Source organism: Streptomyces sp. NPDC050658, from assembly GCF_044457025.1.
GTDB lineage: Bacteria > Actinomycetota > Actinomycetes > Streptomycetales > Streptomycetaceae > Streptomyces.
The window spans coordinates 617,829-675,499 of record NZ_JBITGM010000003.1 but is presented as its reverse complement, the minus strand read 5'-3'; the positions used below and the strand labels follow the sequence as shown (position 1 = coordinate 675,499).

The following is a 57,671-nucleotide window of genomic DNA, read 5'->3' as shown; positions in this document are numbered from 1 at the left end:
CGAGGGCGCCGTCCACGCGATCGCCGAAGGCCGCGTCGACGAGGAGCTGTTCAACGTCACGGGGCTCGTCCGGCAGGGCTACGACGACGCCCACGCGAAGCAGTTGCCGCTCATCGCCGTGTACGACAAGTCCGTCGACGTCACGCGCTCGCTGCCGCCCGTCCCGCGCGGCGCCGAGCGCGGCCCGGTCCTCGAACCCGTCGACGGCGTCGCCCTGAAGGCCGACAAGAAGAAGGCCGCCGAGTTCTGGGCGGACATCGCGTCCCCCAAGTCCCGTGCCGCGTCACGTGCCACGGGCGACCTGAAGAAGCTCTGGCTCGACGCCAAGGTCGAGGCGACCCTCGACCAGTCGACGAAGCAAGTGCATGCGCCCGAAGCCTGGGCCGCGGGCTACGACGGCAAGGGCACCAAGGTCGCCGTCCTCGACACCGGCGCCGACGCCGAACACCCCGACCTCAAGGGCCGCATCGGCGCGACGAAGAACTTCACCGACTCCCCGGACAACGAGGACCGCCAGGGCCACGGCACCCACACCACCTCCACGGTCGGCGGCACCGGCGCGGCGAGCGACGGCAAGAAGAAGGGCGTCGCCCCGGGCGCCGAGCTGCTGCACGGCAAGGTCCTCAACGACGGTGGCTCGGGCGCCACTTCATGGATCATCGCGGGCATGCAGTGGGCCGTAGACCAGAAGGCCGACGTCGTCTCGATGAGCCTCGGCAACCCGGCGCGGACGGACTGCTCCGACCCCATGAGCACCGCCACCGAGGAGCTCGCGCGGTCCGCACAGAACACCCTCTTCGTCATCGCGGCGGGCAACACGGGCCCGGCCCTCAACTCCGTGTCCTCGCCCGGCTGCGCGCCGAGCGTCCTCACCGTCGGCGCCGTCGACCGCGACGACTCGACGGCGTACTTCTCCAGCCGCAGCCCCGTGTACGGATCGCACACCCTCAAGCCGGAGATCGCCGCGCCGGGCGTCGCCATCTCCGCCGCCGCTGCCGGTGGCCGGGGGATCTACGCGTACCAGTCCATGAGCGGAACGTCGATGGCGACCCCGCATGTCGCGGGCGCCGCGGCCCTGGTCAAGCAGGCCCACCCGGACTGGACCGCGGGGCAGATCAAGTCGGCCCTCGTCTCGTCCGCCGACAGCGGTATCCCCGGCGACGTACGCGAGACGGGCGGCGGCAGGCTCGACGTGAAGGCCGCCGTCGACCAGAAGGTGCTCGGCTCGCCCGCAGTGCAGGGCGGCGGCTTCGGCTGGCCACAGGACGCGTCGGACCGCACCTCGGTCGACGTCCCCTACATCAACACCACCGACAAGGCAGTGGAGTTGAAGCTCGCCGTCAAGGGCGTCACCGGCAACGACGGCTCCCCGGTGCGCTCCTCCGTCGCCCGGCTCGGCGAACGCTCCGTGACGGTCCCGGCGGGCGCGAGCGTCGAGGTCCCGCTGAAGCTCGACCCCACCGCGGACCTCACGCGCGCCCAGTACGGCGACGTCACGGGCCGGGTCCTCGCGACCGCCGACGGAGTGCGCGTCTCCACGCCCTTCTCGCTCTACGTGCAGCCCGAGACCGTCAGCCTCCGCGTGAAGCTGATCGACCGCGACGGAAAGCCCGCTGACGGTCAGTCGTCGGTCGACCTCATCGGCACGGACGACGCGACCGGCGAGCGCCGCTTCAACGAGGGCGTGAACGACCAGACGTACCAGGTCCGCCCCGGCAACTACTTCCTGACCGGCTTCGTCACCACGCCGGACAGCGCGGGCAGCAGGCTCACCGACTCCCTCACCCACCTGGCCCGCCCGCAGGTCGAGGTGAAGAAGGACATGACGGTCACGCTGGACGCCCGCAAGGCCCACCGCCTCACCGTCAGGGCCGACAGGCCGACCGAAGTGCGCGGCGCCACCCTCGCGTTCGCCCGCACCTGGGGCAGGGACGGCTGGCTGCACGCGGGCACCGCCGCCGGTCCCCGCACGATCCGCGCCTACTACCAGTCCGTCGAGGGCAAGCCCGCCGACGGCACCTTCGAGTCCGGCAGCTACTGGCGCGCCGCCGCACCCCAGATCTCCGAACTCGCCGTCGTGGGCGGCGAATCGCTGCACCCGGTGACCGCGTCCACCGGCTCCGCCAACCTCGACGGCACCGGCACGGCAGCGCTCGTCGACGCCAAGTCCGGTACGCCGGAGGAGCTGGCCGCCGCCGGGGTCAAGGACAGGATCGCCCTCGTCGAGGTCCCGGACGACGGCGGCGCGGCCAAGGTGGCCGCCGACGCCAAGCAGGCCGGGGCCCTCGCGGTCCTCGCCCACCGCCCGTCCCCCGGCCGCTGGTACCCGTCCGTCGGCCTCACCGGCTCCCCGCTCCCGGTGCTCGCCGTCCAGTCGGACGAGGCGGCGGACCTGCTCGCCCAACTCGGCTCGGGAACAGTCGAGTTGAAGTGGAAGGCGACCGCCAAGAGCCCCTACGTCTACAACCTCGCCTTCCCCGAGACCGGCCAGATCCGCGACGACCGCGCCTACCGGGTGCGGGACAAGGACCTCGCCGCGAACGAGGCGGCCTACCGCGCGATGGGCACGGCGACGGACTACGTGGACATTCCGTCCGCCGTCCGTCCCACGGGACTCGAGATCTACTTCGGCAGCCTCGACTCCGTCCCCGCCCCCGGCAAGCGCACCGAGTACTACTCGCCCGGCTCGACCGGCTGGAGCCACCAGGTCTCCAGCAGCTTCCCGTACGGGGAGTTCATGGTCGACCCGGTGCGTACGTACAAGGAGGGCGAGCGGCGCGCCGAGACCTGGTACGACGGAGTCCTCGCGCCCGGCACGCCGCGCGACGCCGAGGGGAAGCAGGCCCTCGCCGGCGAGCGGCAGGGGAATCTGATCGGGGTCGCGCCCGGCTTCTGGTCCGACGCCGAACACGCGGGAATCCAGGGCGGGTTCGGTGACATCGGCTCGGTGGCACTGAAGCGGAACGGGGAGCCCGTCGGGCAGTCCGGCTGGCCGTTCGGGGTGTTCACGGTGCCGGCCGAGGACTCGGCGTACGAACTCACCCTCAGCACAAGGAAGATCGGCTCGAAGGTCTGGCAGCGGTCCACCGCCACGGAGACCACCTGGTCGTTCCGCTCGCACCTGGACGAGGAGGCCTACTCGCAGGGCATCCCGATGCTCTTCCCGCGCGTCGGACTGCCGGAGGACGGACTCAAGACCCTTGCCGCGAAGGACGGTCAGCGCCTCACCCTGACCGCCACCGGACACGCCGGATACGAGCCCGGAGCGATCAAGTCGGCGGCCCTGTCCTACTCGTACGACGAGGGCAAGACCTGGACGAAGGCCGAGACCTCCGCCGACGGCGAGGCGTGGACCGCCACCGTCGACCACGCGGGAGCCGCGGGCAAGCAGGTCTGGCTCAAAACCGAACTGACGGACGCGAACAACAGTTCCGTCACGCAAACCGTGGCGCGCGCCTACGACGTGCGTTAGTCACATAGACACCGCCGGGCGGTCCTCCCGTGGGGGGTGGGCCCGCCCGGCGGCCTCAATCCGCCCCCGGACGGCCGGAATTTCCGGATGCACCGTTTTCGTACGGCCCGTGCGGTGGACAATAGGGGCATGAGCCAGCAGGGGGAGAGGCACAGCGAGGCCTCCGGCCAGGAAGACGACTGGTGGGGTCAGCTCTACGACGACTCCGCACCCGACACGGGCCCCGCACAGGTGGCCGACACCCTGGACGACAGATTCGCCTCGGCGGTCTCGGCATCCGCCGGAACCGTCGTGCCGCCGACGGAGGCGGAGAGCGTGCCGCCGGCTTCCGCCGAACGGCGCGGGGCCGGCGACCAGTTCGGGCCACGCACCCCGGGCGACCGGAGCGAGCCGTCCACCGGTGCACCGCCGCCTCCGGGCGAGCCGCCGACCGGCGAACCGTTTGCCCACCGCGAGCCGTCGCAGCCCCCGCGCGAGCCGTCCGCCCCGGAGCAGCCGTCCGCCCCGGAGCAGCCGTCCGCCCCGGAGCAGCCGGCAGCCCCGCGTGACGCCCGCCCGGCGGGCCCCGCCCGCACCCGCCACACCGCACCCTGGGAGCCGCCCGCGGCCCCCACCGGCCCGGTGACCTTCGCGACGGGACCGAAGCCGCCCGCGGCGCAGACCCCGCCCGGCCACACCACCACCGCCGTCCCCGCGCCCCGCCCGCCCGACGAATCCGCCGGGCCGCCGCCGAGCGGACGTACCGAAGAACCGCCCCCGCCGCCCGGACGCACCGAAGAGCCGGCGAAACCCGCCCCTCTCCGGCCCGAGCCGCGCCGCGCCGTCGACTATGTGGGTGACGGACCGCCCACGTACGACGCGGAGCCCACCGTGCTGCCCGCCGCCGACCCCGACGACCTCGGCGACCTGGTCGCCGACACCGTCCTGGACGGCGCCCGGTACGGGACCTCCACCCTGCGGGCCGTCTCCGTGCGCGGCGACTCCGCGCGCTTCCGCGGCGAGCCGCGCCGCGACTCGCTGCTCACCGCCCGGTTCGGGACGGGGGAGAACGCCCTGATCCTGGTCGCCATGGCCACCGGCGCGCGGGCCACGCCCGGCGCCCACCGGGCGGCGGCCGACGCCTGCGGCTGGATCGGCCGCGCCGTGGGCCGCAGCCATCAGCGGCTCGCCGAGGACATCAAGGCCGCCCGGCGCGGCGACCTGAAGAGCGGACTGCACCGCCTGACCGACCGCAGCCTCGGGAAGCTCCGCGCGCAGGCCGCCGACCTGGGCGTCGACCCCGAGGAGTACGCCGCTTCCCTGCGCTGCCTGCTGCTCCCGGCCGACCCGGACTGCCGTACGCGCGTCTTCTTCGGCGTCGGCGGCGGCGGGCTCTTCCGCCTGAGGGACGGGGAGTGGCAGGACATAGAGCCGCGCGTCTCCGACCCCGCGGGCGAACCGGGACCGCCGGTCGTCGGCTTCGGCTCGGTGCCTTCGGAGACCCCCGAGGGCGACCGGCTCACCATGGACATGGGGATCATCACGCCGCCCAGTCCCTACGAACCGGCGCCCGAGCCGCCGCCCCGCGAGCCGTTCCGCTTCCGCGCCTCCGTCGCCCGGCCGGGTGACGCGCTGCTGCTGTGCAGCGGGGGCCTCGCCGAGCCCCTGCGCGGCGAGCCCGAGCTGGCGGGACACCTCACCCAGCGGTGGTCGGACGGCGGTCCGCCCGGCCTCGCGGACTTCCTCGGGGACATCCAGGTCAGGGTGAAGGGGTACGCGGACGACAGAACCGCGGCGGCAGTTTGGGAGGCGTGAGCGCCCGCTCTGTGAATTCATGGACCCCAGGAGACTCGTAGGGACTCAAGGGGACCGAAGGGTTCGTGAAGCCATGGCCAAGCAGAACGTCGCCGAGCAGTTCGTCGACATCGTCGTCCGCGCGGGCGTCAAGCGCCTGTACGGAGTCGTGGGCGACAGCCTCAACCCCGTGGTGGACGCCATCCGCCGGACCAAGGGACTCGACTGGATCCAGGTGCGGCACGAGGAGACCGCCGCCTTCGCCGCGGGCGCCGAGGCGCAGATCACCGGCAGCCTCGCCGTCTGCGCCGGCTCCTGCGGCCCCGGCAATCTGCACCTGATCAACGGCCTGTATGACGCGCACCGCTCCATGGCCCCGGTCCTCGCCCTGGCCTCGCACATCCCTTCGAGCGAGATCGGTCTCGGCTACTTCCAGGAGACGCATCCGGACCAGCTCTTCCGCGAGTGCAGCCACTACAGCGAGATGATCGCCAACCCGAAGCAGATGCCCCGGCTGCTCCAGACGGCCATCCAGCACGCGATCGGCCAGAGCGGCGTCAGCGTCGTCACGCTGCCCGGCGACATCGCCGACCAGCCGGCCCCGGACAAGGCCGCCGAGACCGCGCTGGTCACCTCACGGCCGACCGTGCGCCCCGGCGACGCGGAGATCGAGAGGCTCGCCGCGATGATCGACGAGGCCGACAAGGTCACCCTGTTCTGCGGCAGCGGCACGGCGGGCGCGCACGCCGAGGTCATGGAGTTCGCCGAGAAGATCAAGTCCCCGGTGGGCCACGCGCTGCGCGGCAAGGAATGGATCCAGTACGACAACCCCTTCGACGTCGGAATGAGCGGGCTCCTCGGCTACGGCGCCGCCTACGAGGCCACCCACGAGTGCGATCTCCTGATCCTGCTGGGCACGGACTTCCCGTACAACGCCTTCCTGCCCGACGACGTCAAGATCGCTCAGGTCGACGTGCGGCCCGAACGTCTGGGCCGCCGCTCGAAGTTGGATCTCGCCGTCTGGGGCGACGTACGCGAGACCCTGCGCTGTCTGACGCCGCGCGTCATGGCCAAGGCGAACCGGCGCTTCCTCGACAGGATGCTGAAGAAACACGCGGACGCGCTCGAAGGCGTCATCAAGGCCTATACGCGCAAGGTCGAGAAGCACATCCCGATCCACCCCGAGTACGTCGCGTCCGTCGTCGACGAACTCGCCGCCGAGGACGCCGTGTTCACCGTCGACACCGGCATGTGCAACGTCTGGGCGGCGCGCTACATCTCGCCGAACGGCAAGCGCCGCATCATCGGCTCGTTCAGCCACGGCTCGATGGCCAACGCGCTGCCGCAGGCGATCGGCGCGCAGTTCACCGACCGGAAGCGGCAGGTCGTCTCGATGTCGGGCGACGGCGGATTCTCCATGCTGATGGGCGACTTCCTCACCCTCGTCCAGTACGACCTGCCGGTGAAGGTCGTCCTCTTCAACAACTCGTCCCTGGGCATGGTCGAGTTGGAGATGCTGGTGGCCGGTCTCCCGTCGTTCGGCACGGCCAACCACAACCCCGACTTCGCCGCTGTGGCCCGCGCCTGCGGTGCCTACGGCGTACGGGTGGAGAAGCCCAAGCAGCTCGCCGGCGCCCTGAAGGACGCCTTCGCGCACAAGGGCCCCGCCCTCGTCGACATCGTCACCGACCCGAACGCCCTCTCCATCCCGCCCAAGATCAGCTCCGAGATGGTGACGGGCTTCGCGCTCTCCGCCAGCAAGATCGTCCTGGACGGCGGTGTGGGCCGCATGGTCCAGATGGCACGCTCCAACCTGCGGAACGTGCCCCGCCCCTGACGTCCTGTCAGCGCACCGGCGTCAGCCGCAGTGTCAGGATCTGGAACGGCCGCAGGGACAGCGCGAGGCCCGCGCTGCCGGTCTCGGCAGAGCCGAGCGGCCGTTCCAGGAGATCCGTCACCTCGGCCTGCCGCACCGCGAACGACGTGGTCAGGACGGCCGCCGCGCGCCCGCCCCGCGATTCGTAGAGCCGCACCACGACATCGCCGCTCCCGTCGTCGGCGAGCTTCACCGACTCCACCGTCACCGCCGGATTGTCGACGCTCACCAACGACGGCAGTACGGGTGCGTCGGCGACCCGCAGCGGCAGATTCAGCGCCAGGCCCTCCGCGACCGCGTCGCCCGTGCTCGCGCCCGGCAGCAGGGCGTAGGTGAAGCGGTGCGTGCCGAGGTCCGTCTCCGGGTCCGGGCTGTGCGGGGCGCGCAGCAGCGTCAGGCGCACGGTCGTGCCGAGCCCGCTCTCGTGGGGCGTGCGCGTCACGTCATGGCCGTACGTCGAGTCGTTGAGCACCGCCACTCCGTACGCCTCCTCCGCGACCCGCAGCCAGCGGTGCGCGCAGATCTCGAAACGGGCCGCGTCCCAGCCGGTGTTGGCGTGCGTGGCCCGGTGCACATGCCCGAACTGGATCTCGGCGGCGGACCGTTCGGCGTGCACGTCCAGCGGGAAGGCCGCCTTGAGCACCTTCTCCGACTCCCGCCAGTCGACGTCCGTGACGACGTCGATCCGTCGGCTGCCCGCCGCGAGCCGGATCTCCTGGATGATGCGCGATGACCCGAAGGCCCGCACCACGCGCACGGCGACCCGCAGCGGCCCCTGCTCCACCAGCTCGACGGACTCGGCGTCCGTGAGGTCGGTGTGCCTGTTGCGGTAGTGCCGGTCGAGGTCCCAGGCGTCGTAGTGCGTCGGATGGTCCGGATGCAGCTGGAGGAGGTTGCCGCGCGCCCCGGGCGAGAGGACCTCGCGGTTCGCGTCCAGATCGCGTACGGAGGTCAGCAGGCCGTCCGCGTCGACGGTGACACGGAGGTGTTCGTTCGCCAACTCGATGATTCCTTCGGCGAGTCGAGCCGTCACTCCGGCGCCAGGGCCGCGGGTGTGCCCCGCCGCCACGGCCAGGCTCTGCGTCCCGAGCGCGGGGACGTTCACATGCACCAGGGCCCCGTCTTCGGTCGTGACGACCTCGCTGCGGGCGTAGGGCGAAGCGTTGAGCACGGCGGGCTCGCCCGCGCCGCCGGAGGCGCCAAGTGCGCGCGCCGCCTCCGCGGTGATCGCATCGAGCCCGGTGAGCACGGCCGCGTAGGTGTCGCGGGCCTCGCGGTGCACCCAGGCGATCGACGAACCCGGCAGGATGTCGTGGAACTGGTGCAGGAGCACGGTCTTCCACAGCCGGTCGAGGGCTTCATGGGGGTACGCGTACGACGGGTCCCTGAGCGAGGCCGCGGTGCACCACAACTCGGCCTCGCGCAGCGCGTGTTCGCTGCGGCGGTTGCCGCGTTTGGTCGCCGCCTGGGTGGTGTATGTCGCGCGGTGCAGCTCCAGGTACAGCTCGCCGGACCAGACGGGGGCCTGTGCCCCGTACTCCTCCTCGGCGGCGGCGAAGAACGCCGAAGGGCGCTCGATCTCGACGCGCGGCGAACCCTCCAGGGAGCGCAGGCGGCGCGCCCTCTCCATCATCTCGCGGGTGGGGCCGCCCCCGCCGTCGCCCCAGCCGAACGGCACCAGGGAGCGGGAAGCGTGGCCCTTCTCGGTGAAGTTACGTTCCGCGTGGGCGAGTTCGGCGCCGTGGAACTGGGAGTTGTAGGTGTCCACCGGCGGGAAGTGGGTGAAGACGCGGGTGCCGTCGACGCCCTCCCACCAGAAGGTGTGGTGCGGCATCTTGTTGGACTGGTTCCAGCTCAGCTTCTGGGTGAGGAACCAGCGGATGCCCGCGAGCTTCGCCAACTGCGGGAAGGCGGCGGTGTATCCGAAGGAGTCCGGCAGCCAGATCTCCTCCGTCTCGACGCCCAGTTCCTCGCGGAAGAACCGCGTCCCGTGCGTGATCTGCCGGGCCAGGGCTTCGCCGCCCGGCATATTGGCGTCCGACTCGACCCACATCGAGCCCACCGGCGCCCAAGTGCCGTCCGTGACCGCCTTCTTGATCCGCTCCCAGATGTGCGGCTGGTGCTCCTTGACCCAGGCGTACTGCTGGGCCTGGGAGCAGGCGAAGACCAGCTCCGGATAGTCCTCGGCGAGGGCCGTGACATTGGCGAAGGTGCGGGACGCCTTGCGGACCGTCTCGCGCAGCGGCCACAGCCAGGCCGAGTCGATGTGTGCGTGCCCGGCCGCCGAGACCCGGTGCGCGCTGGCATGGGCCGGGCTCGCCAGGACCCCGGCCAGCTCGGCGCGGGCGGCCGCCGCCGTGCTCGGCACGTCGTGCAGATCGAGCGCGTCGAGCGCACGCTCCAGGGCGCGCAGGATCTCATGACGGCGCGGGCGGGCCGGATCCAGCTCATGCATCAGCTCCGACAGGACCTCGATGTCCAAGGTCAACTGCCAGACCTCCTCGTCCAGTACGGCGAGGTCGGCAGAGGCGAATCGGTAGATGGGGCGATCGCCGGCGGTCAGTACGTCGCCGAGTGGGGTCGGCGTGAAGTCGTGCAGAACCGCCGGATTGGCCGCCGCCTCCAGGAGCAGACTCACCGGCTCGCCGCCCTGCGCGGGGGCCGCCACGGGGACGTACCGGTTGCGCGGGTGAACGCCCTTGAGGGGGACGCCCGCGGCGTCGTACACCAGACCCTCGGCCTGGAAGCCGGGTCCGTCACCCGTGAAGCCGGGGTCGACGACCACCTCGACGCGCCGCCCGCGCCAGCCTTCCGGCACCTCGCCCCGGAGCCTGAACCAACTGGTTGACCAGGGCCGTCCCCACTCTGTGCCGGTCTCGAAGGGCTCGTACGAGGCCTTCAGCGCCTCGGCCACCGGCACGGGTTCACCCGGCGCGTGCCAGACGGAGAGGGCCAGCGGCACCCGGTCCGTGTACTGGGCGGGGCGGATGAACTGCCGCAGGGCGCGCTCCAGGCGTTCCTCAACCAACAGTCGGTCGTCGTGCACGGCGGCTCCTCGTCGGGCTCGGACGGGCATGGTCCACGGCTTCACTTCCCCGCCGGGAGCGGGCGCATCCGTGCCCTTGGTTGATTCATGAACATGAGTGCGGCCAACCGAGTGGGGCATGCATTGCGTGAGCGCGTTCGAGCAGGAAGGAACAGGACTCGTTTTGTGGGCGGGGGCCATGACTAGGCAGGTAAGAGGGGGCGGTCCCATTCGATCCGGGACGGCGTCACCCAACGTACGGGATGAGCCGAGCGGCGATTCCGTGGGGGAGCCCGGCCGGGCTCAACTCCGGCGCAGATTGGGGCGATCAGACCTGAGGGCGGTTTCCGAGGTGCGCGGGGCGCTGCGTGAGTTCCTGCGGGCCTGGGGGAAACCGGGAAGATCCGACATAGCCGAGCTGCTGACCAGCGAACTGGTCACGAACGCACTGGTGCACACCGATCACGACGCCATTCTGACGGCGACCGTGGGGCCCGGCAGGCTGCGGGTCGAGGTCAGGGACTTCGTGGGGCGCCGCCCCAAGCTGCGGGTACCGAACGCCGACGACGGTACGCACGGCAGGGGTCTGGTCCTCGTCCAGTCGCTCGCCGACGCCTGGGGCGTGCGCTCGCACGGGGTGGGCAAGGTGGTGTGGTTCGAACTGGACGGCGGCCCGGTCTGATCCGGGCCGCCGTCCGGCTTCCGTCCAGCCTCTGTGACATCAGCCGAACTGCTGCTCGAGGTCCTTGAGCTTCTGCTCCAGGGAGTCGAGCCGCGGCAGGGTCTGTGTGTCGTCCTCGGCGGTGAGGTCGACGGTCACCGGGGTGACGGGTTCAGAACCGCTCTTGACGGCCTGGAGGGAGGGTCGGGCGCGCAGCGGCAACTGTTCCTGCTGCGCTATTGCAGGGTCCGCGCCGACCTGCGCGGACCCTGCGGCGGGCGCCATCGGCTGCAGGTCGACCTGGCGCGGCGCGGCACGTCCGGGGAGCCCGCGGTGGCCGCGGCTGATCGCCTTCAGCTGCGCGCGCTCCAGCTTCTCCCGGTCCCGCCTGCGGGTACGGGTCTGCTCCTTCTCGCGCCGGTCCTCGCGCACCTCCTCGACCGCCTCGTCGAGCGTGCGGACGCCTTCGAGCAGCATCAGCGACCAGGCGCCGAAGGTCTCGCGGGGCGCGCGCAGCCACCGTACGATCCGGATCTGCGGCAACGGCCTTGGTACCAGGCCCTGTTCGCGCAGGGCCGCCCGGCGGGTCTGCTTCAGCGCGCGGTCGAAGAGCACCGCGGCCGAGAGCGACATCCCCGCGAAGAACTGCGGGGCGCCCGCGTGGCCGAGGCCCCTGGGCGCGTGCACCCAGTTGAACCAGGCGGCCGCTCCGGCGAACGTCCACACCAGGAGCCGCGAGCCGAGCGCCGCGTCACCGTGGCTCGCCTCGCGCACGGCGAGCACGGAGCAGAACATCGCCGCCCCGTCGAGCCCGAAGGGGACCAGGTACTCCCAGCCGCCGGAGAGGTTGAGGTTCTGCCGGCCGAAGCCGACCAGGCCGTGGAAGGAGAGGGCGGCGGCGACCGCCGCACAGCAGAACAGCAGCACGTACGAGGCCGTTCCATAGACCGCTTCCTTGCGCCTTCGGCGCTCCTCGCTGCGTTCCCACGAGTCGTCGCTCAAGGCACCGGCGGCCGTCTTCTGTCCGGCGCGCTTGCCGCGTGCGAGTACCGCCACCGCGACCAGCATGCCCAGGAGCAGGACGCCGCCCGGAAGCAGCCAGTCCAGCGATATGTCGGTCAGTCTCATCTGGGGTCCCTTGCGTCGCGGTAGGGCGTTCGGGCGCCATATTGACCCAATCCCGGTGGCCCTCAGAGGGGTTTCGGGGCAAGAGAACGCGTAGGGGGGTGCAAAGGGGTGCGGCGCGCGCCGTTTTGCTCGAACTCAGCTGATGGAAAGGGGAGTTGAGTTCGATTAATCGGACACGAAGGGGTGGTTCAAGGGAGAGTGGCTGCGGTTCGCGGCAGGCTTCAGGCAGCGGCGCTGAGCCGGGTGACGCGGTCGGCGTCACAGGTGCGCGGACAGGTCACGCAGGTGTCCTCGGGGCGCAGTGTGTAGAACATGCAGCAGCTTGCCCGGTCGCGGGTCGGCAGGGACTCGCCGTTCGGCCCCGTCAGCTCCCGGAAGCCCGCCGTCCCGACGTACGGCTTGGTGGCGCCCGGCAGCAGCAGCTCCAGCTCCCGTGTGGCGCGCCGCTCCTCGCCGAGGAGATGGGCGACGTACCAGAGCCCCTCGACGATCTCGTCCGTGGCGACGCTCCACAGGGCGCGCGAGCGGCGCCGCATCCGGGGCCCGAAGGCGTCGAGCAGCGGTCCCAGGTGGTCGGCGACGGCGGCCCGCACCTCCGCGCGCAGGGCCTCCTCGTCCGGTACGACACGGGCGCCGGGCAGGGTGGCCGCCGGGTCGCCCGGCAGACAGGCGAAGCTCTCCGCGCGGACGGCCATCCGGCCCAGGGTGCGCTGGAAGGCGACGTCCCGGACGGGATAGCGGGGGACGCGGCGGTGCAGGAACCAGGGCAGCGTGATCATCAGCGTGGCGGGCCACGCGTACCGGTGGAGCCCGAAACTGGCGATGACGTCCGGCCGTCCCGCCTGTCCGTAGTCCTTCAGCACCTGTGCCGCGTCCCACTCCAAGAACGCGTCGAGGTCGGCCCCGCCCTCCGCGAGCCGGGCGGCGGTGACCCAGCCGTCGCCCTGTGGGGCCTGCTCCGCCTCGCCCAGCTCGGTCACGCGCAGGCCGGGGAACACCTCGGTGAGGCGGGCGTAGGCGTCCGCGAGGGCGCTCGGGGCGCGGGTGGCCGAGGTGGGAACGTGCATGCGGGGACCGCCGAATCACGATCGATTGCAGGTTAGCCTTACCTTACCCGATGTGATCGAGGTTTCAACTGCGGGGCTGTCCGCCTATGGTGCCTCTCGTACCTTTCGGACCGAGCGGACTTGGGGTGGACCTCGTGGAGCAGGCCAGGGCGCATGACGCGTACCGCCTCGCCGTCCGTGTGCCGGAGCAGCCGGGAGCTGCCCGTGGTGAGCACACGCACGTGGAGGCGCCCCCCGCGCCCCCCGCGCCGCGCAAGCCGGTCGTGCAGCGCAGCTCGGTCCGCGGGCAGGTGCTCGACGCGCTGCGCGCGGCGCTGGTCGGCGGTGATCTCGCGCCCGGCGAGGTGTACTCGGCGCCGGTGCTCGGCGAGCGCTTCGGCGTCTCGGCGACCCCCGTCCGCGAGGCGATGCAGCAGCTCGCCATCGAGGGCGCGGTGGAGGTCGTGCCGAACCGGGGCTTCCGGGTGACCGAGCGGAGCGCCCGGGAGCTGGGGGAGCTGGCGGAGGTGCGGGCGCTGATCGAGGTGCCGGTGATGCTGCGGCTGGCCCGCAGCGTGCCTGCCTCCCGGTGGTGTGAATTGCGTCCCCTGGCCGAGGCGACTGTCGTGGCGGCGGCCGGCGGCGATCTGGCCCGCTACGCGGAGTCGGACCGCGCCTTCCACCGTGCGGTGCTGTCCCTGTCGGGCAACCAGCAGCTGGTCCAAGTGGCGGACGACCTGCACCGCCGCTCGCAGTGGCCCTTGGTCAGCGGCCCCGTCTCGGGCCGCCGCGCCGACCTGATCGCCGACGCGGCGGAACACACGGCCCTCCTGGAGGCCCTCGTCGCCCGCGATCTGCCGGTGGTCCAGTCGCTGGTACGGGAGCACTTCGCGGGGGCGGGGGCCTAGCGGGCCGCACCGGAGGCGGACCCCGCCCCGGCCGGCCTCACGCCGCCGGTGCCGGTGGTGTCAGGTGTTGGGCCAGCCAGGACGGGACGCCGCCCATCAGGCGGAACAGGCGGGCCGCTTCGGCGCGCAGCCGGCCCGCCTCCGGTTCCGGTTCCGCGTCCGCGAGGGCCGCGAGCGCGGGGGCCGTGCCGACCAGGTAGCCGAGTTCCTCCCGGATGCGCAGGGACTCCGCGAAACCGTGCCTCGCCTCCGCCAACTCCCCTTCCCGCAGGGCGAGTCCGGCCAGGTGGCGCCAGGTGAAGGACAGGAGCAGGGAATCGCCGTGGGCCGTCGCGCCCGCGTGTGCCCTGCGGTACGCCGCTCGGGCCGCCTGAGGTGAGTCCGCCAGGTGCTCGGCGACCAGGCCGCGGCGGAAGTCGAGCAGCGGCCGGCCCGGAGCGTTCGGGGCGAGCAGCGCCGCCGCCCGGCCGAGTGCGGTACGCGCCTCGTCCGCCCGGTCCCGCACCGCGAGCACCGTGGCGGCGTACGCCAACTGCCCCCGCTCACAGGCCGCCGCGCCCCGGTCGTCGTCGTCGACGGCCAGTGCCTCCGCCGTCCGCAGGCCGTCCTCGGCCTCGCCCCAGCCGTCGCCCGTGAAGAGGCAGCGCTCGATCAGGAGTGACGTTCTCTGGATCGCCGCGGCAGCTCCCTCCCGTGAGGCGAGCAGCGCGGCCGCGTCGGTCCAACAGCCGCGCGAGCGCAGCCGCCATACCGCGGTCTGGAGTGGATCGTCCCCTGCAGTCGTTCCCGTACCAGACATGGCGGTATGCGCCACGTTGCCCTCCCCGAGCACGCCATTGAGCTGTTGAGTCGTGGGCGCATCTCAGCATGGATCGGCGGGCGCGGCCAAGGGGCTGGGTGAAAGATTTCACAAAGGGCGTGCCATGAAAGGGGTTTGACGGCCGCCCCCGATCTCAGCTCATCCGCAGTGCCAGGAAGAAATCCAGCTTGTCCTCGAGCCGCGAGAGGTCACGACTCGTCAACTGCTCGATACGGCCGACGCGGTAGCGCAACGTGTTGACGTGCAGGTGCAGCCGCGCCGCGCACCGGGTCCACGAACCGTCGCAGTCGAGGAACGCCTCCAGGGTCGGGATCAGCTCGGCGCGGTGGCGCCGGTCGTAATCGCGCAGCGGGTCCAGGAGCCGGGCCGTGAACGCCCTGCGGACGTCGTCCGGCACGAAGGGGAGGAGAAGTACGTGCGAGGCCAGTTCCTGGTGGCCGGCGGCGCAGACCCGGCCGGGGCGCGCGGCGGCGACTCGGCGGGCGTGCCGCGCCTCCTCCAGGGCGCCGCGCAGCCCCTCCGCCGAGTGCACGGAGGCGCTGACGCCGAGGGTGAGCCGCCCGTCGCCGTCGAGGCCCGCCGAGAGCGGGTCGCGGACGGAGGCGAGCAGGGAGTCCGCGAGCAGCCCCGTCTCGGAGCCGTCGTGCTCCGATGACACCGCGGGCAGCGGCACCAGCGCGATCGCCTCGTCACCCGTATGGGCCACCGCGATCCGGTCGGACGGCTCGGGGCCCGCCGACAGCGGGTCGACGAGGATCTCCTCCAGCAGGGACTGGGCCACGGGCCCGCCCTCGATCTCGCCGCCGTCCCACTCGACGCGGGCCACCACGACCTGCCAGTGCGGGGCCGCGCCGAGGCCGGGCAGCAGCACGGGAGCGGCCACCCGGAGGCGGGCGGCGATCTCCGCGGGCGCCGCGCCCGTCTGGACCAGTTCGAGGACCTCCTGGGCGAGCCGGCGCCGCACCGTGCGGGCGGCGTCGCGCCGGTCCCGCTCGACCGCGATCAGCTGGGTCACGCCCTGCAGCAGGTCGAGCCGCTCCTCGGGCCAGTCGCCCGCGTCGGCCTCGACCGCGAGCAGCCAGTCCGAGAGCACCGTCTCGCGCACGTCGCGCGAGCCCGCCGTCCCCGCGGGCGCCGAACCCGACCCGCGCCCGCTGCTCCGAATGGGGAACAGCGAGTACGTCACGCCGTCCACGAGCACCCGGTGCGGCCCGCGCCGCCCGGTCCGCGCCGCCGCCAGGTGCTCGCCCGCGAGGCGCGCGCAGATCTCCGTGGGCAGGGCGGGCCCCGCCGCGCTCGACCCGGCGATCGCGCGGCCGGCGGGGGAGAGCACCCAGGCCCGCAGGTCCAGGTCGGAGCCGAGCAGGTCGAGGACGACGTCGGGGCCGCCGCCCGCCGGGCCCGAGGTCATCAGGCGGCGGTGCCGGTCCACGACCGCCGCGAGGTCACCGGCCCGCTCGCCGGACACCTGGCGCACGACGTGCTCGGTGATCGTCGCGAAGGCCACCCGCTCGTTCACCGCGAACAGCGGGAGCCGGTGCCGCGCGCAGGCCTCGACGATGTCGTCGGGAATGTCCCCGAGCTCCGCCTCACCGGCGGCGAGCGCGGCCACCCCGGCGCTCGCGAGGATGCGCACGAAGGGCTCGGTGTCCCCGGCGTCCCGGCGCCAGGCGAGGCCCGTGAGGACCAGCTCGCCGCCCGCCAGATAGCGGCTGGGGTCCCGCAGGTCCGTGGTCATCACACCGCGCACGGTGCGGTCCAGCTCGTCCTCGCCGCCGAGCAGCCGCAGGCCCAGCGCGTCGGTGTCAAGGAGTGCGCGCAGCCGCATGGTGTAGTCGCCGCCGATCTGTCTCGAATGGGATGTACAGGCAGTGCGGATCTGTCGACCCGGGGCCCTGTGCCCTGGGGCATCTCCGGTTTCCAGGGGGAAGCCGCGAGGTTACTGAGGGCCGTTCTTCATACGAATCTACAAGACGCGCGGCTTGGCCAGCCAACTCCTTCATGGTTTCGGTTACTGCCCCCACCGGCCGACCGGGCGGTGTACTTGGCCCACTCCGCGTTAACAGCACATGAACGAGCAGTCGAGAGGCGTCCGGCCCGCTTGGCTGGAACACCTCGAACGAACGACCCACGATACGAAGAAGAGAGCCTCATGGACTTCCTTCGCCCCGCCAGCTGGGAGGAGGCGCTCGCCGCCAAGGCCGAGCACCCGACAGCTGTGCCGATTGCGGGTGGCACCGATGTGATGGTCGAGATCAACTTCGACCACCGTCGTCCCGAGTACCTGCTTGACCTCAACCGCATCGTCGAGCTGCGCGAGTGGGAGGTGGGCGAGGAGACGGTCCAGCTGGGCGCCTCTGTCCCGTACACCCAGATCATGGAGGAGCTGCGCACCGAGCTTCCCGGTCTCGCGCTCGCCTCGCACACGGTCGCCTCCCCGCAGATCCGCAACCGCGGCGGCGTCGGCGGCAACCTCGGCACGGCATCCCCGGCCGGTGACGCCCACCCGGCTCTGCTGGCCGCCGACTGCGAGGTCGAGGTGGAGTCCGTCCGCGGCTCCCGCCTGATCCCGATCGACGACTTCTACACTGGTGTCAAGCGCAACGCGCTCGCCCCCGACGAGCTGATCAAGTCCGTCCACATCAAGAAGGCGGACGGCCCGCAGCAGTACTCGAAGGTCGGCACCCGCAACGCCATGGTCATCGCCGTGTGCGCCTTCGGCATCGCGCTGCACCCGGAGACCCGGACCGTGCGGACCGGCATCGGTTCCGCCGCCCCGACGCCCATCCGGGCCAAGGCCGCCGAGGAGTTCCTGAACGCGGCGCTCGAGGAGGGCGGCTTCTGGGACAACAAGAAGATCATCACCCCCTCGATCGCCAAGCAGTTCGCGGAGCTGGCCTCCGGCGCCGCCAACCCGATCGACGACGTACGCGGCACGGCGAGCTACCGCCGGCACGCCGTCGGGATCATGGCCCGCCGCACGCTCGGCTGGACCTGGGAGACGTACCGCGGCAAGGGCCGCAGCACTGAGGGAGTCGCGTAATGCGTGTCAACTTCACGGTCAATGGCCGTCAGCAGGAAGCCGATGACGTCTGGGAGGGCGAGTCCCTTCTGTACGTGCTCCGTGAGCGCATGGGGCTTCCCGGTTCGAAGAACGCCTGTGAGCAGGGCGAGTGCGGTTCCTGCACCGTCCGTCTCGACGGCGTGCCGGTGTGTTCGTGCCTGGTCGCGGCCGGACAGGTGGAGGGCCGTGAGGTCACCACCGTCGAGGGCCTGGCGGACTACGCCAAGCACCGCGAGGACGCCCACCCGGGCGGCGGCTGCGCCTCCGGCGCCTGCGGTGTCTCCCTGGACAGCGCCCAGCGCTGGCAGGCCGAGGGCACCGACGGCCAGACGGGCGAGGGCACCGAACTCTCCCCGATCCAGCAGGCGTTCATCGACGCCGGCGCCGTCCAGTGCGGCTTCTGCACCCCCGGTCTGCTCGTCGCGGCCGACGAGATGCTGGAGCGCAACCCGCAGCCGACGGACGCCGACATCCGCGAGGCGCTCTCCGGCAACCTCTGCCGCTGCACCGGTTACGAGAAGATCCTGGACGCGGTGCGCCTCGCCGCCGCGCGCCAGGATCGTCAGGGACTTCAGGAAGGTGCGGTCTGATCATGGGAACATCCACCCGTACGACCGGCGCCCCCACGCAGATCACCCAGGGGTCGCAGACCAAGGGCGGCATCGGCGAGTCGACGCTGCGGCCCGACGGCACCCTGAAGGTCACCGGAGAGTTCGCGTACTCCTCGGACATGTGGCACGAGGACATGCTGTGGGGCCAGGCCCTGCGCTCCACCGTGGCGCACGCCGAGATCGTGTCGATCGACACCTCCGAGGCCCTCGCGATGAGCGGCGTCTACGCCGTCATGACGTACGACGACCTGCCCGCCGAGATGAAGCACTACGGCCTGGAGATCCAGGACACCCCGGTGCTCGCCCACGGCAAGGTCCGTCACCACGGTGAGCCGGTCGCCATCGTGGCCGCCGACCACCCGGAGACCGCGCGCCGCGCCGCCGCCAAGATCAAGGTCGAGTACCGCGAGCTGCCGGTCATCACGGACGAGGCGTCCGCGACCGCTCCCGACGCGATCCTCGTGCACGAGAACCGCGACGACCACCACATCGGTCACGTCCCGCACCCGAACATCGTGCACCGCCAGCCGATCATCCGCGGCGACGCGGCCGAGGCCGCCAAGAAGGCCGACGTCATCGTCAAGGGCGAGTACACCTTCGGCATGCAGGACCAGGCCTTCCTCGGCCCGGAGTCCGGTCTCGCCGTGCCGTCCGAGGACGGCGGTGTCGAGCTGTACGTCGCCACCCAGTGGCTGCACTCGGACCTCGGGCAGATCGCCCCAGTCCTCGGCCTGCCCGAGGAGAAGGTGCGCATGACGCTCTCCGGCGTCGGCGGTGCCTTCGGCGGTCGCGAGGACATCTCGATGCAGATCCACGCCTGCCTCCTGGCGCTGCGCACCGGCAAGCCGATCAAGATCGTCTACAACCGGTTCGAGTCCTTCTTCGGCCATGTGCACCGTCACCCGGCGAAGCTCTACTACGAGCACGGCGCCACCAAGGACGGCAAGATCACGCACATGAAGTGCAAGATCGTCCTGGACGGCGGCGCCTACGCCTCGGCCTCCCCGGCGGTCGTCGGCAACGCCTCGTCCCTGTCGGTCGGTCCGTACGTGATCGACGACGTCGACATCGAGGCCATCGCCCTCTACAGCAACAACCCGCCCTGCGGCGCCATGCGCGGCTTCGGCGCGGTCCAGGCGTGCTTCGCCTACGAGGCGCAGATGGACAAGCTGGCCGACAAGCTCGGCATGGACCGGATCGAGTTCCGGCAGCTGAACGCCATGGAGCAGGGGACCATCATGCCGACCGGGCAGCCGGTCGACTCCCCGGCCCCGGTCTCCGAACTGCTGCGCCGCGTCCGGGACATGCCGCTGCCGCCCGAGCGCCAGTGGGAGTCCAGCGAGGGCTCCGACGTACGTCAGCTGCCCGGCGGTCTGTCCAACACCACGCACGGCGAAGGCGTCGTACGCGGCATCGGCTACGCGGTCGGCATCAAGAACGTCGGCTTCTCCGAGGGCTTCGACGACTACTCGACCGCCAAGGTCCGCATGGAGGTCGTGGGCGGCGAGCCCGTCGCCACCGTGCACACCGCGATGGCCGAGGTCGGCCAGGGCGGCGTCACCGTGCACGCCCAGATCGCCCGTACCGAGCTCGGTGTCACGCAGGTGACCATCCACCCCGCCGACACCCAGGTGGGCTCGGCCGGTTCGACGTCCGCGTCCCGTCAGACGTACGTCACCGGCGGCGCCGTCAAGAACGCCTGTGAGCTGGTGCGCGAGAAGGTCCTGGAGATCGGCCGGCGCAAGAAGGGCTCGTACCACCCGGCGTGGGCGACGGCCGAGCTGCTGCTCGAAGGCGGCAAGGTCGTCACCGACGGCGGCGAGGTCCTCGCCGATCTCGTCGACATCCTCGAGGGTGAGGTCGTCGAGATCGAGGAGGAGTGGCGCCACCGGCCCACCGTCGCCTTCGACCTGGTCACCGGCCAGGGCAACGGCCACGTGCAGTACTCGTTCGCCGCGCACCGCGCCGTCGTCGAGGTCGACACCGAGCTCGGCCTGGTCAAGGTCATCGAACTGGCCTGCGCCCAGGACGTCGGCAAGGCGCTCAACCCGCTCTCCGTCATCGGCCAGATCCAGGGTGGCACCATCCAAGGGATGGGCGTCGCGGTGATGGAGGAGATCGTCGTCGACCCCAAGACGGCGAAGGTCAGGAACCCGTCCTTCACGGACTACCTGCTCCCGACCATCCTCGACACGCCGACGATCCCCGTCGACGTGCTCGAACTCGCCGACGAGCACGCCCCGTACGGGCTGCGCGGCATCGGCGAGGCCCCGACCCTGTCCTCGACCCCGGCCGTCCTCGCGGCGATCCGGAACGCGACGGGTCTGGAACTGAACAGGACGCCGGTACGCCCCGAGCACCTCACCGGCGCGTAGCCCCTCCCGGGAGGGGAGCAGGGAGAGATTTCTTTCGGGGGACTTCGTCCCCCGAGCCCCCTCCACCACGAACTCTCCGGGCGGCACCGTGCCTCCCATGGAACGTCACACTTCCGCTGCCTGTGCCGCCCGGAGATCACCAGTACCGCACCGCTCGCGGTCAGCGCAGTACCCACGCAGTACCCAGGCTCTCAGGAGCCCCAGTTCGTCTCGGGCCGTCCCCCGGGTCGTGCAGCCAACGCACCATCCCAAATCCCGCAGTCTCCACAGGCACAACCATGTCGGAAGCCTGATGCGGGTGCCCCTTTGAACCTTGGGAGTTAGGCACCATGACCCAGCAGTCAACGGAGCCGAAGACCACGGCGGAGGACGCGGGCAACGGCTCGCGTGTTCCGGCCGGCAGGTCTTGGCTGGACCGGTACTTTCACATATCCCTGCGGGGATCGACCGTCGCACGTGAAGTGCGCGGCGGCATCACCACCTTCATGGCGATGGCCTACATCGTCCTGCTCAACCCCGTGCTCCTGTCCGGCAAGGACGTGGCCGGGGACACCATGGGCCAGAAGGCCCTGGTCACCGCGACGGCACTGGCCGCGGCGGTCACCACCCTGCTGATGGGCTTCGTCGGCAAGGTGCCGCTCGCCCTGGCCGCCGGACTCTCCGTGTCCGGTGTGATCGCCTCGCAGGTCGCACCCGAGATGACCTGGCCGCAGGCCATGGGCATGTGTGTGATGTACGGCGTCGTGATCATGCTCCTGGTGGTCACCGGGCTACGCGAAATGATCATGAACGCGATCCCGCTCGCCCTCAAGCACGGCATCACCATGGGCATCGGCCTGTTCATCGCCATCATCGGCCTCGTCAAGGGCGGCTTCGTGCACCCCGGCAAGGCGACCCCGCTCACGCTCGGCCCCGCCGGTGAGCTCGCGGGCTGGCCCGTACTGATCTTCTCGGCCACCCTGCTCCTCATCTTCATGCTGCAGGCGCGCAACATCCCCGGCGCGATCCTGATCGGCATCGTCACCGGCACCATCGTCTCCGTCCTGCTCAACGCGCTGGACGTGATCGACCCGAAGCAGTGGGCGAACGGCGCCCCCGAACTGAAGGGCAGCGCGGTCTCCACACCGGACTTCTCGCTCTTCGGCGACGTCGAGTTCGGCGGCTGGGGCGAGGTCGGCGCGATGACCGTCGGCATGATCGTCTTCACCCTGGTGCTGGCCGGCTTCTTCGACGCGATGGCCACCATCATCGGCGTCGGCACCGAGGCCAAGCTCGCCGACGACAAGGGCCGGATGCCCGGCCTGTCCAAGGCGCTGTTCATCGACGGCGCAGGCGGCGCCATCGGCGGTGTGGCGGGCGGCTCCGGCCAGACCGTCTTCGTGGAGTCCGCCACCGGCGTCGGCGAAGGCGCCCGTACGGGCCTCGCCTCGGTCGTCACCGGACTGTTCTTCGCGGCCTGCCTCTTCTTCACGCCGGTCACCGCGATCGTGCCGCAGGAAGTCGCATCCGCCGCACTCGTCGTCATCGGAGCGATGATGATGATGAACGCCCGGCACGTCGACTGGGCCGACCGCGCCACCGCCATCCCGGTCTTCCTGACCGTCGTGCTGATGCCCTTCACGTACACCATCACCACCGGTGTCGCGGCGGGCGTCATCTCCTGGGTCGCCATCAAGATCGCCCAGGGCAAGGCCCGTGAGATCGGTGCCTTCATGTGGGGCCTGACGGTGATCTTCATCGTCTACTTCGCCCTCAACCCCATCGAGAGCTGGCTGGGCGTCCACTAGGCGCCAAGCCCTCCACACACCCGTAGAACCTTTGAGGAGGCCGAGATGCTGGACATCGCCGAAGAGCTGAACCGGTGGGTCGAGCAGGGACGTGACTTCGCCGTCGCCACCGTGGTGGCCGTCGGCGGCAGCGCGCCGCGCCAGCCCGGCGCCGCCCTGGCCGTCGACTCCGACGGCACGGCGATCGGCTCGGTCTCCGGCGGGTGTGTGGAGGGCGCCGTGTACGAACTGTGCCGACAGGCGCTCGAAGACGGCGAGAGTGTCGTCGAGCGCTTCGGCTACAGCGACGAGGACGCCTTCGCCGTGGGTCTGACCTGCGGCGGCATCATCGACATCCTCGTCACCCCGGTCCGCGCGGACTCCGCCGCGCGGCCAGTGCTCGCGGCATCGGTCGCCGCCGCCGCGTCCGGCGGCGCGGCGGCGGTCGCCCGCGTCACCTCCGGCCCCGCCGACCTCATGGGACGCGCACTTCTCGTCCGTACGGAAGGTGCGTACGAAGGCGGGCTCGGCGGACATCCCGAGCTGGACCGGACCGCGGCCGACGAGGCCCGCGCGATGCTGGACGCCGGCCGCACCGGCACCGTCGAGATAGGTGAGGACGGCTCGCGCTGCGGGCAGCCGATCACCCTGCTCGTCGAGTCGAGCGTGCCGCCGCCCCGCATGATCGTGTTCGGCGCGATCGACTTCGCGTCCGCGCTGGTCAGCATGGGTAAGTTCCTCGGCTACCGCGTGACGGTGTGCGACGCGCGCCCCGTCTTCGCGACGAAGACCCGCTTCCCGGACGCCGACGAGATCGTCGTCGAGTGGCCGCACAAATACCTGGAGCGCACGGAGGTCGACGGCCGGACCGTGCTCTGTGTGCTCACCCACGACGCCAAGTTCGACGTGCCGCTGATCAAGCTGGCACTGCGGCTCCCGGTCGCCTACGTCGGCGCGATGGGCTCGCGCCGCACCCACGAGGACCGCAACAAGCGGCTGCGCGAAGTCGGCGTCACCGAACTGGAGTTGACCCGACTGCGCTCGCCCATCGGCCTCGACCTCGGCGCCCGTACGCCGGAGGAGACGGCCCTGTCCATCGCCTCGGAGATCGTCGCGAACCGGCGGGGCGGCAGCGGGGTCTCGCTCACCGGCGCGCACACGCCGATCCATCACGACGGCTCGCGCCCCTCGGGGCGGATCGGGTCGGTGGCATGACCGCGGTGAAGTAGCCGCAGCAGACGGGAAGTCCCGTCCTTCCGTGGGGGAGGGGCGGGACTTTTCACGTCAAAACAAATTGCCTCTCGTGGCATCATCCAAAGACACCGTCCATGATCCGTCGCCCCTTCGTTCCAATTGCTGATGGATAGCGGTTCGCCGGTTGTATAGGTTTATCTGCGTCCGGAGAAAGTGAAGGGGTGGATGTGGCGCTCGAATCGGCGGTAAATTCGTTACGTGACGACGAAGAGCTGTTTCTGAGACAAGACGCCGCATTTCTGGAGCTTCCCGAAGGTGCGCTGCTTCGCGGAACCGGAGACGACTTCTTCCTGAAAGGGAGAACCGCCTATCGCTGGCTGACGGCACTGGCGCCCGCACTCTCCGCCGGATGCACCCCCGAGCGGCTCCGCGCCGGCCTGGACGCCGAGCGCTCGGCGGCGGTGCTGCGGCTCCTGGAGCAGCTGGTGCTCAGCGGGTTCGTCAGGGTGCGCAGGTCCGAGCCCGAGGACCTGCTCGATCCGGCCGAGCGCGACCGGTACGCCGAGCAGATCGCCTTCCTCGCCCACCACACGGACACCCCGCAGGCCGCCTTCCGCAAGGTCAGGGACGCCCGCGTCCTGGTCGTCGGGGACGGTCCGGGCGCCGCGGCGGCCGTGCGGCTGCTGGTGCGCAACGGGGTACGCGGCGTCGCGCTCTGCGGAGCCGGCGACGTGCCGCCCGACCTCGCGTCCGGAGCGGACGCCGAGGGCCTGGTGCTCTACCCCGAGAAGGCCGCGTCGGCGATGGTCGAGCGGGTCGGACGGTGGCGGCCCGACGCCCTTCTCGTCCTGCCGGAAGGCGCGTCCGAACATCTCACCGACAGGCTCTTCGACCTGGCGGCGGAACAGGGGGCGCTCTTTCTCTCCGGTGGCGTCAGGGGCGACCGGCTGTTCCTCGGCCCGTTGTCGGGAAACGGTGCCGCGTGCCGTCAATGCCTGCGCAATTGGTTGACGGAGAAATCAATTCCGGACGGAGAGCCGGTCGAGCTCTATCCGGCCGTCGCCGCGGCGACCGGAAGTGAATTGGCGGCGGAACTCTTCAAGCAGCTGTCCGGCTGCATCGAATCGGAACTCACGGGTGGCGTCGTCATACGTGACCCGCTCTCCCTGGAGAGTTTTGTGGAACCGCTCGCCGTGCACCGGGAATGCCCGCGCTGCAATGGGCAGGACACGGTCGAGGAATTCACGAGGAGAATGCGCGAGTTCTCCGCGGGGCGGCACGACCTGCCGTCCGACAGCGCGGCACGCACCCTCCGCCAGGAAGCGGTCACGGCCCCCACGCTCGGCCTGTTCGCGGGCTTCGACGACGGGGAGCTGCCCCAGCTCCTGGTGAAGACCGGCCGACTCCGTGCCCCCGCCGAGCCGGGTCCGGACGGGTCCGGACCCGCCTACGGCTACAGCTTCGACACCCTGGAGGCGGCGCGGATCGACGCCGTCGAGCGTCTGGTGCGCCGCACGGCGGCCGACCGCCGGACCCCGGCCTTCCTGCCGACGGCGCTCGGCACCTGGCGACAGCTCGCGGACGAGGGCACGGATGCGGTGCCCGCCGAGCGGTTCGCCGCGGCGCCGACACCGCCGGCGGACCCGGTGGACCCGGCGGACCCGGTGGACCCGGTGGACCCGGTGGACCCGGTGGAGAAGTCGACGTGGGTGCCGGCCTACTCCCTGAGCCGCGCCACGGTGACCTGGATCCCACGGCACACCGCGTTCCCGCCGCCCGGTGCGGAGGGGGCGGACAGCACCGCCGGATACGGGGCGGGCGCGACCTTCGAGGAGACTGCCCTGAGCGGGGTGCTCTCCGCGCTGCTCCATGAACGACTGGCGGCGGCCGCGAGTGGTGCGGCGGCGGTCCGGCCCGTCGTAGGAGGGCCTGTCGGAGGGGAGCCTGTCGGAGGGGAGCCCGACGCCGGGGAGCCTGTCGCCTGGGAGTCCGACGCCGGGGAGCCTGCCCCCTGGGACCCCGACGGCAAGGAGCTGTCGATCCTGCCCTCGCTGCGCCGCCTCGCCGGTGAACTCCGCTTCGACGAACTGCTCGGGGACGGCCCCGCGCCCGTCGTCGTCGCCCGGGCGACACCGCCCGCCTCCGCGGGGACCCGCCCCGTCCAGGTCGCCGCGATCGGCCTGACCAGGGCCGAGGCGCTGCGCGGCGCCGTGCTCGAACTGGCCGGACTGCTGCAGTCCCCGCACGAGCTGCCGCGCCCGGAAGGCGCCCGCTCGCTGGTGTGCCCGGACGGCTGGCGGCTGCCGGACGCGTCCGCGCGGCCAGTGCTGCCGGTGACGGCCGACGACCCCGAGGCCGCCGACCTCGCGGGAGTCCTCGCCGCCCTGCGCCGCCGAGGGCGCGAGGCGGTCCTGGTGAGCACCCTGCCGCCGGGCCCCGCCGCGGGCCTGCCCGCCCTGAACTGCCGTGTGCTGCTGACCCGTTGAACTTCCCGGCGGGCGACCGCCGGGGGGCTCCCGTGGCAGCGGCCCGGGAGCAGGCCAACAGAAAGGTACGACATCGTGCAGAACGAACTCGCCGACCTCGGCACCCTGTCCGTCGAGTCCTTCGAGCTGGAGGCTGTGCCGGCCGAGCTCGTCCCGGAGTCGCTGAACACCGACTGCGTCTTCTGTGGCTGCCACTGCAACCAGGTGCCCGAGAAGAAGTAACCGAGGACGCCGTGGCGGCCGGCCGCACAGCCGGCCGTCACGGCGCCGCCCCGTCCGCCCGGCAGACCGGTACAGGAGTGCGCCCAACACCATGGAGATAGTGACGCTGCCCCCGGCGGCGACGCCCGCCCCCGATGTGGCGGCCGTACGCGACAGGCTGCTGCGGGACGCCGCCGCGTACGGACTTGACGCACGGGCATCGGATCCGTCGGACGAACTGCTGGTGGAAATAGGCACCTTGGGGCTACCGGGTAGTGACGAGACGACCGCCGGTGCCGGTGCCGGTGCCGGTGCCGGTTCCAGTGCCGACGACGGCCGCCCGCTCCTCCCGGTGCTGCTCTACCGGGACACCGCGCTCGTCGGCCCCGCCCAGCGCCGCTCCCGAGGCCACCGCCCCTGCACCACCTGTCTGCGCCGCCGCTGGCTGCGGCTGCGCAGGGAGCACGAACGCGAGGCCCTCGAAGGGGACGGTGCCTGCCATGTGGTGGACGGCGTCACCCCGCTGCTCGCCGAGTTCGGCACCCCGCACATCGCGGCCGCCCTCGCACAACTGCGTACGGAGACGACCGGGGCACGGCCGGACGGCACCGCCGATGTCCTCGAAGTGGACCTCTTCACCGGCAGGACCACGCGCCATCCCCTGCTCGCGGACCCCGACTGCCCGCGGTGCGGCCGGGGCTGGCCCGATGTGCCCCCGCAGGTCGCCGGCTTCCCCGCGGCCCGCCCCGGCCTCGCGCCGGGCAGCTCGCGGCTGCGCGGCTGGCGGGAGTACGCGCTGCCGAAGCAGGCCCTGGTCAGCCCGGTCTGCGGGGTGCTGGGCGCCCTGTCGACGGCCTCCGCGCGCGGCGCCGCCGCCAACGCCAACCTCAACGGCACCATGCGCCTCGGCGGCAGGCGGTCCGAGGGCGTCCCGCTGTACGAGGTGAGCTGGTCGGGACACTCGGGGTCGTATGCGGAGAGCGAGGCCATGGCCTTCCTGGAGGGCCTTGAGCGCTACGCGGGCCAGCACGCGCGCGGCCGGCGCCCGGCGGCCACCGCCTCCCTGCGGGAACTGCGGCAGCGGTCCGTCCCCGCACTCGACCCGAGCAAGACACTCCGGCACACCCCGGAGTTCTACGCCGCGCGCAGCCCCGGCATGGTGCCGTTCTCGCAGGACTTGAGCGTCGACTGGGTCTGGGGCCACTCCCTGCGGGACGACCGGGCCGTACTCGTACCCGAACAGCTCGCCTTCTACGGGCCGCGCCCCTCCGGCGTACGGTTCACCACCAGCTCCTCCAGCGGCTGCGCCACCGGCAGCTGCCTCGAAGAGGCCGCCCTGTTCGGCCTGTTGGAGCTCATCGAACGGGACGCGTTCCTGCTGACCTGGTACGGGGCACGGCGGGTCCCGCGCATCGACCCGGCGAGCTGCGACCGCCCCGCGACGGCCGCCCTGATCGACCGGATGCGCGGCGCGGGCTACGACATCCACCTGTTCGACATGCGGGTCGACCTGCCCGTCCCCGCGGTGCTCTGCGTCGCCAAACGCCGGGTGCCGGGGCCGGGTGACGTGGTCTTCTCCGCGGGCGCCTCGCTCGACCCCGCGGACGCCGTGGCATCGGCGGTGGGTGAGGTGTCGTCCCTGGTCGAGAACTTCCCCGAGCGCGTCGCCAAGGTGACGGACGACCTCCGGGCCATGGCACGGGACTACGACCGGGTCCGCACGCTCCACGACCACCTCATGCTCTACGGGCTGCCGGAGATGGCCGACCGGACGGCCTTCCTCTTTCCCGATGAACTCGCTGATGACCGTGGGGCCGAACCGCTGCCGCTCGACCGGGCGTTCGCGGACTGGAACCGTGTCAGGCCCACCGGGGACGACCTGCGGGACCAGCTCGAACTCTGCGCACGGCTCGTCACCGAGACCGTCGACGGCGAGCTGGCCGTGGTCGACCAGACGTCGGCGGAACAGTTCGCGATCGGACTGCGCACGGTCGCCGTCGTCTCCCAGGGCCTCATCCCCATCGACTTCGGCTGGGACCAGCAACGCGCCCTGCACAGCGACCGGTTGCGCACAGCCGCCCAGCGAGCCGGACTGCGCGACACGCCCCTCGGCGACGACGAGATCCACCGCCACCCGCACCCGTTCCCGTGACCGCGCCACGACCGGAGGAGAGGAGGAGAGCCATGGACCGGTCCCGCACGTCCCAGGTCGTCCTGGACTATGTGCACGCGGTGCGCGGTCGCTGGACCCAGCCCGTCGCACCCCCGGGATTCGCCCCCGACTGGGCGGACCGTCCCGCCCCGCACACCCACTACCCGCACGCCGTACGCCGTCCGCTCCCGCCGCACACCGCCGGGGCGAGCGCCTCCGGAGGCGGCTGCGACCTGCCGCTCGTCGGCTCGCTGCTCCAGCTGACGGCGGGCGTCCTGTCCCGGCGCTGGCAGATCGACTGGAGCCCCGACGTCGCGGGCCAGGACACGCTCACCGGCGCCCGCTGGGGCCGGGGCACCCCGTCCGGCGGCGGCGCCAATCCCCTGGAGCTCTACCTGGCCGCCGGTCCGGGCGCCCCGGTCCCGCCCGGCATCCACCATTACGCCACCGGGCTGCACGCCCTGGAGCAGGTGGCCGACGGCGATCCCGGGCCGGCGGTGCGCGAGGCGCTGGGAGAGGAGCCCGGCTCGCCGCGCGTCGGCCACCTGCTCTGCGCGCTGCGGTTCTGGAAGACGGCGTACAAGTACAACAACTTCGCCTACCACTTGATGCTGCACGACCTCGGGGCCTTCCTCGGCTCGTGGGACACGCTCTGCGCGGCACACGGCATCGCGTCCCGGCCCCGGCTCGCCTTCGACGACGCGGCGCTCTCCCGGTTGGTCGGCCAAGTCGCCCCGGACGGCGGGGTGTTCGCGGTGCTGCCGCTGCCCTGGGCGGAGTCCGACGGCGGGACCGTCGAGTGCCGCGGCACCTCTGTGGCTCCCGTCCCGTACGAACGCTCCCGCAGAACCCGCCGCTTCCCGCTCGTGACCGCCGTACACGAGGCGACATCGGGCATCCGGGACTTCGACGAGAGCGGCCTCGCCGAGCCACCGGCCGCCGCCCGCCCGGCGGACGCGATCACCCTGCCCGCACCGACCGGCCGTCCCGGAACGGCGGCCGTCGTGGACGCACTCGCCCGCCGGGCATCGGCCAACGGACGCATCGACGGCAGCCGCCCGGTGGACCTCCCCGTCCTCGGCGAGCTGCTCGCGGCCACCGCTCCCGGCGCCGACGCGGCGCTCCACGGCGCGGCCCGGCTGCGCCTTGCGGCCCACCGGGTGACCGGACTCGCACCGGGCGTCTACGACTACCTGCCCGAACACCACGCGCTCGCCCCGGTCGTCGGCGCTTCCGCGGCGCTGGACGGACGGGTCTACACCCTGCCCAACTACTCCGTGGGACAGGCCGCCGTCACCCTCGTCCCGCACTGGCGGCCGGAGCGCGCCGTGGACCGTGCCGGGCCGCGCGCTTACCGGTACGCGGCCGTCGCCGCCGGGGCCGGGGCGCAGCGGCTGCACCTGGCCGCCACCCGGTCCGGCCTCGCGTCCGGCATCGTCCTCGGCTTCGACGGGCCGCTCCTCGAATCGGCCCTGGGGCTCGACGCGTCCGGCAGCCACGCCCTGCTCTGCGTCTTCCTCGGCCACCGGCAGGCGGGTGCGGCACGCCTGGACGACCGCCTCTGCTGAAGCCGCGTACCACCCGAACCCCCACCGTCCCAGGAGCCCTCTTGTCTTCCGCGCCCTCCGTGCCCGCCGCCCGCACCGGCGGCTATCTGCGGGACCCCCAACTCCGCGGCGACCTGCTGACGTTCGTCGCCGAGAACGACGTATGGATCGCGCCCCTGTCGGGCGGCCGAGCCTGGCGGTGCAGCGCGGAGCAAGAGCCGGCCCGGCACCCCCGGATCAGCCCGGACGGCAGTCTCGTCGCGTGGACGTCACGCCGAACGGGCGCGCCCGAGGCCGTCGTCGCCCCCGTCGCGGGCGGGGCGCCCGTCCAGGTCACGCACTGGGCGAACTCCCGGACACGGGTGCTGGGTTGGCACTCGGAGACGGAGCTTCTCGTGGTGAGCGCGGTCGGCGAACGGGCGACCCGGCGGACCTGGGCACGGGCGGTTCCGCTCGACGGCGGGCCCGGCCGACGGCTGCCGTACGGGCCGGTGTCCGGTGTCGCGCACGGACCGGCGGGCGCCGTCCTCGTACAGACCCCGTCGATGTTCGGCGAGGCCGCGTTCTGGAAGCGCTACCGGGGCGGCACCACGGGACGGCTGTGGCTCGACCCGGACGGCTCGGGAGAGTTCCGGCGGATCCACGAGGACCTGGACGGCAACATCGAGTGCCCGCTGTGGGTGGGGGACCGCATCGCCTTCCTCTCCGACCACGACGGCACCGCCCGGCTCTGGTCGAGCCTGCCCGACGGCAGCGATCCGCGCCGCCACACCGACCACCCCTTCGCGCCCCGCAACGCGACCACCGACGGCAGCCGCGTCGTCTACCAGAGCGGCGGCGAGCTGTGGCTGCTCCCCGGCCTCGGTCACGGCCAGGTGCCCGAACGGCTCGCCGTCACGCTTGGCAGTCCGGGCGCGGCCCGTGTGCCGTACACCGTCACGGGAGATGAGGGCCTGGAGGACTTCGACACCGACCGGTCGGGCCGGGCGGCCGTGGTGACCGTGCGTGGCACGGCGCACCGTGTCGGCGGTGGTGGCGAGCCCGCGCGGGCCCTGCCGAGAGAGCCGGGCACCCGCGCCCGGCTGCCCCGCGTCCTCGGCGAGACCGGCAGGGTGGCCTGCGTCGTGGTCGTCGGCGGCCGTGAGGCGATCGAGGTCGTCGACGCGGAGCCGGCACCGGGCGGCAAGGCCGCCGTGCACCGCTTCGGGACCGGCGGTCCGGGCCGGGACTGTGATCTCGTGGCGTCGCCTGGTGGGGTGTCCCGGGCGGCGGTCACCCGTGACGGCCGGGTCCTGGTCGCGGGCGCCGGGTCCGGTGAGGTGACCGGGGTGGAGCATGCCGACGGTGCCGAGGGCACGGAGGTCGTCGAGGGGGCGCCGGTCTCCGGTGGCAAGGCCGCCGTGCACCGCTTCGGGACCGGCGGTCCGGGCCGGGAGTGTGATCTCGTGGCGTCGCCTGGTGGGGTGTCCCGGGCGGCGGTCACCCGTGATGGCCGGGTCCTGGTCGCGGGTGCCGGGTCCGGTGAGGTGACCGGGGTGGAGCATGCTGACGGTGCGGAGGGCACGGAGGTCGTCGAGGGGGCGCCGGTCTCCGGTGGCAAGGCCGCCGTGCACCGCTTCGGGACCGGTCGCCTGGGCCGGGTGCGGGAACTCGTCGCCTCGCCCGACGGCACGTCCCTGGCCATGGCCACCCACGACGGCCGGGTCCTCGTGGCGGACGCCGGGTCCGGCGAGCTGACCGAGGTGGACCGCACCGACGGCGGCGAGGCCACCGACGTCGTCTTCTCGCCGGACTCCCGCTGGCTCGCCTGGTCGCACCCCGGCGCGAACAGGACGCGGCAGATCAGGCTCGCGCGGCTCGCGACGGGAGAGGTCGTCGAGGCGACCCGGTTCCGCTTCAGCGACCGTTCGCCCGCCTTCACGGCGGACTGTCTGTACGTGGTGTTCCTCTCGGAGCGGGAGTTCGACCCGGTGCCGCAGGCGCACGTCCTCGACCCGGCGTTCGCCGCGGGCACCCGGCTGTACGCGCTGCCGCTCGCCGCGGACACCCCCTCGCCGTTCAGCCCGCACGACCCGCGCCGCGCCGAGGCCACCGGCTCCGTGGTCGTGGACCGGGAGGGACTCACCGAGCGCGCGGAGCCGTTCCCCGTTCCGGCGGGCGAACTCATCGATCTGCGCGCGGCCGACGGCGGCGTGCTGTGGATCCGCAAGAACCCGAGCGGCGACTGGCTCGCCGAGCGCGGCACCCTGATGCGCTGGGACTTCGCGGCCGGTGCGGTGACCCAACTCCGCCCGGACATCGATGAGTACGCGGTCTGCGGCGACGGCCGCCGGGTCCTGGCCCGGCGCGACCGTACGCTGACGTTCCTGCCCGCCGACCGGCCCGTGCCCGGCGACGCGGCGACCGGGATCCCGCTGGAAGGCGCACGCACGCGCGTGGACCCGGCCGTGGAGTGGGCCCAGGCGTTCGACGAGGACGGGGAGTTGATCCGCGACGTGCACGCGCGCGCGGACCTGGGCGGCCTCGACTGGGACGGGGTGCTGGACCGCTACCGCCCGCTCGTCGAACGCCTGGGCTGCTACGACGACTTCGTGGACCTGCTGTGGGAGGTGCACGGCGAACTGGGCTGCTCCCACGCCTATGTCACCGAGCGCACCACGACCCCGCCGCCGCCCGACCAGCAGGGCCTGCTCGGCGCCGACCTCACCCGCGACGCGGACGGCACCTGGCGGGTGGAGCGGATACCGCGCGGCGACGGCGCCGTCGCGGGGGCACGGTCAGCGCTGCACGCGCCCGGCATCGGCGTACAAGCGGGCGACGCGCTCCTGGAGATCGACGGGGTGCCGACCGGCCCCGGCCCCGGACGGACGCCGGGGGCGCTCCTCGCCGGGAAGGCCGGAGTGCCCACGCGGCTGACGGTCGGGCCCGCCGACGGCGGCGCCCCGCGGAGCGTCACGGTGGTCCCGCTGCGGGAGGAGGCGACGCTGCGGTACCACGCGTGGGTGGCCGAACGCCGCGAGCTGGTCGCCCGCGCGTCGGACGGGCGCCTCGGCTATCTGCACGTGCCCGACATGCTGGCCACGGGCTGGGCGCAGTTCCACCGGGACCTGCGGACCGAGTTCGACCGGGCGGGCCTCGTGGTGGACCTGCGGGAGAACACCGGCGGCTATCTGTCCGAGCTCGTCGTGCAGACGCTGGCCCGCCGGATCCTCGGCTGGCGGGTGGCGCGGGGCGGCTCGGCGCGCAGCTATCCGTCGCTGACCCCGCGCGGCCCGGTCGTCGTGGTCACCGACGAGTTCACGGGCTCGGACGGCGATGTCGCCGCGGCCGCCGTCAAGGCGCTCGGCGTCGGACCGGTGGTCGGCAACCGCACCTGGGGCGGGGTGAACGTGATGGACTGGAACTTCTCCCTGGCCGACGGCACCGGCCTCATCCTGCCCCGCGAGGCCTACTGGTTCACCGACGAGGGCTGGCAGGTCGAGAACCGCGGGACGGTGCCGGACATCGAGGTGCGGTGCGGCCCCGAGGACCATGTGCGCGGCAGGGACCGCCACTTGGAGGAAGCGGTGCGGGTGGCCCTCGACCGGCTCGCCGGGCAGCCGGTGGCGGAGCCGCCCGCGCCTTGGTGACCGGCGCGGCCACGTCTGTGAGGTCCACTCCGCAGCCTGTCCCCCCTGCTACCTTGCGTCACGAATTGTTCGTTTTGTGTCGCAAGAGGAGTACCCGTGAAGGTCGCCTGCGTCGGGGGCGGTCCCGCCGCCCTGTACCTCTCGATCCTGCTCAAGCGGCAGGACCCGTCCCACGACATCACCGTCCACGAGCGCAACCCCGCCGGTTCGACGTACGGCTGGGGCGTGACCTACTGGGGCGGGCTGCTCGACAAGCTGCGGTCCGGTGACCCCGAATGCGCGCACGCCGTCGTCGAGCACTCGGTGCGCTGGAGCGACGGCATCGCCCACGTCGGCGACCGCACGACCGTGCACCACGGCGACGAGGGCTTCGGCATCGGGCGGCACCGGCTGCTCGACATCCTCGCCCGGCGGGCCGAATCCCTCGGCGTACGCGTCGAGTTCGAGAGCGAGATCACGGGTACGGAACTGCTGCCCGACGCCGATCTCGTCGTCGCCGGTGACGGCGTGCACAGCAGGCTGCGCGAGCGGCATGCGGGGCACTTCGGGACCGAGGTCGCGGTGGGCCGCAACAAGTACATCTGGCTCGGCACCACCAAGGTCTTCGACTCCTTCACCTTCGCCTTCGTACCGACCCCGCACGGCTGGATCTGGTGCTACGGCTACCGGTTCAGTGACGAACGCAGCACCTGCGTCGTCGAGTGCGCGCCCCAGACCTGGCAGGGGCTCGGCCTGCACGAGGCAAGCGAGGAGGAGGGTCTCGCCCTGCTGGAGCGGCTCTTCGCCGGGGTCCTCGACGGACACCGCCTGATCGGCCGGGCGCAGGCCGACGGCAGCGCCCAGTGGCTCAACTTCCGTACGCTGACCAACCGCACCTGGCACCGGGACAACCTCGTCCTGCTCGGCGACGCCGCGCACACCACGCACTACTCCATCGGCGCCGGGACGACGCTGGCGCTGGAGGACGCGATGGCGCTCGCGGCAGCCCTGCGCGGGGGCCCGAAACTCGGCCCCGCACTCGACCGCTACGAACGGGAGCGGCGCTCCGACCTGCTCCCGGTCCAGAGCGCGGCCCGCTACAGCGCCCAGTGGTACGAGAACCTGCCGCGCTACATCGGCCTGGACCCGCACCAGATGTTCGCGCTCCTGGGCCAGCGCCACTCGCCGCTGCTTCCGCACATCCCGCCGCAGCTGTACTACCGGATCGACCGCGCGGCCGAGCAGTTGGAGCCGCTGCGCAGGATGAAGCGCTGGCTCGGCCCGCGCGTCGCCCGCACCCTGCACGCCGCCCGGTCCTCGCGCGACTCCTGAGCCGCGGGCGGGGTCACGGATTCAGCAGACCCCGCATCGCCCGGCCGAACATCAGGCGGCCGGCGGCCGACAGGGGCCGGTCGAAGGCCGTCGGCAGTCCGCGGACCCGCAGCTCCTCGCGCCAGGTGATCAGGCAGCCCCGCCGGGCGGGGGCGGGGGTCACCCCGATCTCCGCCCAGCCGGTCACGAACGTCCCCCGCTTCTCCAGTCGGCACAGGCCGCCCGCGCCGTCCGGGCCCGGCGGGCGCCAGACCACGACCTCCATGATGTCGTCGAAGCCGAGGCGTCCGATGCCGCTGCGGGCGACGAACACCGTTCCCTCGCCCGTCGGGGGCGGAGTCCTGACGGTGACCCTGGTCAGCGGGACCACCGAGCCATGCCGCTCCCATGCGGTCAGGCGGTGCCAGGCCTCGGGGGCGGGCAGGGGGGATTGCCGGGTGATGGTGAAGAGAGCCACCCGCCGATCCTGTCAGGCGGCGCGGCCCGAACGGGTCAGCGGTAGACCTTGCCCGGCTCGGCCTTGCCGGGGGCGAGCAGCTGGGGGACCGTCACAAAGACGAATCCGCGCTCCTTGAGGCCGTCGATGATGCCCGGCACGGCGGGCACCGTGCCCTTGTAGATGTCGTGCAGCAGGATGATGCCGTCCCGCTCGGTCTGGTCGAGGACCCGCTTGCGGATCAGTGCGGAGTCGTTCGTCGTGTAGTCCTTGGCGGTGACGCTCCAGAGGACCTCGGCCAGTCCCTCCTCGCGGGAGAGCTTGTTCACCTCGTCGTTGGTGCGTCCCTGCGGCGGCCGCATCAGCGTCGGCTTGTGGCCGATCAGCTTCTCTATCGCCTCGTTGGGCCTGCGCAGCTCCTCGCGCGCCTCGTCCGGGTCGATGTCCGTGAGGATCTTGTGCGACCAGGTGTGGCTGGCGACCTCGTGCCCCTCGGCGTCCATGCGCTTCACGAGCTCGGGGTACTTGGCTATGTGGTTCTTGCCGAGCGTGAAGAAGGTGGCGGGCACCTTCTCCTCCTTGAGGATGTCGAGCAGCCGCGCCGAGTTCTCGCTCGGACCGGCGTCGAAGGTCAGCGCGACGCACTTGGCCTTGCGGCAGTCGACCGTACCGAGCTTCACCCGGTTCACGGTGTTCGCGGCGGCCGCGTCCTTGCGGACGGAACTGGGCGACGTGGTGTCCAGCTTGGTGCATCCGGTGAGCGCCACGGCCAGTCCCAGCGAGGCGGCGGCCATAAAGGTGGGCACTGAAAGCAACCGGTTCGCGCGTCTCTTCATCTTGCTTTTCGCAGCAGGCATGCGAGCACTATACATAGTGTGTATACATCGAGTGCATAGTGGGGCGGCGAAGATCGCCGGGCGGTGGCTGAAGGGGTGCGGGGCGGTGGGCTCGGCCCAGGGTCTCGCCGCCGCCGACCGGGACGGCGCCTGAGCGGTCCCCGGCGATCGGCGGTGAACGCCGGGGACCGGCTCGTCAGGGCTCTCGGTGGCCGGTCGTCAGGCCGCTCATCCAGTTCTCCACGGCCGCGGCGCTCCGCGGCAGGCCCGCCGACAGGTTCTCGTTGCCGTCGGCCGTGACGAGGATGTCGTCCTCGATGCGCACCCCGATGCCGCGGTACTCCGGCGGCACGGTGAGATCGTCCGGCTGGAAGTACAGGCCGGGCTCGACGGTCAGCACCATGCCGGCCTCCAGTACGCCGCCGACGTACTCCCCGGTGCGCGCCTGGGCGCAGTCGTGCACATCGAGGCCGAGCATGTGTCCCGTGCCCGCCATGGTGAAGCGGCGCTGCAGCGCGAGATCGAAGACCCGCTCCGGGTCGCCCTCCAGGAGGCCCCACTCGACCAGTCTGTACGCGAGATGCCGCTGCGCCGCGTCATGGAAGTCCCGGTACGCCGCGCCGGGCTTCACGGCCGCGATGCCGGCCTCCTGCGCCTCGTACACCGCGTCGTAGATCTCGCGCTGGAGCGGGGTGAAGGTGCCGCTGATGGGGAGGGTGCGGGTGACGTCGGCGGTGTAGAGGGTACGGGTCTCCACGCCCGCGTCCAGGAGCAGGAGTTCGCCGGGGCGCACCGGCCCGTCGTTCTGGTCCCAGTGCATGATCGTGGCGTGCTCGCCCGCCGCGCAGATCGAGCCGTACCCGACGTCGTTGCCCTCCAGGCGGGCGCGGCGGAAGAAGGTGCCCTCGATCCAGCGCTCCGACGTGTCGACCGCGGTCGCCAACTCCCGTACGACATCGGTGAATCCGCGGACCGTGGAGTCCACGGCCTTGCGCAGCTCGCCGATCTCCCAGTCGTCCTTGACCAGCCGCAGCTCGGAGAGCGCCTCCTCCAGCTCGTCGTCGCGCCGCGCGTCGCTCGTCACGGCCGCCTCGAGCGCGGGGTCGTGGCCGCGCACGATGCGGGTCGGCGTTTCGGACGCCGCCAACTCCCCGGGCGCGTCGCGGACATCGCGGCAGGGCAGGCCGAAGAGCAGCTCGGACTCGGCGAGGCTGCGCCGCCTGCCCATCCACAGCTCGGCCGTCATGCCGGTCCAGAACTCGTCGCTCTCCCTGCTGTCGCGGGGCAGTTGGTACAGGTGCGCGTCATGGCCGCCGCCGGCGCGCGGTTCGAGGACCAGGGCGCAGTCCCGCGCCTGGTCGCCCGTCATGTGGACGTACGCGGAGTAGGGGCGGAAGGGGTAATGGCTGTCGTTGGAGCGGGTCTTGAGCTTCCCGGAGGGGATGATCAGGCGTTCCCCCGGGAAGCGCGCCGACAGCGCGGCGCGGCGGCGCGCGGCGTGCGCGGACTGCTCGTCGGGGCGCAGGTCCCGCCGCTCGGTGTCGGCCCAGCCCGTCCTCATCAGGGCGGAGAGCTCTTCGGAGATCCCGGGGTAGAGCGCGTTCTTGCGCCCCTCGGGCCTGGGCGCGGGCTTGTCGTCGAACTCGGCCATCCGGTCCACCTCTTCTGCCCGCCACGGGTCGCGTGCGGGCGTTCTCGACAGCGATGTCCACCAGCGTAGAGACCCTTGGCCCATAAAGGAACATGTGACATAGTACTGCTGTGACCAAGCGGCTGACCTGCGATGTTGTGGTTGTCGGCGCCGGGATGGTGGGCGCCGCATGTGCCTTGTACGCGGCTCGGGCCGGACTGTCCGTCGTCCTGCTCGACCGGGGTCCGGTGGCCGGCGGCACCACCGGGTCCGGCGAGGGAAACCTGCTCGTCTCCGACAAGGAACCGGGCCCGGAACTCGAACTGGCCCTGCTCTCCGGGCGGTTGTGGAGCGAACTCGCCGCCGAGCCGGGCCTCGGGGCGAGCGTCGAGTACGAGGCCAAGGGCGGCGTCGTGGTCGCCTCGTCGGGTGAAGGGCTCGCCGCGCTGGGGGAGTTCGCCGCGGGGCAGCGTGCCGCCGGGGTCGACGCGCGCCCCGTCACGGCCGCCGAACTGCGCGAACTGGAACCGCATCTCGCCCCCGACGCGGCCGGTGGCGTCCACTACCCGCAGGACAGCCAGGTGATGCCGACCCTCGCCGCCGCCCAACTGGTGCGCAGGGCAAGGGAGTCGGGGGCCCGGCTGGGCACGGGCTGGACCGTCACCGCGGTGCTGCGCGACGCGGGCGGCACGGTGTACGGCGTCCGCACCGACCGGGGCGAGGTGCACGCCCCCGCCGTGGTGAACGCGGCGGGCACCTGGGGCGGCGACCTCGCCGCCCTCGCGGGAGTCCGCCTCCCGGTCCTGCCCCGGCGGGGATACGTCCTGGTCACCGAGCCGCTGTCGCGCATGGTCCGGCACAAGGTGTACGCCGCCGACTATGTGGCCGACGTGGCCAGCGAGTCCGCCGCGCTGCAGACCTCACCGGTGGTCGAGGGCACGGCCGCGGGCCCCGTCCTCATCGGGGCGAGCCGGGAACGGGTCGGCTTCGACCGGAGCTTCTCCCTGCCGGTCCTCCGTGCCCTCGCCGCCGGGGCGAACCGACTCTTCCCGTTCCTGAGGGACGTCCGCGCGATGCGCGCCTACGTGGGCTTCCGCCCCTACCTCCCGGACCATCTGCCCGCCATCGGCCCGGACGCGCGGGCGCCGGGCCTGCTCCATGCCTGCGGCCACGAGGGCGCGGGCATCGGACTCGCCACGGGGACGGGGTACTTGATCGCCCAGGCCCTGCTCGGGGCGAGCCCCGAGCTACGGCTCGAACCGTTCCGCCCCGACCGATTCGCCGAGGAGGCGTCGTGAGCAAGCGCAGTCACGTGGACGCAGCGAGCGGCCGCACTCCCATCGACCTCGTCCGCGCCCGCCCCGCACCCGCGCACACCGTCACCTTCGACGGCCGCGAGATCCCGGCCCTGCCCGGCCAGACCGTCGCCGCCGCACTGTGGTCGGCGGGCATCACCGCCTGGCGCGACACCCGGCGCGGCGGAGAGCGGCGCGGCGTCTTCTGCGGGATCGGCGTCTGCTTCGACTGCCTGGTCACCGTCAACGGCCGCCCCAATCAACGGGCTTGCCTGGTCCCCGCCGCTCCCGGCGACGAGATCGGCACCCAGAACGGGACCGGTCACGCCGGAGCGGGGGAGCGGCGATGACGACGCTCGCCGTGATCGGCGCGGGCCCCGCCGGACTCGCGGCAGCGCTGGCAGCCGCGGACCGGGGCATCCACGTACGCCTGGTCGACGCGGGCGCTCAGCCGGGCGGCCAGTTCTACCGGCAGCCCGCCCGAGCCCTCGGCGCGCGCCGGCCGCAGGCGCTGCACCACGGGTGGCGCACATGGGAACGGCTGCGGGACGGCCTCGCGCGACATGTCGCGGCAGGGCGTGTCACACATCTGACGGAACATCATGTCTGGTTCGTCGAACGCCGGGAGGCTGCGCGCGACAGCTTCGTCGTGCACGCGCTGCTCGGTCCGGAGCAGGAAGAACCCGCGGCCGTGCGCGCCGACGCCGTGCTGCTCGCCACCGGTGGGTACGAGAAGGTGCTGCCGTTCCCCGGCTGGACGCTGCCCGGCGTGCTCACCGCCGGCGGGGCGCAGGCCATGCTCAAGGGCGGCCTCGTGCTGCCCGGCCGCAGGGCCGTGGTCGCCGGGACGGGGCCGCTGCTCATGCCGGTCGCCGTCGGGCTCGCCGCGGCAGGGGCCGACGTCGCGGCGCTGGTCGAGTCCGGCGGGCCGAAGGGCGCGGCACGGCACGCCGCCGCCCTCGCGGCCCACCCCGCCAAGCTCGCCGAGGGCGCACAGTACGCGGCCGAACTCCTGCGCCACCGCGTCCCGTTGCTCGCACGCCACACCGTCGTCGAGGCCCATGGCAAGGACCGCGTCGAAGCGGTGACCGTCGCCCCGCTCGACCCGGCGGGGCGCGTCGCACCCGGCACCGGACGGCGCATCGCCTGCGACACCCTCGCCGTCGGCCACGGCATGCTGCCGCACACCGACCTCGCCGAGGCGCTCGGCTGCCGGATCGAGGAGGCGGGCGTCGCCGTCGACGCCGAGCAGCGCACCGACGTGCCCGGCGTCTGGGCGGCGGGCGAGGCCACCGGCATCGGCGGCGCCGCCCTCTCGCTCGCCGAGGGACACATCGCGGGACGTTCGGCCGCCGCCCGCCTGCGCGGACGTACGCCCGACCCGGCCGAATGGGCCGCGGCCGCCAAGTCCCGTACCGCGGCACGGAAGTTCGCCGCGGCGCTGGACGCCGTGTACGTCCCGCCCGCGCACTGGACCGAGCAGCTGCGGGACGACACGCTGGTGTGCCGCTGCGAGGAGGTGCCCGCGTCGGCCGTCCGCGAGGCCGTCGACGAGCTCGGCGCCACGGACGTCCGCACCGTCAAGCTCCTGACCCGCGCCGGGATGGGCTGGTGCCAGGGCCGGATGTGCGGTCCTGCCGTCGCCGGACTGGCGGGCTGCGCGCAGCCGCCCGCGCGCAGACCCTTCGCCAGGCCCGTGCCGCTGGGGGTGCTCGCCGAGGCGGGCGACGAAGCGGCCACGCCTGATCCGTAGGGCGCGTCCCGACCACCAGACCCGCACCACATCGCACAGCACGGCACCACGTAGCACAGCACGGCACCACATCGCACAGCACGGCACAGCACCACATCGCACAGCACGGCACAGCACCGCACCGCATCGAGAAGGGACCACCCCATGACCGCGTCCGGTCACCGCCCCTGGCACGGCGTCCTCGTCGCCACCGCGCTGCCCCTGAACGACGACCTTTCCGTGGACTACGGCGCCTTCGCCGAGCACTGCGCCTGGCTCGTGGAGAACGGCTGCGACGGTGTCGTGCCCAACGGCTCCCTCGGCGAGTACCAGGTCCTCACGCCCGAGGAGCGCGCCAAGGTCGTGGAGACCGCCGTCGCCGCCGTCGGCGGGCAGCGGGTGATGCCCGGCGTCGCCGCCTACGGCTCGGCGGAGGCGCGCCGCTGGGCCGAGCAGGCCAGGGACGCGGGCTGCGCTTCGGTGATGCTGCTTCCGCCGAACGCCTACCGCGCCGACGAGCGCTCCGTCCTCGACCACTACCGCGAGGTCGCCGGGGCGGGCATCCCCGTGGTGGCGTACAACAACCCCATCGACACCAAGGTCGACCTGGAGCCCGAACTCCTCGCGAAGCTGCACGGCGAGGGGTACGTGCACGCCGTCAAGGAGTTCTCCGGAGACGTCCGGCGCGCCTACCGCATCGCCGAACTCGCCCCGGAACTCGACCTGTTGATCGGCGCCGACGACGTACTGCTCGAACTCGCCCTGGCCGGCGCCAAGGGCTGGGTCGCGGGCTACCCGAACGCGCTGCCCGCCGCTTCGGCCGAGCTGTACCGCGCGGCGGTGGCCGGTGAGCTGGCCACGGCGCGGGAGCTGTACCGGGAGCTGCACGCGCTGCTCCGCTGGGACTCCAGGCCCGAGTTCGTGCAGGCCATCAAGTTGTCCATGGACATCGTCGGGCGGCACGGCGGCCCCTGCCGGCCGCCGCGCGTGCCGCTCCTGCCGGACCAGGAGAAGGCGGTGCGCGCCGCCACCGAACGGGCCGTCGCCGCCGGGCTCGCCTGAGGGTCTTATCGCCTACGAAGGGTTCCGACATGCGCAGCAAACTCGTCCTGCACGCGGTCGACTCGCACACCGAGGGGATGCCGACGCGGGTGATCACCGGCGGCATCGGCACCGTCCCCGGCGCGACGATGAACGAGCGCAGGCTCTACTTCCGCGAGCACCGCGACGACATCAAGCAGCTCCTGATGAACGAGCCGCGCGGGCACGCCGCGATGAGCGGCGCGATCCTCCAGCCGCCGAGCAGGCCCGACTGCGACTACGGCGTGATCTACATCGAGGTCTCGGGCTATCTGCCGATGTGCGGGCACGGCACCATCGGCGTCGCCACCGTCCTCGTCGAGACCGGCATGGTCGAGGTGGTGGAGCCCGTCACCACGATCCGGCTCGACACTCCGGCGGGTGTTGTCGTCGCCGAGGTCGCGGTCGAGAACGGCGCGGCGAAGGCCGTCACGCTGCAGAACGTGCCGTCGTTCTCCGTCGCCCTCGACCGGAAGATCACCCTGCCCGACGGCCGAACGGTGACGTACGACCTGGCCTACGGCGGCAACTTCTACGCGATCCTGCCGCTCGACCAGTTCGGCCTGCCCTTCGACCGCGGCCGCAAGGACGACATCCTCGCGGCCGGGCTCTCCCTGATGGCGGCGATCAACGCGGAGGACGAGCCGGTGCACCCCGACGACCCCTCCATCCGCGGCTGCCACCACGTCCACCTCTACGCGCCGGGCTCCACCGCCCGGCACTCACGGCACGCCATGGCGATCCACCCCGGCTGGTTCGACCGCTCGCCGTGCGGCACCGGGACCAGCGCGCGCATGGCGCAGTTGCACGCACGGGGCGAGCTGCCCCTGGAGACCGAGTTCGTCAATGAATCCTTCATCGGTACGCGGTTCAGCGGGCGCCTGCTGGGGACCACCGAAGTGGCGGGCATCCCCGCCGTGCTGCCCAGCTTCACGGGGCGGGCCTGGGTGACGGGCACCGCCCAGTACCTTCTCGACCCGGACGACCCCTTCCCGGCGGGGTTCGTCCTGTAGCCACTTGGGATACTCGTGGCACGTGACATGGCATCAAGGAGGCCGACCCCCATGACCGACCGGCGCAGCAGTGCCCCGTCCGCCGCGCCGTCGGCCCTGCCCAGCCTCGGCGGGACGCGCAGCAGTTACCGCGAGCGGGTCGCGGACGCGCTGCGGGCCGCGCTGATCGCGGGGGAGCTGCGGCCCGGCGAGGTCTACTCCGCCCCGACGCTCGCCTCGCGCTTCGGCGTCTCGGCGACGCCGGTGCGCGAGGCGATGCTCGACCTGGTCAAGGAGGGGCTCGTCGACACGGTGCCGAACAAGGGCTTCCGGGTCACCGCGGTCTCCACGAAGCAGCTCGACGAGTACAAGCACATCCGCGCGCTGATCGAGATCCCGACCACGGCCGAGCTGGCGACGACCGCCGATCCGGCCGCCCTGGAGGCGCTGCGGCCGGTGGCGCGGGAGATCGTCACCGCCGCCGCCAAGGGCGACCTGATCGCGTACGTCGAGGCGGACATCCGCTTCCACCTGGGCCTGCTCGCCCTCTCCGGCAACGACCATCTGGTCGAGGTGGTCGGCGACCTGCGCAAGCGCTCCCGCCTCTACGGACTGCAGGCGCTGGTCGACGCGGGCCGCCTGGAGGCGTCGGCCGAGGAACACCTGGAGATCCTCGACGCCCTGCTGGCCCGCGACGAGGCGGCCGTGCGAGCGGTGATGACCCGCCACCTGGGGCACGTACGGGGCATGTGGGCGGCCGAGTGACCCGACGGCCCCAGCCCGAGTGACTCGGCCGCCCGAGCGGGCGCGAGGTCCCGCCGCCCGGGCCGTGTGCGTGGTTACGGGCGGCCGAGTGGCCCGGCCGCCCCCAGCGCTCCGCCGTCAGCGGTGCGTCCTCAGTTCGGGCCAGGGATCAGGAACAGGTGGATCGACTGGTCCTTGACGCGGTGGAGCTTGTTGTCCGGGCCCTTCTTCGCGCGGTCCGAGACCACCACCACATGGTCGGCCGAGACCCAGGACACGCCCTCCGGGTTGCCGTAGGCCAGCCGGCCCTTGGCGTCCCTCGGCAGGTGGTAGACCGTGCCCTCGTCCACCTCCCACTTCTTCGTCGACAGGCGGCCCACCCACAGCGCGGACGACGCCTGCGACAGGACGGCGATCCTGCCGTCCTCGCGCACGGACACGCTCGCGTAGTCCTCGAAGGGCAGCGAGGCGGGCAGCCGGATCGTCGCCGCGTGGTCCCACTGCCTGCGACCGCGCTTGAAGACCTGGATGCGTCCGCCGCCCGGCCGCCGGCCCTCCTTGCCGCCCGCGCACCGGTTCCCCTCGCACAGGCCGAGCAGATACGCCGTGCCCTGCCGCTCGACCCAGTCCAGGCCCTCCATGCCCTTGTTGGCGTCCGTCAGCGTGAAGTCCAGCCACGTCGAGCTGGTCGGGCGCAGCTTCGCGTCGTACTCCTGGACCCGCGCGCGAAAGCCCTTCGGCTTGACCGGGACGGCCTCGCTCAGCGCGAAGTAGTGGTCGCGCCGCTCGTCGTGGGCGAGATCCTCGTACCCCTCGACCTTCCGCGAATTCCCCGCGGCCTTGCTCAGCTTGAGGGCGCGGACCCCGTTCTCCGGGGCCTTCGGCGACAGCTCGCTGCTGATCCGGATGAGCGAGGTCAGGTTGTCGCAGACGACCAGGAACACGCCGTCGCGGTAGATGACGCCGCTCGCCTCCAGGCGGGTGCCCGCGACCTTGCCGATCAGCTCCTGGATCTTGGCCTCCTTGACCAGACGCAAGGTCTGCGGCTCGGCCTTCTTCGTCTTCTTCGCTGCCGTCATGAGGGGAGCACCTCCATCGCGCCGGGGAACAGGGCCCCGCTCGCTCCGTTGGGATAGGTCTTGCGCAGCTCGGCGAGCTGCTGCCGGGCGTGGTCGTAGCGCATCCGGGTGTAGTGGTAGATCCCGTAGGTGAACTGGGAGCCCCGGCTGAGCTCCCACTGTCGGTAGCCCGCCCGGTAGACCTCGTCGTTGCTGAACTGCCGCCCGGTGAAGGGCTGTCCGTGCGGTGTCGCCGACTCCCCGTACGCGGCGGACGAGACCAGCTGCCAGAGCCCTTCGGCCTGCCCCGAGCCCTCGGCGCCGATCAGCGCGGCCACCTTCTCCGGGCCGAACTCGGTGTCCAGGAGGAACTCCAGGTGGTCGAGGTAGTACTGGCAGAAGTCGTGGTGCCGCAGCAGGTTGCTGAAGAGCGGCAGCCGGGAGACCTCGTGCGGGGCGTGCGTGATCCGGCAGTAGTTCCGGGTCATCGCCGGCCAGTCGAGGAGATCGGTGTACTGCCACGGCGTACCGAAGAAGTCGATGCCCGAGCTGTTGTCGTAGTCCCACGGGATGAACGTGAAGTACGGACGGTCGGTGAAGCCGTTCGGGTCGCCCGCCCGGCCCGAGTTGTACAGGTAGTAGTTCGACGGGGTCGCGAAATAGTTGTCCCAGCTGCCTAGCAGCACATTGGCGCCGGCCCAGCGCAGGAAGGCGCGGACGTTCAGCACCCGCTCGACCGACTCGCGGAACGCGTCTGAGGCGAACCGGTCGTCGCCACCCGGCAGTTGCACCCCGTTGACGGTCCGGATCAGGGCGGCCAGATCGTCGTAGGTGTTGGCGGCCGGGTCGTCCTCGTTGGTCTTCAGACGGTACGTACGGTCGTCCTCGTGGCTGCCCGCGGTGAAGTACTGGCGGCCGCCGTCGCCGCCGTCCGTGCCGGAGCGGTGCTCCAGGGTCGCGCAGCCGACGTCGCCGCAGTACGCCTTGTAGAGGTTGCCCGCCGAGTTCTTGCCGAAGTGGTCCTTCAGGAACTTCTTGTCGACCTGCTCGACGACCGAATACAGGCCCATGTAGCGGTCGTTGACGGAGAACGTCGCGTACGTGTGCTGCGCCGCCGGAATTCCCGCGCGGTCGAGCAGCCGCCAGGCGATCGCCTCGCGCATCTGTGAGGGGTCGTTGTACATCGACTTGAGGTTGAGCCGCTCCATTCCGTAGAGCCGGTCCTCGCTCTCGCCGATCTCGAAGTCGACCTTCCAGGAGCGCTTGGGCGCGTGGGCGGTCATGTTGCCGCTGTTGACCATCGAGAAGGCGCCGGTCGACAGGAGCAGGCTGTCCGGCGTGCGGCTCATCGCCAGGCTCAGCCGGGCGCCCGGCGGCGCCACCATCACGTCGTCGGCCGTCCATGTGTCCTGCGGCCAGCCGGTGACCTTGACCTGATACATCTCCTGAGCGAAGAACTCCTCTTTGCTCTGCGCCTTGTCGATGAGTATCTGCACCATCCTGCCCACGTGCGTGGACTCCCCGTCCCCGCCGAGCAGCACGAGCCTGCCGTCCTCCGCCTCGTCCCCCTGCCAGCCGAGCAGCAGGTCGTAGAGCAGACCGAACTCGGCCTTCGACCGCAGGACGTCGTCCTCCGGGCCCGCCGCGGTGTTGGCATTCATGGCGAGCGTGAGCTGCATGCCCCGCGGCAGCATGGAGATCACGATGGCCTGGTTCTTGAACGTGTCCTGGAACGTTCCCTTGTCGATGGTCCTGTCCACACCGGCCTCCCAGGGGGTGAACTCCCTCTCTACGCCCGGTGGTTCAAGACCGCCAGGCAGAGAATCGGCCCTGTGCCCACAAGGCCCCTCCGGCGGGAACCGTCCGCCGGAGGGACCTCAGCCGTGCACTCGCGTCACACGCCGATGATCCTGATCGACGGGTGGATCGCCGTGTTCAGGTACAGCTTCTCCTTCTTGCGCTCCTGCTCCAGCTCCATCACGAGCCGGTAGCGGTACAAGCCGGGCTTGGCGTTGCCAAGGACCGTGCCCGCCCAGTAGTAGTAGACCGGCGTGAACGGGTCGCGGATGCGGTCCGGCATCCCGTAGATCTTCAGCTCCGTGAAGATCTTCCGCTCGGCCACGTCCTCCTCGTCACCCAGCTCGGTGTCGAGGAACGTGATGTTGTTGATCTTCGGCATGGGCGGCCAGGTGCCGTCCGTGCGCTTCTCCATGTCGAGCGGACGCACGATCCAGTTCAGGACCTGCCCCTGCTTGCACACGGTCTCCAGGGACGAAGTGCCCTGCCCGCGCCCGCCGATGCTGTTGTCCATCATGTACATCGAGTCGCTCAGCGAGCCCGTCTCCGTCGCCCGCTCCATGTTGATGAGCGTGACGATGTTGAGCTGCACCGAGTTCAGCTGCCCGGGGTTCTGCTTCTGCTGCACGCTGCTGGTCAACACTCCTCCTTCGCGTACGCCGCCATCTGGGGCCCTAGCCGACGAGGGACGACGACAGGGTGGTGGCGATCGGTTCGTCCCTCGTGCCGAGCTTGAACTTGATCTCGTACGGGACGTTGGTCGCGTCTTTCTTCAGCGTCCCGATCCAGTACGTGACGTCCGTGCCCGGATAGGTCTTGCGCTCCGGCTCGCAGATGTCGCTGTCCATCACGATGTCGTCGATGGCGACATACGCCTCGCACTCCAGCGCGAGGGCGTTCCACAGGAGTTGGTCGCCCTTCTTCGCCTTGGTCCGCAGCTGCTCGGTGCCGAAACCGGCCGAGCCCCCGGACTTGTTCGTGTCGTACATGTACAGGTGGCCCTGCATGTTTCCGGCCGCGAGGGCGCCCACGCAGTCCACGACCGCGGTGATCGAGATGGGCCGCTTCGCGGAACTCTCCCGCTGCCTCGGCTTGGTGGTCATCTGCTCCTCCTTCTGGCTTCCGCTCGGTGCTTCTCGCGCGACGTGGTCAGACAGCGCCCGGCCGGACACCGGACCCCGGCGGGATGGGCAGGATGCCCATGCCCGCCTTCGTGAACGCGTTGCGCCTCGGCTCCGAGGTGATCTTGAGGGTCGAGGGGCAGGTCAGGTTGACCGCCTCCCAGCGCAGCTCGCCGTTGAGGCCCACCAGCTTGTGCAACTGGATGCGCATCACGTACGAGTAGGTGCCGGGCCGTGACGTGTCGACGGTCGCCGACCAGTACCAGCCGTCGGTGACCAGGTCCGGGGAGCCGTACTCCGCCGGATACATGATCTTCGAGTCGACCGCCTCGCCGTAGATGTCGGTGATCACCGGTGCGGGGTAGGTGTACGCCCCGGTGTTCTCCTCGGTGACGACCTGACCGGTGACGTCCAGGATCTTCTGGCCCGACAGCCGGCCGCGGGTGCGCCGCGTGGTCTTGACGCGGGCGCCGACCGTCTTGCGGATCTGGCTGAGCTGCTCGGCCTGGTCGGTGCCGGCGACCGAGGACTTGGTCGCCAGGTCCTGCAGATCGGCCAGTGCCTTCTCGTCGCTCTGCCGCGCCCGGTCGAACTCATAGCCGCGGGGCACGGTCGGCGGGATCGAACCGAGGCTGTAGGGCAGCCAGTTGAGGACCTGCTCGCTGGCCTGCGAGCCGTCCCGCCAGTAGGAGCCGTTGATCGCCGTGACCAGCTCGCCGGTTCCCTGGTTCTCGGAACCCTGCAGCTTCATGTTGTCGAACAGGTAGGTGTTGCCGTCGAGTGACTCGGACTCCAGCGCGCTGCCGACGTCCACGAGCACGATGATCGCCAATTGTTGGGGCATGATTCCGCCTTCGTCGTCGTTCCAGGCCCTTGCCGTCGCGCTGCGGCTGCTACTGACACATCAACGCGGGTGTATCGACGTGCATCACGCTGTTGCTGCCCTCGTACATCTGGAGCTCCAGGCGGTAGCGGTAGGCCACCCCCGGCGTCAGCCAGCTGGGGACCACGCCGGTCCAGACGTCGAGGTCGAGCTTGTCGCCCTCGGCGTGGCTGCCCGCCGCCGAGGGGGGCTGCGCGTGCCCGGTCACCGGCGGCTGGCCCGGGATCTGACCGGGCGTCTGCGCGGGCGGCTGCGCCGGCACGGCGGACTGGCCGGCCGGCACGAACGAGATGTTCTTGATCTCGACCGGCGTCTGCAGGTCCACGGCGAGCGCCGACCACGACACGACCTGGCCCGGCTTGACGACGGTGCACAGGTTCGGCGTCCCCTGGTGGGCGCTGTTGTGTGCCCCGTCGTCGATCATGCAGAGGTTGCCCTCCTGCAGGGTGCTGGCCGACAGCGCCCCGATGACGTCCACGACCGCCACGATGTTCACTTGCGGTTTCATCCTCACTCCTTCTGTTGAGGTCAACCCCGGTCCCGGACCAGCGGGACCTTCCCGACCGCCGTCCGTTCGATCTCCGTGGACAGCCGGGGCACGAACTTGAGCTGGAAGCTGTAGCCCGTCTTCTCGATCGACGCGGGGTTCGCCTCGCCGTGGTTGAAGAGCGACAGCGAGCGCGGCAGCGCGTTCACGAAGACCTGCTGGACCCCGTAGGGGCCGAGCGTGGTGTCCGTCCGGTACGTCAGACCCAGTACGTCGTCCACCGAGGCGAACAGCGTGATGGTCCGGCCCTCGCGGTTGTTGACGAACTGCACCTCGTGCGCCACCGCGTCCAGGTCCACCGCCTCGACCGCCCGCAGCTCGTCACGGACCGAGGCGTAGGCGCGCGCGGCGGAGTACTGGCTGTCGTTGATGTGCAGCACGTCGCCGGTGCGTCCCGCGAACTCGAACCGCTGGGTCTTGAGGCCGGGCCCCTCGGTCCTGCGCCGCCGGATCATCCGGTCGCCCAGCTTCAGCCGGAGCAGCGGCGCCTCGTGCGCGTGCAGCCGCGTCACGACGAGCTCGCCCTCCTCGCCCTCCGCGACCCAGCGCCCCTCGTCGTCGACGATCTCGATGAAGTGCAGTCCCGGTACGGCGGACAGATACGGCGACGCGGCGTCGAGCTGCAGCCCGATGGTCTCCGCCTGGGTCGCGGCGAAGTAGCTGAGGATCGACAGGTTCGGGTACAGCGCCTTCAGCTCGACCCGCTTGCGCTGCGAGAGCACCCCGCTGCCGTACAGCGCGACGCGGAAACTCTCCCTGGACTCCTGGCGCATCCCCGCGCCCAGCTCGCTGAGGATGCCGATGCCCGCGGAGATCCCCATCAGGGCCTTGGGGCCCTTGTAGGAGAACATGTGCTCAAGGACGGGGGCCGTGACGGGGCCCGCACCGACGTAGTTGACGCCCGGCACATGTGACAGGACGCCGCCCACCATGGTGCCGCTGCTCCACATCTGGTAGTCGGCCAGCGTGGTGAAGAGCCACTTGGGGTCGGTGCCCGCGAGGTGCTCGGCGAGCTGGTAGGCGCCCATGAAGCGGCCGGCGATCTCGTAGGTGTCCTTCAACTCCCGCAGGGAGTAGACGACTTCGAGCGGGCTGCCGCCGCTGGTGCCGCCGCTGGCGACGACCTCGAACTCGCCGCGGGTGAGCGGGACGACCATGCCGGGGCGCGTGTCCATGAAGAAGTCGCGCTGTACGTCCTTGTCCGACAGCGGGATGCTCTGCCAGGCCTCGAACGACTCGGGTGCCCCCACGGTGCCGGCGCCGTAGAGCCGTTCGCGCCACATCGGGTTGAGCAGCACGGTGTTCACCATCTGCTGCAGCCGGCGCAGCACGAGCGCGTCCTGGATCTCGTGGGAGACCTCGCTGTACGGCGCCTGGCAGACCCGCTCGCATTCCTGGAGTTTGCTCGCGAACGAGGGAAGCAACGTTACGGCTTCAACCGATTCGGGGCGCAGCTCCCAGTCGGGGATCAGCCAATGGGCCAGTTCGGTCGGTCCGCCGGGAGTGTTCGCGGCCGGTGGCAGATGTGTGGCCTGTGGAACATGCGATGTACTCAACACCCGTCCCCTCTAAGTTGTTTCCGTGCCCGATTCGCGCTCGAGAATTTCCTGTCCGGTGTTCCTGATCTCAGAGATCAGCATCCGGACGTGCCCATCGGTGATCTGATGGTTCATCATGACCACCCGCAGCGCGGCGACTCCATCGAGGTCGACCTTGGAGATGAAGAAGTTTCCGCGGAATTTGACGCGATTTCGAATGGCGATCTGGAGGCTGTGCACATCCTCCTTCCTGAGCCCTGCCGGGTGATATCGGAAGCACAGGATGTTCGCCTCCGGGCGGTGCGGTGTCTCGAAATCCGGATCAGCCCGCAGGATTCCATGGGCCTTCTCCGTCAATCGGCAGAGATATTCGATCTTCTCCGCGAACAGAGCCGGTCCATACATGGCCCAAAGCGTCCACAGGGTCATGATCATCGGGCGCTTCGTGCACTCGAAGTTCTTGCCCCCGCTGTCGTACGCGGTGTATATGTCCGGCTCCTCGTCGAACACATAACTGGCCTTCTGCCGGAACGCGGCGCGGCAGGTCTCCTTGTCCCGGTAGAAGAGCATCGTGCAGGGCGACGGCACGAACATCATTTTGTGCGCGTCCCAGGTCAGGGAATCCGCCTTCTCGATTCCCCGCAGCTTCTCGCGGTACGCGTCCGACACCAGGAGGCTCGCGCCGTGCGCACCGTCGACATGCAGCCAGAGGTTGAATTCCCTGGCTATTTCGGCGAGTTCGTCGATCGGGTCGAAGGCGCCGACGGAGGTGCCGCCGGCCGACACGACGAGGCAGAACACCTTCAGGTTCTGCCGCTCGGCCGCGGCCAGGGCAGGGCGCGCGTCGGCCACCGAGATCTGCCCCCGCGCGTTGAGCGGAAGCCGGACCAGCTGGGCCTCGCCGATGCCCATGACGCCGGCCGCGCGGGCCACGCTGTAGTGCACGTCCGCGCCCACCGCGATGGCCGGCCTCGGCTGGCCGCGCAGGCTGGAGCCGCCGTCCGACCAGTAGCCCGGGAGCTTCTGGCTGCGGGCCGCGAGCAGTGCGGTGAGATTGGCCAGCGACCCGCCTGACGTGGTCACCATCGTGAACCGCTCGGGGTCCCAGCCGATGTACCGGTTGAGCTCGTCGGCCATGATCCGCTCGACCACGTTGGGCAGTTGGGCCGCCTCGTAGAACGAGGCCGGCTGGTTGATCACCGAGCTGACGAAGTCGATGACGCCCGCGAGCGGGACGACGCCCGAGAACTGCCGGCCCATGTATCCGGGTGAGTGCACCTGGATGCCGGTCCTGATGTACAGGTCGATGATCCCTGCGAGCTTCTCCTCGTCGTACGCCGCCACGCTCTCGCGCTCCGTGGTCATCAGTGCCCGTGCGGCCTGAGACAGCCTGGCCGGATCGGTGAGCTCGAGACCCCTGATGGAGAGATCGGAGAGGTGTTTCTCCAACTTCGCCAGAGCGGTTTCGGATGTCTCCCGGAAGAGTTGGGCGTCAAACGCGTCGAGCAGTAGCCCGCTGCCTTCGGAAGCGGGCAGCAGCGCGCTTCCTTCGGACATGGGATTCTTCGGCCGAGATTCCGTCACGAGGGTCTCCTTCACAAAGTCCCTGTGTTGCCCGACATGGAATGTGGGCGGGTGTGACCTGTACGGCATCAAGGGATTTCGCGCATGCCGATTTCCTTTGTCAGATACCTGTTCGGACCTGCTGAGCGCATGCCTGAAGCATGCCGAGTGCATGCCGATGGGCAGAAGGACTTCACTCTCGATGCGACGGCCCGGCTGGTCAAGTCGGAAGTCCGCATCAGTTCCGGTGGTCCGCGTTCCGCGGTGTCCTTACGGAACTCCCTCGAAAGAACAGCCTTTGTTGTTACAGGGCGGCGCGTGCACCCCCCGGCTTTTCGCGCCACGCCCGCATGGTCGGCTTCTACCCCCCTTGTGCCCCTGTCTCCCCCCACCGGAGCAACCGTAGGGCCTCACGTTTCTCCGATGTGACCCTTTCAACGGTCTGTCCAAAAATAAGGGGCACCCCCTGACGTCCCGTCATCACATCTTGGCCGCATCCGTGTTCACACTCGTCCCAGCCGTACGGCTGCCCCCGAAGTGTTCCGGACAGGGCGCCGCGTCGCGGATCACGGGCCTGCCGGGCGTGAAGGGGCGCTATGGCGATGGCCACCGACGGGTAACAAATGATTTTTGCCATTGTCATGTGTCCGTCGAATTACCGACTAAGTCGCCGGTGGAGCGTCCGATTCTGGTGGGGTGAACTTTCGGACGGATCAATTGATCGATATTTCAACCGATGTGACGGACGGCCGACGCCATCCTTCGAATCCCTTCGGCGAGAATCTCGGGGGAGGTCGCCAGATTGAGGCGGACGAAGCCGGTGCCGCCCGACCCGAAGGGGGAACCCGAACTGAGGGCGACGCGGCCCTTCTCCAGGAAGACGGCGGCGGGATCCTCGCCCAGACCGAGCTCCCGGCAGTCCAGCCAGGACAGGTAGGTGGCCTGGCCGGGACGGTGCCGGACGCCCGGCAGCCGCTCGCGCAGCAGCTCGCCGAGCAGCCGGCGGTTCTCGTCGACACCGCGAAGGAGCGCGTCCAGCCAGTCCCCGCCGTGCCACAGGGCGGCGGTGTGCGCGATGACGCCGAGATGGCTGGGGCCATGGCTCACCTCCTCGGGGATCCGGGCCAAGTCGGCTGCCGCCTCGGGCCCCGCGACGGCGACGGCGGCCTTGAGCCCGGCGAGGTTCCACGCCTTGGACGCGGACAGGAGCGAGAGCCCGTTCTCGCCACCCGGCACACTCAGATATGGGACGAACCGGGCGCCCTCCGCGACGATCGGCGCATGGATCTCGTCCACGACGACCCGCACGCCGTACCGCCGCGCGAGCCGCGCCACATCGGCGAGTTCACCGGCGGTGTGCAGGGTGCCGGTCGGATTGTGCGGGCTGCACAGCAGATACACGGGCCGCCGCCCAAGACGCAGGGCCTCCCGGAAGGCGGCTTCGAGAGCGACGAGACCGATCCGCCCCGCCTCGTCCAGCGGCGCCTCGACGACCGGCCGCCCGTCGCTCCGTATGAACTGGTAGAAGGGCGGATACACAGGACAGTTGACGACGACGGGGTCCCCGGGACCGGAGACCAGCTTCAGCATCTCGACGATGCCGAGCATCACATCGGGCACGATCGCCGTACGCCCGACGTCGAGCCCCTCCCACCCCCACCGCCGCGCGGCGAACCCGGCGAGCGCCTGCGCGTACCCGTTCCCCGCCGGATACCCCGTGTCCCCCCGCTCCACCGCGTCCCGGATCGCCCGCGCCACCGGCTCGGCGAGCGGCACGTCCATCTCCGCGACCCACAGCGGCAGAACGTCCTGCGGGTAGGCCCGCCACTTCATGCTCGTACGCTCCCGCAGCTGCTCCAAGGTCAGCTGCCGCAGGGGGTTGGGGGGACGGGACGCGGTGAGGTGGTTCGGCGCGTGATCCATGGGGCGAGGGTAGGCGGGAGGCGTACCCAGTCACAGGCCCGTGCGCCCCCGGCCAGTAGAGTTCAGCTCCGTTGTTCCTCTGACGTCGCCCTTTTGCGCCATCCCCCCTCTGAACGCTCCCCAACCACGAGGTGTCCTGCAGTGAGCCCCGCACCACCGGGACCGTCCGGCACCGTGAGCGTCGTCGGGATCGGGGCCGACGGATGGGACGGCATCGCGGACGGGCCCCGTGCCGTGCTGGCGCGGGCCGAGGTACTGATCGGCGGGCCCCGGCAGCTCGACCTGCTGCCGGCCGAGTGCGCCGGGGAGCGGATCGCCTGGCCCTCGCCGCTGCGGCCCGCCGTCCCCGGGATACTCGCCGCCCATGCCGGACGCCGCGTCGCCGTCCTGGCCAGCGGCGACCCCATGTTCTACGGGATCGGGCGCGCGCTCGTCGAAGAGCTCGGCGCCGACGCCGTGCGCGTACTGCCGCACCCCTCCTCCGTCTCCTACGCCTGCGCCCGCCTCGGCTGGCCGCTGGAGGACACCGAGATCGTCACCCTCGTGGGGAGGCCGACCGCGCGGCTCGCCGCCGCCCTGCACGAAGGGCGCCGACTGCTGGTCCTCAGCGCGGACGCCACCACCCCCGGCGAGGTCGCCGCCCTGCTGCGCGACCGCGGCTTCGGACCGAGCCGGATGCGCGTACTCGAACGGCTCGGCGACGAGCTGGAACGTACGACGGACGAGACCTCCGCCGACGCGTGGCACCGCGCGGCAGGCGACCCCCTCAACATCGTCGCCGTCGCCTGCCGACGCGCCCCGGACGCACTGCGGATCGGCGCCGTGCCGGGGCTCGCGGACGAGGCGTACGAGCACGACGGCCAGCTCACCAAGCGGCATGTGCGGGCCGCCACGCTCGGTGCGCTCGCCCCCGCCCCCGGCGAACTGCTCTGGGACATCGGCGGCGGCTCCGGGTCGATCGGCATCGAATGGATGCGGACCCACCCCGCGTGCCGGGCCGTCGCCGTCGAACGTGATCCCGTGCGCGCCGAGCGGATCACCCGCAACGCCGAGCGGCTCGGGGTGCCGGGGCTGCGCGTGGTCGGCGGTGCGGCGCCCGCCGCGCTCGCCGGACTGCCGACGCCGGACGCGGTGTTCGTGGGCGGCGGGCTCACGGTGCCCGGTCTCCTCGACGCCTGCTGGGAGGCGCTGCCCGTCGGCGGGCGGCTCGTCGCCAACACCGTGACGCTGGAGTCCGAGGCGCTGCTCGCCGGTGCCTGCCGGCGGCTCGGCGGCGAACTCGTGCGGCTCGCGGTGGCGCACGCCGTGCCGGTGGGCGGCTTCACCGGGTGGCGGCAGGCGATGCCGGTGACCCAGTGGGCCGTACAGAAGACCCCCGAGTCGCCCGACACCCTCAACCCCCTCGCAGGAGCAGACAGATGACCGTGCACTTCATCGGCGCAGGACCCGGCGCCGCCGACCTGATCACGGTACGCGGCGCCCGTACGCTCGCCGCCTGCCGGGTCTGTCTGTACGCCGGCAGCCTCGTGCCCCGCGAACTCCTCGCCGAATGCCCGCCGGACGCCCGCCTCGTGGACACCGCCCAGCTCAATCTGGACGAGATCACCGCCGAGCTGGTCCGCGCCCACGAGGAGGGGCACGACGTGGCCCGGCTGCACTCCGGGGACCCGTCCGTGTTCAGCGCGGTCGCCGAGCAGATGCGGCGCCTCGACGCGGCGGGCGTGCCGTACGAGGTGGTCCCCGGCGTGCCCGCCTTCGCCGCCGCCGCAGCCTCCCTGAAGCGGGAGCTGACCGTGCCGACCGTCGGCCAGACCGTCATCCTCACCCGCGTCGCCCAGCGCGCCACGGCCATGCCCGAGGGCGAGGACCTGGCCACCCTCGGCCGCAGCGGCGCGCTGATCGTCCTGCACCTCGCCGCCGGTTACGTGGACCGTGTCGTCGACGAGCTGCTCCCGCACTACGGCGCCGACTGCCCCGCCGCCGTCGTCGCCTACGCCTCACGGCCCGACGAGATCGTCATCCGCGGCACGCTCGACGAGATCGCGGGGAAGGTCAAGGAGGCCGGTGTGGTGCGGACGGCCGTGATCATGGTGGGGCGGACGCTCGGCGCCGAGCAGTTCGGGGACAGCCACCTGTACTCGCCGGAGCGCGACCGGCACGTCTGCTGAGCGCCCGGCGATCCTCACGGACCGGGCGAACCAGGCCTTCCCGGAAGCGCGGTCAGGCCGGCGAGCTGCGGCCCACCACCGTGCCCGCCCGGTCGATGCAGATCACGTCGACCACGACCGGCGCCCCGCGCAGCACGGCGAGCGCCTCGTCCCGTGCCGTCGCCGCGACCAGATCACCGAGCGGGACCCCGGCCGCGCCGCACAACTGCAGCGCGGCGAGGCCGGTGTTGGCCGCCGCGACCTCGGCGGCGAGGGCCTCGTCCGCGCCGCCCCGCCGGGCCAGCTCGGCGAGGAAGCCCTTGTCGACCTGGGAGCGCCCCGAGTGCAGGTCCAGATGGCCCGCCGCGAGCTTGGAGAGCTTGGCGAAGCCGCCGCAGATCGTGAGGCGGTCCACCGGGTGGCGGCGGATGTACTTGAGCACCGCGCCCGCGAAATCCCCCATGTCGAGCAGCGCGTCCTCGGGCAGCCCGTACTCGGCGACGGCAGTCTTCTCCGACGTGGAGCCGGTGCACCCGGCGACATGCGTACGGCCCGCCGCGCGGGCCACGTCCACTCCCCGCCGGATCGAGTCGATCCATGCCGAGCACGAGTACGGCACCACGATCCCGGTGGTGCCCAGGATCGAGAGGCCGCCGAGGATGCCGAGCCGAGGGTTCCAGGTGGAGCGGGCGATCTCCTCGCCGTGGTCGACGGAGACGGTGATCTCGACGTCCCCGCCGCCCCCGTGCCGGGCCGCCACCTCGGCGACGTGCTCCCGCATCATCTGCCGGGGCACCGGGTTGATCGCCGGTTCGCCGACCGGCAGCGGAAGGCCCGGCCGGGTGATCGTGCCCACGCCGGGTCCCGCGCGGAAGACGACCCCGGAGCCGGCCGGAAGGCGTCGTACAGTGGCCCTGACCAGCGCGCCGTGCGTGACATCGGGGTCGTCGCCCGCGTCCTTCACGATCCCCGCCATCGCGTACGCGTCCGTCAGCTCCTCCGCCGCGACGGCGAACGACGGCGTCTGCCCCTTGGGCAGCGTGATCGTCACCGGGTCGGGGAAGTCACCGGTCAGCAGGGCCGTGTACGCGGCCGTGGTGGCCGCGGTCGCACAGGCGCCGGTCGTCCAGCCGGACCGCAGACCGGTGTGCTCCAGCTGGGCGCTGCGGCCGCCCTTCACCGCACCGGCGCCCGGCACCGCACCGGCGCCCCGAACCCCGCTGTCACCGCTGTCTGCCTTGCCACTCATGAACGGACCCGGACTCTCATGCACGTACTGATACTGGGCGGAACGACGGAAGCAC

At 71.6% G+C, this 57,671-nt stretch carries 43 protein-coding genes (2 of these 43 cut by a window edge); 25 read left to right on the top strand and 18 right to left on the bottom strand.

The features are described from left to right. The 3 genes from ACIBKX_RS14560 to ACIBKX_RS14550 all read left to right on the top strand — a co-directional run. Positions 1-3,472, top strand: the 3' portion of a protein-coding gene (locus tag ACIBKX_RS14560) for a S8 family serine peptidase (protein WP_363272131.1). It extends 320 nt beyond the left edge of the window; only the last 3,472 of its 3,792 coding nucleotides appear in the window; its start codon lies off the left edge, out of view; it ends in the stop codon at positions 3,470-3,472. Positions 3,473-3,601: 129 nt separating this feature from the next. Beyond that, positions 3,602-5,266: a protein phosphatase 2C domain-containing protein gene (locus ACIBKX_RS14555; RefSeq protein ID WP_363272130.1), complete on the top strand. Its 1,665-nt coding sequence runs from the start codon at positions 3,602-3,604 to the stop codon at positions 5,264-5,266. Between the two features lie 73 nt (positions 5,267-5,339). Further along, complete coding sequence (locus tag ACIBKX_RS14550; RefSeq protein WP_363272129.1) at positions 5,340-7,082, top strand: pyruvate dehydrogenase; 1,743 nt, start codon at positions 5,340-5,342, stop codon at positions 7,080-7,082. Positions 7,083-7,089: 7 nt separating this feature from the next. On the opposite strand, the gene ACIBKX_RS14545 is transcribed toward ACIBKX_RS14550, so the two are convergent. Next, entirely contained in the window at positions 7,090-10,167 is a 3,078-nt protein-coding gene (locus tag ACIBKX_RS14545; RefSeq protein WP_363272128.1) for a glycoside hydrolase family 38 C-terminal domain-containing protein, read from the bottom strand. A gap of 178 nt (positions 10,168-10,345) precedes the next feature. On the opposite strand from ACIBKX_RS14545, the gene ACIBKX_RS14540 reads away from it, so the two are divergent. Next, positions 10,346-10,828, top strand: a complete 483-nt coding sequence (locus ACIBKX_RS14540; protein ID WP_363272127.1) for an ATP-binding protein — start codon at positions 10,346-10,348, stop codon at positions 10,826-10,828. Between the two features lie 39 nt (positions 10,829-10,867). Here ACIBKX_RS14540 and ACIBKX_RS14535 read toward each other — a convergent pair whose 3' ends face one another. Next, on the bottom strand, positions 10,868-11,935 hold the full coding sequence (locus ACIBKX_RS14535; RefSeq protein ID WP_363272126.1) for a DUF2637 domain-containing protein: 1,068 nt from the start codon (positions 11,933-11,935) through the stop codon (positions 10,868-10,870). Positions 11,936-12,156: 221 nt separating this feature from the next. Next, positions 12,157-13,002: a (2Fe-2S)-binding protein gene (locus tag ACIBKX_RS14530; RefSeq protein ID WP_363272125.1), complete on the bottom strand. Its 846-nt coding sequence runs from the start codon at positions 13,000-13,002 to the stop codon at positions 12,157-12,159. A gap of 86 nt (positions 13,003-13,088) precedes the next feature. Between ACIBKX_RS14530 and ACIBKX_RS14525 the strand changes: the two genes are divergently transcribed. Next, complete coding sequence (locus tag ACIBKX_RS14525; protein WP_399375767.1) at positions 13,089-13,889, top strand: GntR family transcriptional regulator; 801 nt, start codon at positions 13,089-13,091, stop codon at positions 13,887-13,889. Positions 13,890-13,926: 37 nt separating this feature from the next. Here the strand turns inward: ACIBKX_RS14525 and ACIBKX_RS14520 are convergent, their stop codons facing one another. Then, on the bottom strand, positions 13,927-14,688 hold the full coding sequence (locus ACIBKX_RS14520) for a hypothetical protein (protein ID WP_363272123.1): 762 nt from the start codon (positions 14,686-14,688) through the stop codon (positions 13,927-13,929). Between the two features lie 154 nt (positions 14,689-14,842). Beyond that, on the bottom strand, positions 14,843-16,537 hold the full coding sequence (locus ACIBKX_RS14515; RefSeq protein WP_363272122.1) for a PucR family transcriptional regulator ligand-binding domain-containing protein: 1,695 nt from the start codon (positions 16,535-16,537) through the stop codon (positions 14,843-14,845). Between the two features lie 324 nt (positions 16,538-16,861). On the opposite strand from ACIBKX_RS14515, the gene ACIBKX_RS14510 reads away from it, so the two are divergent. The 11 genes from ACIBKX_RS14510 to ACIBKX_RS14460 all read left to right on the top strand — a co-directional run bounded on the left by ACIBKX_RS14510 (position 16,862) and on the right by ACIBKX_RS14460 (position 35,045). Continuing rightward, positions 16,862-17,752: a xanthine dehydrogenase family protein subunit M gene (locus tag ACIBKX_RS14510; RefSeq protein WP_363272121.1), complete on the top strand. Its 891-nt coding sequence runs from the start codon at positions 16,862-16,864 to the stop codon at positions 17,750-17,752. After that, entirely contained in the window at positions 17,752-18,363 is a 612-nt protein-coding gene (locus tag ACIBKX_RS14505; RefSeq protein WP_363272120.1) for a (2Fe-2S)-binding protein, read from the top strand. Before ACIBKX_RS14510 ends, ACIBKX_RS14505 begins: the two co-directional genes overlap by 1 nt. A 2-nt stretch (positions 18,364-18,365) precedes the next feature. Further along, positions 18,366-20,759 carry a molybdopterin cofactor-binding domain-containing protein gene (locus ACIBKX_RS14500; RefSeq protein ID WP_363272119.1) on the top strand — a complete coding sequence of 798 codons (2,394 nt, stop codon included), beginning with the start codon at positions 18,366-18,368 and terminating at the stop codon, positions 20,757-20,759. Positions 20,760-21,088: 329 nt separating this feature from the next. After that, complete coding sequence (locus ACIBKX_RS14495; RefSeq protein ID WP_363272118.1) at positions 21,089-22,546, top strand: NCS2 family permease; 1,458 nt, start codon at positions 21,089-21,091, stop codon at positions 22,544-22,546. 45 nt (positions 22,547-22,591) lie between these two features. Beyond that, positions 22,592-23,740: an XdhC/CoxI family protein gene (locus tag ACIBKX_RS14490; protein WP_363272117.1), complete on the top strand. Its 1,149-nt coding sequence runs from the start codon at positions 22,592-22,594 to the stop codon at positions 23,738-23,740. Positions 23,741-23,946: 206 nt separating this feature from the next. Continuing rightward, a complete protein-coding gene (locus ACIBKX_RS14485; RefSeq protein ID WP_363272116.1) occupies positions 23,947-26,205 on the top strand; it encodes a YcaO-like family protein in 2,259 nt (752 codons plus the stop codon). Positions 26,206-26,280: 75 nt separating this feature from the next. Beyond that, on the top strand, positions 26,281-26,427 hold the full coding sequence (locus ACIBKX_RS14480) for a hypothetical protein (RefSeq protein WP_363272115.1): 147 nt from the start codon (positions 26,281-26,283) through the stop codon (positions 26,425-26,427). A gap of 91 nt (positions 26,428-26,518) precedes the next feature. Further along, positions 26,519-28,558, top strand: coding sequence for a TOMM precursor leader peptide-binding protein (locus ACIBKX_RS14475; RefSeq protein ID WP_363272114.1), 2,040 nt, complete (start codon positions 26,519-26,521; stop codon positions 28,556-28,558). A gap of 32 nt (positions 28,559-28,590) precedes the next feature. Next, positions 28,591-30,126 carry a nitroreductase family protein gene (locus tag ACIBKX_RS14470; RefSeq protein WP_363272113.1) on the top strand — a complete coding sequence of 512 codons (1,536 nt, stop codon included), beginning with the start codon at positions 28,591-28,593 and terminating at the stop codon, positions 30,124-30,126. 41 nt (positions 30,127-30,167) lie between these two features. Then, positions 30,168-33,734: a S41 family peptidase gene (locus tag ACIBKX_RS14465; RefSeq protein ID WP_399375766.1), complete on the top strand. Its 3,567-nt coding sequence runs from the start codon at positions 30,168-30,170 to the stop codon at positions 33,732-33,734. Positions 33,735-33,830: 96 nt separating this feature from the next. Then, a complete protein-coding gene (locus ACIBKX_RS14460; protein ID WP_363272111.1) occupies positions 33,831-35,045 on the top strand; it encodes an FAD-dependent monooxygenase in 1,215 nt (404 codons plus the stop codon). Positions 35,046-35,058: 13 nt separating this feature from the next. On the opposite strand, the gene ACIBKX_RS14455 is transcribed toward ACIBKX_RS14460, so the two are convergent. The 3 genes from ACIBKX_RS14455 to ACIBKX_RS14445 form a co-directional block, all read right to left on the bottom strand. Then, positions 35,059-35,502 carry an SRPBCC family protein gene (locus tag ACIBKX_RS14455; protein ID WP_363272110.1) on the bottom strand — a complete coding sequence of 148 codons (444 nt, stop codon included), beginning with the start codon at positions 35,500-35,502 and terminating at the stop codon, positions 35,059-35,061. Positions 35,503-35,537: 35 nt separating this feature from the next. Beyond that, a complete protein-coding gene (locus ACIBKX_RS14450; protein WP_399375765.1) occupies positions 35,538-36,338 on the bottom strand; it encodes a polysaccharide deacetylase family protein in 801 nt (266 codons plus the stop codon). A gap of 175 nt (positions 36,339-36,513) precedes the next feature. Further along, complete coding sequence (locus tag ACIBKX_RS14445) at positions 36,514-37,968, bottom strand: aminopeptidase P family protein (protein ID WP_363272109.1); 1,455 nt, start codon at positions 37,966-37,968, stop codon at positions 36,514-36,516. A gap of 110 nt (positions 37,969-38,078) precedes the next feature. Between ACIBKX_RS14445 and ACIBKX_RS14440 the strand changes: the two genes are divergently transcribed. From ACIBKX_RS14440 to ACIBKX_RS14415, 6 genes are all read left to right on the top strand, one after another. Continuing rightward, a complete protein-coding gene (locus ACIBKX_RS14440; protein WP_363272108.1) occupies positions 38,079-39,245 on the top strand; it encodes an FAD-dependent oxidoreductase in 1,167 nt (388 codons plus the stop codon). Continuing rightward, positions 39,242-39,592 (top strand): (2Fe-2S)-binding protein, encoded by a 351-nt coding sequence (locus ACIBKX_RS14435; protein WP_363272107.1) that lies wholly within the window; start codon positions 39,242-39,244, stop codon positions 39,590-39,592. The genes ACIBKX_RS14440 and ACIBKX_RS14435 overlap by 4 nt, the downstream gene beginning before the upstream one ends. After that, a complete protein-coding gene (locus ACIBKX_RS14430; protein ID WP_363272106.1) occupies positions 39,589-40,995 on the top strand; it encodes an FAD-dependent oxidoreductase in 1,407 nt (468 codons plus the stop codon). The genes ACIBKX_RS14435 and ACIBKX_RS14430 overlap by 4 nt, the downstream gene beginning before the upstream one ends. Positions 40,996-41,139: 144 nt before the next feature. Next, positions 41,140-42,036: a dihydrodipicolinate synthase family protein gene (locus tag ACIBKX_RS14425; protein ID WP_363272105.1), complete on the top strand. Its 897-nt coding sequence runs from the start codon at positions 41,140-41,142 to the stop codon at positions 42,034-42,036. Positions 42,037-42,065: 29 nt separating this feature from the next. Then, positions 42,066-43,067 carry a proline racemase family protein gene (locus ACIBKX_RS14420; protein WP_363272104.1) on the top strand — a complete coding sequence of 334 codons (1,002 nt, stop codon included), beginning with the start codon at positions 42,066-42,068 and terminating at the stop codon, positions 43,065-43,067. Positions 43,068-43,118: 51 nt separating this feature from the next. Beyond that, positions 43,119-43,811, top strand: coding sequence for a GntR family transcriptional regulator (locus ACIBKX_RS14415; RefSeq protein ID WP_363272103.1), 693 nt, complete (start codon positions 43,119-43,121; stop codon positions 43,809-43,811). 131 nt (positions 43,812-43,942) lie between these two features. Here ACIBKX_RS14415 and ACIBKX_RS14410 read toward each other — a convergent pair whose 3' ends face one another. The 9 genes from ACIBKX_RS14410 to ACIBKX_RS14370 all read right to left on the bottom strand — a co-directional run bounded on the left by ACIBKX_RS14410 (position 43,943) and on the right by ACIBKX_RS14370 (position 54,220). Then, positions 43,943-44,869, bottom strand: a complete 927-nt coding sequence (locus tag ACIBKX_RS14410) for a hypothetical protein (protein WP_363272102.1) — start codon at positions 44,867-44,869, stop codon at positions 43,943-43,945. Beyond that, complete coding sequence (locus ACIBKX_RS14405; RefSeq protein WP_363272101.1) at positions 44,866-46,608, bottom strand: CotH kinase family protein; 1,743 nt, start codon at positions 46,606-46,608, stop codon at positions 44,866-44,868. The genes ACIBKX_RS14410 and ACIBKX_RS14405 overlap by 4 nt, the downstream gene beginning before the upstream one ends. Before the next feature lie 134 nt (positions 46,609-46,742). Further along, complete coding sequence (locus ACIBKX_RS14400) at positions 46,743-47,285, bottom strand: hypothetical protein (protein WP_363272100.1); 543 nt, start codon at positions 47,283-47,285, stop codon at positions 46,743-46,745. Between the two features lie 34 nt (positions 47,286-47,319). Next, on the bottom strand, positions 47,320-47,748 hold the full coding sequence (locus tag ACIBKX_RS14395) for a hypothetical protein (protein WP_363272099.1): 429 nt from the start codon (positions 47,746-47,748) through the stop codon (positions 47,320-47,322). A gap of 46 nt (positions 47,749-47,794) precedes the next feature. Beyond that, the gene (locus tag ACIBKX_RS14390) at positions 47,795-48,610 is read right to left on the bottom strand and encodes a hypothetical protein (RefSeq protein WP_363272098.1); all 816 of its coding nucleotides are present in this window, start codon (positions 48,608-48,610) and stop codon (positions 47,795-47,797) included. 49 nt (positions 48,611-48,659) lie between these two features. Beyond that, complete coding sequence (locus ACIBKX_RS14385) at positions 48,660-49,157, bottom strand: hypothetical protein (RefSeq protein ID WP_363272097.1); 498 nt, start codon at positions 49,155-49,157, stop codon at positions 48,660-48,662. A gap of 20 nt (positions 49,158-49,177) precedes the next feature. Further along, the gene (locus ACIBKX_RS14380) at positions 49,178-50,752 is read right to left on the bottom strand and encodes a hypothetical protein (protein WP_363272096.1); all 1,575 of its coding nucleotides are present in this window, start codon (positions 50,750-50,752) and stop codon (positions 49,178-49,180) included. 12 nt (positions 50,753-50,764) lie between these two features. Beyond that, entirely contained in the window at positions 50,765-52,291 is a 1,527-nt protein-coding gene (locus ACIBKX_RS14375; protein ID WP_363272095.1) for a pyridoxal-dependent decarboxylase, read from the bottom strand. 735 nt (positions 52,292-53,026) lie between these two features. Continuing rightward, a complete protein-coding gene (locus ACIBKX_RS14370; RefSeq protein WP_363272094.1) occupies positions 53,027-54,220 on the bottom strand; it encodes an aminotransferase class I/II-fold pyridoxal phosphate-dependent enzyme in 1,194 nt (397 codons plus the stop codon). 141 nt (positions 54,221-54,361) lie between these two features. Here ACIBKX_RS14370 and cbiE point away from each other — a divergent pair, with 141 nt between their 5' ends. Together cbiE and cobM are read left to right on the top strand one after the other, a co-directional pair. Beyond that, complete coding sequence (gene cbiE / locus ACIBKX_RS14365; protein ID WP_363272093.1) at positions 54,362-55,642, top strand: precorrin-6y C5,15-methyltransferase (decarboxylating) subunit CbiE; 1,281 nt, start codon at positions 54,362-54,364, stop codon at positions 55,640-55,642. Beyond that, on the top strand, positions 55,639-56,388 hold the full coding sequence (cobM, locus tag ACIBKX_RS14360; RefSeq protein ID WP_363272092.1) for a precorrin-4 C(11)-methyltransferase: 750 nt from the start codon (positions 55,639-55,641) through the stop codon (positions 56,386-56,388). Before cbiE ends, cobM begins: the two co-directional genes overlap by 4 nt. A gap of 52 nt (positions 56,389-56,440) precedes the next feature. Here cobM and ACIBKX_RS14355 read toward each other — a convergent pair whose 3' ends face one another. Then, positions 56,441-57,616, bottom strand: a complete 1,176-nt coding sequence (locus ACIBKX_RS14355; RefSeq protein WP_363272091.1) for a cobalt-precorrin-5B (C(1))-methyltransferase — start codon at positions 57,614-57,616, stop codon at positions 56,441-56,443. Positions 57,617-57,634: 18 nt separating this feature from the next. Between ACIBKX_RS14355 and ACIBKX_RS14350 the strand changes: the two genes are divergently transcribed. After that, positions 57,635-57,671, top strand: the 5' end (the start) of a protein-coding gene (locus ACIBKX_RS14350; RefSeq protein ID WP_363272090.1) for a cobalt-precorrin-6A reductase. The gene runs 737 nt beyond the window's last position; only the first 37 of its 774 coding nucleotides appear in the window; the start codon lies at positions 57,635-57,637; its stop codon lies off the right edge, out of view.

Excerpts from the sequence above, each read along its gene's own strand:
- ACIBKX_RS14555 (WP_363272130.1), top strand. The coding sequence starts at position 3,602 with ATGAGCCAGCAGGGGGAGAGGCACAGCGAGGCCTCCGGCCAGGAAGAC.
- ACIBKX_RS14550 (WP_363272129.1), top strand. The coding sequence starts at position 5,340 with ATGGCCAAGCAGAACGTCGCCGAGCAGTTCGTCGACATCGTCGTCCGC.
- ACIBKX_RS14540 (WP_363272127.1), top strand. The coding sequence starts at position 10,346 with ATGACTAGGCAGGTAAGAGGGGGCGGTCCCATTCGATCCGGGACGGCG.
- ACIBKX_RS14535 (WP_363272126.1), bottom strand. The coding sequence starts at position 11,935 with ATGAGACTGACCGACATATCGCTGGACTGGCTGCTTCCGGGCGGCGTC.
- ACIBKX_RS14530 (WP_363272125.1), bottom strand. The coding sequence starts at position 13,002 with ATGCACGTTCCCACCTCGGCCACCCGCGCCCCGAGCGCCCTCGCGGAC.
- ACIBKX_RS14525 (WP_399375767.1), top strand. The coding sequence starts at position 13,089 with ATGGTGCCTCTCGTACCTTTCGGACCGAGCGGACTTGGGGTGGACCTC.
- ACIBKX_RS14520 (WP_363272123.1), bottom strand. The coding sequence starts at position 14,688 with ATGTCTGGTACGGGAACGACTGCAGGGGACGATCCACTCCAGACCGCG.
- ACIBKX_RS14515 (WP_363272122.1), bottom strand. The coding sequence starts at position 16,537 with ATGCGGCTGCGCGCACTCCTTGACACCGACGCGCTGGGCCTGCGGCTG.
- ACIBKX_RS14510 (WP_363272121.1), top strand. The coding sequence starts at position 16,862 with ATGGACTTCCTTCGCCCCGCCAGCTGGGAGGAGGCGCTCGCCGCCAAG.
- ACIBKX_RS14505 (WP_363272120.1), top strand. The coding sequence starts at position 17,752 with ATGCGTGTCAACTTCACGGTCAATGGCCGTCAGCAGGAAGCCGATGAC.
- ACIBKX_RS14500 (WP_363272119.1), top strand. The coding sequence starts at position 18,366 with ATGGGAACATCCACCCGTACGACCGGCGCCCCCACGCAGATCACCCAG.
- ACIBKX_RS14495 (WP_363272118.1), top strand. The coding sequence starts at position 21,089 with ATGACCCAGCAGTCAACGGAGCCGAAGACCACGGCGGAGGACGCGGGC.
- ACIBKX_RS14490 (WP_363272117.1), top strand. The coding sequence starts at position 22,592 with ATGCTGGACATCGCCGAAGAGCTGAACCGGTGGGTCGAGCAGGGACGT.
- ACIBKX_RS14475 (WP_363272114.1), top strand. The coding sequence starts at position 26,519 with ATGGAGATAGTGACGCTGCCCCCGGCGGCGACGCCCGCCCCCGATGTG.
- ACIBKX_RS14470 (WP_363272113.1), top strand. The coding sequence starts at position 28,591 with ATGGACCGGTCCCGCACGTCCCAGGTCGTCCTGGACTATGTGCACGCG.
- ACIBKX_RS14450 (WP_399375765.1), bottom strand. The coding sequence starts at position 36,338 with ATGCCTGCTGCGAAAAGCAAGATGAAGAGACGCGCGAACCGGTTGCTT.
- ACIBKX_RS14445 (WP_363272109.1), bottom strand. The coding sequence starts at position 37,968 with ATGGCCGAGTTCGACGACAAGCCCGCGCCCAGGCCCGAGGGGCGCAAG.
- ACIBKX_RS14430 (WP_363272106.1), top strand. The coding sequence starts at position 39,589 with ATGACGACGCTCGCCGTGATCGGCGCGGGCCCCGCCGGACTCGCGGCA.
- ACIBKX_RS14425 (WP_363272105.1), top strand. The coding sequence starts at position 41,140 with ATGACCGCGTCCGGTCACCGCCCCTGGCACGGCGTCCTCGTCGCCACC.
- ACIBKX_RS14420 (WP_363272104.1), top strand. The coding sequence starts at position 42,066 with ATGCGCAGCAAACTCGTCCTGCACGCGGTCGACTCGCACACCGAGGGG.
- ACIBKX_RS14415 (WP_363272103.1), top strand. The coding sequence starts at position 43,119 with ATGACCGACCGGCGCAGCAGTGCCCCGTCCGCCGCGCCGTCGGCCCTG.
- ACIBKX_RS14410 (WP_363272102.1), bottom strand. The coding sequence starts at position 44,869 with ATGACGGCAGCGAAGAAGACGAAGAAGGCCGAGCCGCAGACCTTGCGT.
- ACIBKX_RS14395 (WP_363272099.1), bottom strand. The coding sequence starts at position 47,748 with ATGACCACCAAGCCGAGGCAGCGGGAGAGTTCCGCGAAGCGGCCCATC.
- ACIBKX_RS14390 (WP_363272098.1), bottom strand. The coding sequence starts at position 48,610 with ATGCCCCAACAATTGGCGATCATCGTGCTCGTGGACGTCGGCAGCGCG.
- ACIBKX_RS14385 (WP_363272097.1), bottom strand. The coding sequence starts at position 49,157 with ATGAAACCGCAAGTGAACATCGTGGCGGTCGTGGACGTCATCGGGGCG.
- ACIBKX_RS14375 (WP_363272095.1), bottom strand. The coding sequence starts at position 52,291 with ATGTCCGAAGGAAGCGCGCTGCTGCCCGCTTCCGAAGGCAGCGGGCTA.
- ACIBKX_RS14370 (WP_363272094.1), bottom strand. The coding sequence starts at position 54,220 with ATGGATCACGCGCCGAACCACCTCACCGCGTCCCGTCCCCCCAACCCC.
- cobM (WP_363272092.1), top strand. The coding sequence starts at position 55,639 with ATGACCGTGCACTTCATCGGCGCAGGACCCGGCGCCGCCGACCTGATC.
- ACIBKX_RS14355 (WP_363272091.1), bottom strand. The coding sequence starts at position 57,616 with ATGAGTGGCAAGGCAGACAGCGGTGACAGCGGGGTTCGGGGCGCCGGT.